This window comes from Rhodococcus tukisamuensis NBRC 100609 (assembly GCF_001894985.1).
GTDB lineage: Bacteria > Actinomycetota > Actinomycetes > Mycobacteriales > Mycobacteriaceae > Rhodococcus_G > Rhodococcus_G tukisamuensis.
In genome coordinates, this window is record NZ_BCXG01000017.1 from 1 (window position 1) to 56,174 (window position 56,174).

Sequence of the window (56,174 nt, forward strand, 5' to 3'; positions counted from 1 at the left end):
ACGACGGGCGCGGGTCAGCCGATGCTGAAGGGGTGGCCGTACAGCGTGGTCTTGGAGTAGTTGTCTCCGACGATCTCGACGACCGTGTACGCGCGGGCCTGGGCGTAGCCGCCGCAGTTCTGCACCTCGAGCTGGGTGTCCTGGTACTGGACCGAGTACTTGCCGTTCTTCTTGAGGTCCTTGCCGGCCACGCTCACGAACTTGACCTGGCCCGCGGAGATCGGGACGGTCAGCGACCCGGACATCGAGGGGCCGTCGAGGCTGATGCCGCCGCCGAAGGAGCCGCTGAGGCCGGTGATGTCGACCTGGCAGCCGACGATGTAGCCGGTGTTGATGCGGGAGACGCCGTGGGTGGAGGAGTTGTTGGTGCCGGGGCTGCCCGCGGCGCCGTTGGTCGGGCCGGCCTCGGTCTCCTTGGTGATTCCGGTGACGTCGGCGGTGACGGTGCCGGAGACCCAGGCGGTGCGGCCGGCGCCGTTCGAGGCCAGCGACGGCGAGATGAGGGCGCTCTCGTCGGTGCGGGTGATGACGGCGCCGGGGGCGTTCTTGGATCCGTCGGGCAGCGGCACGAAGGTGTCGGCGGCGGCGACGCTGGTGGACAGCAGGCCGATGGTCAGGGCTGCTGCGGCGCCGAAACCGCCGACACGGGTGCCGCGGCGCAGGCCGGACAGGCTGTTGGGCATCAAATCGTTCCCCTCACAAGACTTTTCGACCCGGCTTCTCGGGCGCGCGGAGCGCTCGAGCGGCGAGATCCATTCCGCGGGAAACTTAACCAAGGCTAAGTAGGTTTGCAATTTCGTTACCCGGTGACCTTGGTCACGGCTCTGGCTCCGGTCCCGTCGGTCGCATCGCCGCACACCCGTTAGCCTTGCCACATGGCACCCGACAAGACACCCGGACGGCCCGCGAAGAAGGATGCACTGGGGGCCAAAAGGCCCAGCGCGACAGTGAAGAATCGCGGCCCGATCATGGTGCGCCGCGACCGCAAGTCCGGGACGAGCACCGCCGATCAGCGGCTCCTGGACCAGCGCGGTCCGACCGACTGGGTGCACACCGACCCGTGGCGGGTGCTGCGAATCCAGAGCGAGTTCGTCGAGGGCTTCGGCGCGCTCGCGGAGGTGCCCCGCGCCGTCACGGTGTTCGGCTCCGCGCGAACCGGGCCCGATCACCCCGAGTACGTCGTGGGCCGTGAACTCGGCGCCGCGCTCGCCGAGGCCGGGTACGCCGTCATCACCGGCGGCGGGCCCGGCGTGATGGAGTCCGCGAACCGCGGTGCCAGTGAGTCGGGTGGCTACTCGATCGGGCTCGGCATCGAGCTGCCGTTCGAGCAGGGCCTCAACGAGTGGGTCGACCTCGGCATCAACTTCCGCTACTTCTTCGCCCGCAAGACCATGTTCGTCAAGTACTCCCAGGCGTTCATCTGTCTGCCCGGTGGATTCGGCACTCTGGACGAGTTGTTCGAGGCGCTGACCCTGGTCCAGACCCGCAAGGTCACCCGCTTCCCGATCGTGTTGCTGGGCACCGAGTACTGGTCCGGACTGGTCGAGTGGATCCGGAACACCATGCTCGGCGGCGGCAAGATCTCCGAGGGCGACGTCGAGTTGCTGCACGTGACCGACAGCATCGACGAGGCCGTGCGGATCGTCGTCGAGTCGCAGCACGGGGTCGACGCCGCGGAGCTGATGGGCATCGAGGAGGAGTGGTGAGGCCGCTCGGCCGCGCGATCTGCGTGTACTGCGCTTCCGGTCCCGTCGACGGCTCCTACCTGGAGCTGGCCGCGGAGCTGGGCACCGAGATCGGGCGCCGCGGACTGCAACTGGTCTCCGGCGGTGGCAACGTCTCGATGATGGGCGCGGTGGCGGCCGCGGCCCGTGAGGCCGGCGCGTGGACGATCGGGGTCATCCCGAAGGCGTTGGTGCACAGGGAGGTCGCCGACACCGGCGCCGACGAGCTGATCGTCACCGACACCATGCGTCAGCGCAAGCAGATCATGGAGGACCGGGCGGACGCGTTCATCACCCTGCCCGGCGGCATCGGCACTCTCGAGGAACTGTTCGAGACGTGGACCGCCGGCTACCTCGGCATGCACGACAAGCCGGTGGTGATGCTGGATCCGGGCGGACACTACGCCGGGCTGCTGAGCTGGCTGGACGGGCTGCGGGCGGGCGGCTTCGTGCAGCAGCGCGCGCTGGACTCGCTGCGGGTCACCGACACCGTCGCCGCGGCACTGGACGGCTGCGAGCGCTGACGCCGCGCGGGTCCGCGCGGCGACGGGTGGTGCCTCGGGGATCGCCGACTCGGCGTCGTGTCAGGCCGACTTGGCGTCGTGTCAGTATGAAGCCATGACCGAGATTGCCGGAGCGGAGCCTGCGCAGCGACCGGATGTGCCCGGAGCGAAGCCTGCGCAGCGACCAGAGGCACTCATGCCGTTGCCGACCCTGTGTGGCAAGCCGGTGGCGACCGACCGGGCCCTGGTGATGGCCATCGTGAACCGGACTCCGGACTCGTTCTACGACCGCGGCGCCACGTTCACCGACGTGGCCGCGATGGCGGCCGTGCACCGGGCGGTGGCCGAGGGGGCCGATCTGGTCGACATCGGCGGAGTCAAGGCCGGACCGGGCGACGAGGTGGACTCGGCCGAGGAGATCCGACGGGTGGTGCCGTTCGTGGAGGCGATCCGCGCGCAGTACCCGGACCTGTTGATCTCGGTCGACACCTGGCGCTCGTCGGTGGCCCGGTTGGCCTGCGCGGCCGGCGCGGACCTGATCAACGACACCTGGGCGGGCGCGGACGGCGAGCTGGTCGCGGTGGCGGCCGAACTGGGCGCCGGCTACGTGTGCTCGCACACCGGCGGAGCGGTGCCCCGCACCCGGCCGCACCGGGTGCGGTACGACGACGTGGTCGCGGACGTGATCGCCGAGGTGGTCGGTGCGGCGGAACGCGCCCGCGCGCTCGGCGTCCCGGCGGACGGGATCCTCATCGACCCGACCCACGATTTCGGCAAGAACACCTTCCACGGCCTCGAGTTGTTGCGTCGAGTGGACGATCTGGTTAAGACCGGATGGCCTGTGCTGATGGCGTTGAGCAACAAGGACTTTGTCGGGGAGACTCTAGGAGTCGAACTCACCGAGCGGCTGGAGGGCACATTGGCAGCGACAGCACTGGCGGCCGCGAACGGTGCCCGGGTGTTCCGCGTCCACGAGGTTGCCTCCACCCGTCGAGTCGTCGACATGGTCGCGTCCATCGTTGGCACCCGGGCGCCCGCCCGCACCGTGCGGGGCCTGGCATGAGCATCGTGCGCGCGACGGGCGCACAGGTCTGGTCCGAGGCGAACACCTGGGACCACCCGCAGTGGACGGTCGCCGAACTGGAGGCCGCCAAGGGGGGCCGCACCGTCTCGGTGGTCCTCCCGGCCCTCAACGAGGAGAAGACCGTGTCCGCGGTGGTGGACTCGATCCACCCGCTGCTCGGCGGGCTGGTGGACGAGCTGATCGTGCTCGACTCGGGCTCCACCGACGAGACCGCGGAACGGGCGGCGGCCGCAGGTGCCACCGTCGTCAGCAGGGAACAGGCCGTGCCCGAGCTGGCGCCCGCACCCGGCAAGGGAGAGGTGCTGTGGCGCTCGATCGCCGCGAGCACCGGCGACATCATCGCGTTCGTGGACTCCGACCTGATCAACCCTGACCCGCAGTTCGTGCCGAAGCTGCTCGGCCCGCTGCTCACCGTCGACGGCATCCACCTGGTCAAGGGCTTCTACCGGCGTCCGCTGCGGCTCAGCGGCACCGAGGACGCCAACGGCGGCGGCCGGGTCACCGAGCTGGTCGCGCGGCCGATGCTCGCGGCGATGCGGCCGGAGCTGACGGCGGTGCTACAGCCGCTCGGCGGCGAGTACGCGGGCACCCGGGAGCTGCTCTCGGCCGTGCCCTTCGCGCCGGGCTACGGCGTCGAGATCGGGCTGTTGCTCGACACCTACGACCGGCTCGGCCTCAGTGCGATCGGTCAGGTGAACCTCGGGGTCCGCAAGCACCGCAACCGGCCGCTGCTGGAGCTGGGCGTGATGAGCCGGCAGATCATCGGGACCATGTTGGGGCGGTTCGGGATCGAGGACTCGCGGGCCGGGCTGACCCAGTTCCCGGTCCAGGGGGACTCCTTCCTGCCGGTGACCACCGAGGTGTCCCTCGAGGACCGGCCACCGATGAACACGCTGCGGCCCTGACCCGTCGGTGAGGCGCGCCCGTCGGGGCGTGCGGCGACGTCGCGGCGGTCGCGATGTCGGCGGCCCGTGACAAGATCGGGTCATGTTCACGGTGCTGCTCTACCTACTGGTGATGGCGCTCGTCGGTGGCGTCCTGTTCCTGGTGGCGACGTCGGTGTTCGGTCGCGGCGAGGAGATGGCGCCGCTGCCTGCCGGGACGACGGCCACCATGCTGCCGGTCCGGGACGTCGTGGGTGCGGACGTCCGGGCGCTGCGCTTCCAGCAGACGGCCCGCGGCTACAAGGCCAGCGAGGTGGACTGGGCGCTGGACCGACTGGCCGCCGAGATCGACGCGCTGCGCGGCGAACTGGCGCAGGCCCGCACGGAGCCCCAGGCGCCCGAGGAGATCGCGTCGGAGGCGGGCCAGGTGGGCGAGGAGGCTCAGCAATGAGCACTGATCCCGGCCCCGACACCAGGATTCGCTGCCCCTGGGCGGTGGACGCCTCCGGCTCGACGCTCTACCGCGACTACCACGACTTCGAGTGGGGTACCCCGCTGCACGGCCGGGACGAGCTTTTCGAACGGATCTGCCTCGAGGCCTTCCAGGCCGGGCTGTCCTGGATCACGGTGCTGCGCAAGCGGGAGGCGTTCCGGGCCGGGTTCGCCGGCTTCGACGTCGAGGCCGTCGCCGGCTTCGACGCCGACGACGTCGCGCGGTTGACGGCCGATCCCGGCATCGTCCGGAACCGGGCCAAGATCGACGCCTGCATCGGCAACGCCCGAGCCGTGCTGGCGCTGACCGACACGGACCTCGACTCGCTGCTGTGGTCGTTCGCGCCCGAGCCTCGGGGTCGGCGTCTCCGCAGCGTCGGAGACGTCCCGGCGATCACCGTCGAGTCCACCGCGATGTCCCGGGAACTCAAACGCCGCGGCTTCCGGTTTGTCGGTCCCACCACGGCATACGCGCTGATGCAGGCCACCGGGATGGTTGACGACCACCTCGACGAATGCTGGGTTCCGAGGCGCTGACGGAGGCCCCCGGGGCGGCCGGACGGGCCGCCCGTAGGCCGTTTGGGAGCCTCAGGTTCCCGTCGAATCGGACGATAGGGAAGAATATGTCTGTCGACCCGGCAAAATCCGCCGGGACCGGCGGTAAGCCTAGGCGCAGAGCAGGGCGGCGCAGATCTGGAGGGAGCAGGTAATGGCGGCCATGAAGCCCCGGACCGGTGACGGTCCCCTCGAAGCAACCAAAGAAGGACGAGGGATCGTCATGCGGGTTCCGCTCGAGGGTGGAGGTCGGCTAGTCGTCGAACTGACCCCGGACGAAGCCGCTGCACTGGGGGACGAACTCAAGAACGTCACCAGCTAGCTGCTTCGCGGTCGGTGCGGGTTTGCACCGACACTCGACGTGCAACAGGCCCCGCACGCCGTCCCCGGCAGGCGGGGCCTCGTCGTGGGCGCAGTCGGGTGGTCGCTCAGCCCGGAGTCACCGATCCAAGGAGTTTCGATCATGCTCGACGATGTCGTAGACCTGCTCGCGTGCCCGCACTGCGGCAGCTCGCTCGACCCTGTGGACCGCACCCTGCTGTGCGAGCGGGGGCACAGCTTCGACGTCGCCAGACACGGCTACGTCAGCCTGTTGCCGGGGGCCTCGAAGATCACCGGGGACACCGCCGAGATGATCGCTGCGCGCGGACAGTTCCTCGACGGCGGGCACTTCGACCCGCTGCGCGAGGCGGTCGCGTCGGCCTGCGCCACGACGGCCGTCGCCGAGCCCGCGGTGCTCGAGGTCGGTGCCGGCACCGGGCACTACCTCGCGACGGTCCTGGAGACGCTGCCGGGGGCCCGGGGCATCGGGCTCGACGTCTCCAAGCCCGCGGCTCGCCGACTCGCCCGGGCACACCCCCGGGTCGGCGCCGTGGTCGCCGACATCTGGACTCAGCTGCCGGTGCTCGACGCCGCGGTCAGCCATGTGCTCTCTGTCTTCGCCCCACGCAACGCCGCCGAACTACGGCGGGTGCTGCGGACCGACGGCGTACTGGTGGTGCTCACTCCCACGGACCGGCACCAACACGAGCTGGTGGACCTGCTGGGCCTGGTGCGGGTGGACGAGAACAAGACGGTCCGGCTGGGGGCCTCGATGGCCGGTCACTTCGAGCGGGTCGACCGGGTTTCCGTCGACTATCCGATGGCCTTGACCCACAGCGAGATCGAGTCGCTGGTCGCGATGGGACCGTCGGCGCGGCACCTCGACGAGAGGGTGCGTGCGGAGCGGATCGCGCGGCTGCCCGAGCCCGCGGTGGTGACCGCGTCGGTCACCGTCTCCACCTACCGGACGGCGTAGCCGGCGGGCACCCGACCGGTGTAGTGCCCGATCGCCGCCTCGTAGACCGCCAGGGTCTGACGGGCGATCTGCGCCCAGGAGAAGTCCGAGATGGCCCGCCTGCGGCCGGCGCGTCCCATCTCGGCCGCGGCGACCGGGTCGGACGTCACCTCGTTGACGGCCGCAGCCAGCGCCCGCTCGAACGCCTCCGGCTCGTACGAGTTGTAGTGCACGAGGCGGCCGGTGACGCGGTCCACGACGACCTCGGGAATGCCGCCGACGTCCGAGGCCACCACCGCGGTCTCCGTGGCCATCGCCTCGAGATTCACGATGCCGAGCGGCTCGTACACCGACGGACACACGAACACCGTTGCCGCGGAGAGCAGTTCCCGGACCCGTGCGGTGGGCAGCATCTCCCGGACCCAGTGCACGTTGCCCCGCGCGCGGGACAGTTCGGCGACCGCGCGTTCGGTGTCGGCGGCGATCTGCGGGGTGTCCGGCGCACCCGCGCACAGCACCAGTTGCACAGCCGGGTCGAAGTCGTGGGCCGCCGCGATCAGGTGGCGCAGTCCCTTCTGCCGGGTGATCCGGCCGACGAACACGGCGATCGGGGCGTCCGGGTCCACCCCGAGGTCGGTCAGGACCGAGCCGGGCCGGGCCGGCGGTTCCGGGTACCAGACGTCGGTGTCGATTCCGTTGCGCACCACGTGCACTCGATCCGGGTCGACGAAGGGGTAGGCGTCGAGCACATCCGCGCGCATGCCTTCGCTCACCGCGATGACGGCGTCGGCGAACTGCATGGCGTTGCGCTCGGACCACGACGAGATCCGGTAGCCGGCGCCGAGCTGCTCCGCCTTCCACGGCCGACGCGGTTCCAGCGAGTGTGCGGTGAGCACGTGCGGCATCCCGTGCAGTTCGCCGGCGAGGTGCCCGGCCAGGCCGGTGTACCAGGTGTGCGAGTGCGCCACGTCCGCCCCGGCCGCGGCCGCGGCCATCCGAAGTTCGGCGGAGAGCATCGAGAGCGCGGGATTGGCCGCCGCCAGAGCCGGATCCGGCTGGTGCACGACGGCGCCTTCGCGGGCGATGCCCATGCAGTGCACGTCGACCTCGCAGAGCCGCGTGAGCTGCGCGACGAGCTCGGTGACGTGGACCCCGGCCCCGCCGTAGATCTCGGGTGGGTACTCCCTGGTCATCATTGCCACGCGCACGGGCTAAACGTAGCCGCCGCGGCCGGGGACGGCCACCGCTCCCGGACCGCGGCGGTTCGGGCGTGTCCCGGACCCGGGCGGGTCGCTCTCGGGCGGGGCCTCGGGCGGGTCCCGGTAGCGGGGGTGGGGCGGTGCCGATAGGTTGACAGGGTGAGGAGCCAGCCGCATGTGCTTGGAATCGTGCTCGCCGGCGGCGAGGGGAAGCGTCTTCATCCCCTGACCGCGGACCGGGCGAAGCCCGCCGTGCCGTTCGGTGGGGCCTACCGGCTCATCGACTTCGTGCTCAGCAACCTGGTCAACGCCGGTTACCTCCGGATCTGCGTGCTGACCCAGTACAAGTCGCACTCCCTGGACCGGCACATCTCCCAGACCTGGCGGCTGTCCGGATTCGCGGGGGAGTACATCACCCCGGTCCCGGCCCAGCAGCGGCTCGGCCCGCGCTGGTACACCGGCAGCGCCGACGCCATCTTCCAGTCGTTGAACCTGGTGTACGACGAGGACCCCGAGTACATCGTCGTGTTCGGCGCGGACCACGTGTACCGGATGGACCCGGAACAGATGGTCCAGCACCACATCGACTCCGGCGCCGGCGTGACGGTCGCGGGGATCCGGGTGCCGCGCAGCGAGGCGACGGCCTTCGGCTGCATCGACAGCGACGAGTCGGGGCGGATCACCCAGTTCCTGGAGAAGCCGGTGCACCCGCCGGGCACCCCCGACGACCCCAACGTCACCTTCGCGTCGATGGGCAACTACGTGTTCACCACCAAGGTGCTGGTGGACGCCATCCGGGCGGACTCGGAGAACTCCGACTCCGACCACGACATGGGCGGCGACATCATCCCCGCGCTGGTGGCGGCCGGCGCCGCCGCGGTCTACGACTTCAAGGACAACGTGGTGCCTGGCGCCACCGACCGGGACCGCGGCTACTGGCGCGACGTCGGGACCATCGACGCGTTCTACGAGGCGCACATGGACCTGGTCTCCGTGCACCCGGTGTTCAACCTCTACAACCGGCGCTGGCCGATCCGCGGCGCGGCTGAGAACCTGGCGCCGGCTAAGTTCGTGCAGGGCGGTCTGGCGCAGGAGTCGGTGGTCGGGGCGGGGTGCATCCTGTCCGCGGCGACGGTGCGCAACTCGGTGCTCAGTTCCAACGTGATGGTCGACAGCGGCGCCACCGTGGAGGGCAGCGTGCTGATGCCCGGTGTCCGGGTCGGCAAGGGTGCCGTGGTGCGGCACGCCATCCTCGACAAGAACGTGGTGGTGGGGGAGGGCGAGATCATCGGCGTCGACCTCGAGCGGGACCGTCAGCGGTTCGCGGTCAGTGCCGGCGGCGTGGTCGCCATCGGCAAGGGCGTCTGGATCTAGGGCGGGGAATCTGGACCCGGTCAGCCGGTCCGCAGGTCCCGTCGGCGCAGGCCCACCAGCCCGGCCGCGATCAGCGCCACGTCGATCAGCAGCAGCCACGCCACCGGTGCGAACTCGAACGGGGCGCCGGGGAGCTTGGGTGTGTGGGTGAACGGCTCGAGGTCGAGCACCCACTGCGGGACGCCGGAGATCGACCCGAGCAGGTACAGCGCGACGAACGCCACCAGCACACCCCACGCCACCGGTGTGAACCGCGGCGCCAGCCCGAACAGCGCGACGGTCACGGCGGCGAGCATCCAGATCGCGGGCAGCTGCACCAGGGCGGCGGCCAGCACGCCGGGCAGCGTGCCGCCGACGTCGCCGGCCGCGGCCCCGTAGGCCAGCCCCGCCACCAGTCCCGCGGCCAGCATCGCCACGGCCGGACCGGCGATCGCGAGCACGAGATGGCTCGCGGCCCACCGGGTTCGGCCGACCGCGCCGGAGAGCACCGTCTCGCCGCGCTGCGCGACCTCCTCGCCGTGCAGTCGCAGCGCCGACGAGATCGCCAGCGCCGCAGCGCCGACCGCGAGCATGGTGAACGCGATGGTGACGAAGGAGTCCTCCAGGGCCTGCGATCCGCCGATCCGGTTCACGATGTCCCGGATCGCGTCGCTGCCCCCGATCTCGTCGCCGATGCCGTGCACCACGCTGCCGATCAGCAGGGCGTATAGGCAGATTCCCACGGTGGACGCCACGAGCGCGCCCCGCTGCAGCCGCCACGACAGGCCGAACGGGCCGCTCAGCGCGGGCGCCGCGGTGGGCGGCCCGGGACGTTCGGCGATCAACCCGGCCCCGACGTCACGCCGCCGCAGCAGCGCGTAGGCCACCGCCGTGAGCGCGACCGTCGCCGTCAGGTGCAGCAACAGCACCCACCAGCGGTCGCCGGCGTACGGGCGCACCTGAAGGGACCAGCCCAGCGGCGAGAGCCACGACAGCGCCCCCGAGCCGGCGTCGCCGACGGCCCGCAGCGCGAAGGCCGCCCCGAGCGCGGCGAACGCGATGCCGCGGGCGGTGCGGGCGCTGGTGCTGAGCTGGGCGGCGACCGCCGCTACCGCGGTGAACACGATCCCGGAGCCGGCCAGCGCGAGACCGAAGGCCAGCGAGCCGGCGTGCGGCACGTCGGTGGTGAGCAGTCCGGCGGTGCCGATCAGCCCGGTCGCGATCGAGGCGCCGAAGGCGACCGTCAACGCGGCGGTCAGGCCGGCATACCGGCCGACGGAGGTGGAGTCGAGAAGTTCTGTCCGGCCGGACTCCTCCTCCGCTCGGGTGTGCCGGATCAGGGTCAGGATCACCGCGACCGCGATCAGGGTGTGGAACATGCCGGCCTTCCAGATGCCGACCGCGCCCAGGCTGTCGTTGTAGATCGCGCCGTACATGGCGCGTTGCGCGGGACTGCTCATGATCGTGGCCGCGAAGGATGCGCGGTCCGCCTCGGAGGGGTAGACGCTCTCGATGCTGCCCACGTACACCGACGCCAGCGGCAGCGACAGCAACAGCACCCACAGCGGCAGCACGAACCGGTCTCGTCGCAGGACGAGTCGCAGCAGTGCGAAGGCGCCGGTGAAGTTCGACGCTCGCCGCGGGGCCGCCGCGGGCGGGCGCCGGCCGGCGATCGTGGCGGTGCTCATGCCGACACCTTCTCCCCACTGGTCTCGGGGCCGTCGACCCCTGTTGTTCCGTCGGCCTCTGTCGTTCCGTCGATCTCGTAGTGGCGCAGGAACAACTCCTCCAGGGTCGGCGGCTTGCTGACCAGGCTGCGCACGCCGGTGTCGCCGAGGACCCGGATCAGTTCGCCGAGGTGCTCGCTGTCGACCTGGCAGTGCAGGGTGTGATTGTCGAGAGAAACATCCTCGACGCCGGTGAGGTGGCTGAGATCTCCTGGGTCGCCGAGCAGTTCGGCGCTGATGGAGGTGCGGCTCAGGTGACGCATGTCGGCGAGCGCGCCACTCTCGACCGTCCGGCCGGCGCGGATGATCGTCACCCGTTGGCACAGCGCCTCCACCTCGGACAGGATGTGACTCGACAGCAGCACCGTGACGCCGCGCCGCGCCGCCTCGGTGACGCACTCACGAAAGACCTTTTCCATCAACGGGTCCAGTCCGGATGTCGGTTCGTCGAGCAGCAGCAGTCGTGCATTCGACGACAGGGCCGACACCAGGGACACCTTCTGCCGGTTGCCCTTCGAGTAGGTTCGCGCCTTCTTGCGCGGGTCGAGGTCGAACCGCTCGATGAGTTCGGCGCGCCGCGAGGCGTCGATGCCGCCCCGCATCCGGCCGAGCAGGTCGATCGTCTCCCCGCCCGACAGTGAGGGCCACAGAGTGACGTCGCCTGGCACGTAAGCGATCTCGCGGTGCAGGTCGACCGCGTCGGCCCACGGGTCGCTGCCCAGGACGCGGGCGGTCCCGGAGGTCGCCTGGAGGATTCCGAGCAGCACCCGGACGGTGGTCGACTTCCCGGAGCCGTTGGGCCCGAGGAAGCCGTGCACCTCGCCCTCGCCGACGGTGAGGTCCAGGCCGTCGAGCGCGTGCACCTGGCCGAAGTGCTTGTGCAGGTCGTGGACTTCGATGATTTCAGTCATCGATTCTCCTAAGAGGCTGTACCGCTTGTGCTTTCGGCGCCTGTCGAGGATTCGGAGCGCTGCTGGAGGACTGTGTCGAAGAAGGTCGTGTCGATGAACAGGCCCTCGGTGAAGAGTTCGAGGGCGGGAAACATGATCTCGTCCGTGAGGTCGCGCAACGCGCGCCCCCAGTCGACGGGGTCCTCGTGCTCGCCCCGCATCTGCAGGAACAGCAGGGTGCCGCCCATGTTCTGCATCGCGAGGTAGCGCGCCCGTGCCGCCGGGTCCCGGCTGGGCCGGAGTGTGCCGGCGGCCACCGCGTCCGCCAGGTACTGCTCGGTGGTGGCGACGAGGTGCTCGAACATCGACCGCGCCAGTGAGCCGCCGGCCTGGTAGCTGCGCACCAGGTAGGCCACCAGGGGTGCGTACTCCTCGACCTCGGCGAGTTGTTGCAGCAGCCCGGTGGCGCTGGGCCTGGTCAGGGACTCGGTCTTGGCGACCCGGATGGCCTCGAGGACGTGGGCGTCGCACTCCTCCCGCAGCGCGTCCTTGGACCCGAAGTGGTGGTTGACCAGTCCGGGCGAAACGCCGGCGGCCGCGGCGACCGCACGCACGCCGGTCGAGAATCCCTGCTCGCCGAACACGGCGATCGCGGCGTCGCGGATCCGGGCGCGGGTGGTCCGGTCCCGGCTGAGGGCCTGCGGGTCGACGTTCATTGAACGCATGTTCAAAACTCTAAACGCCCGTTCAATCGGGCGGCAAGGGGTCGGCCCGTCAAGGAAACGTCAAAATGCGTCAGCCGCGGGAGGCGCAGAGCACTCCGTCGCCGACCGGCAGCAGCACCTTGGTCAGCCGGTCGTCCTCGGCGATCGCGCGGGCCGCCGCGCGGACCGCGAGAGTGGTCGCGTCGCGGGCCGTCACATCGACCACCCGGCCGCCGTACAGCGCGTTGTGCAGCACCAGCACCCCGCCGGGGCGCAGCAACCGCACGCACTCCTCGACGTAGCGCGGGTGGTCGGCCGGCGAGGTGTCCACGAAGACCAGGTCGTAGGCGCCGTCGGCGAGTCGCGGCAGCACCTCGAGGCCGTCGCCGTTGATCAGGCGCGTCCGGGAGGAGGTGATGCCGCCGGACCGGAAGGCGTCCTTGGCGGCGCGCTGCAGCTCGGGTTCCGCGTCGATGGTGGTGAGCACGCCGTCCGCACGCATGCCGTCGAGCAGCCACAGGCCGCTCACGCCGGCGCCGGTGCCGATCTCCACCACGGTCCGGGCGTCGAGCATCTGCGCGAACAGGCTGAGCAGTGCGCCCACAGACGCCGGCACGGGATCGCCGCCCAGGTCCTCGGCCCGTTCGCGGGCGGAAAGGAGGACCTCGTCCTCCAGGACGGAGTCCTCGGTGTGGGCCAGTATCTGGTCGCCATTGGTCTGCACGATGTCGAGGCTATCGCCGTCGCGGCGCGGCCGGGCACAGGCGCGCGAGTACGGCGGATTCTCAGGCCCCGCTCAGGTTGCTCATAGTGCGCGCACATCCGGGTACGAAAGGCTGAACGCGTCACGAGATCACCAGACCGCATCGGTGGCAGCTACGAACGTGAAGTCGCGACGGGGAACATTCCGGACAACCCGGGCGTTGTACCCGTTACGCGTCGAAAGCGTGTCGCGTAGTTGCCGCCAGCTGTCCTGAGCAGGAGGTCCACCACATCTCGATGATCAACGCCGAGCCCGTCCTCGCCGCCGCATCCGCCCAGCTCCCTGATCTGGACAAGCTCTCCGATCCGGACCGGTTGCTCGAATCGGCCGAGTCCGCCGACCTGCGCGGCACGGCCGCGTTCGACGCGAGCGGCGGCCAGTCCGCCATGCCGTCGTGGGACGAACTGGTCCGTGAACACGGCGATCGCGTCTACCGACTGGCCTACCGGCTGTCCGGGAACGCCCAGGACGCGGAGGACCTCACCCAGGACACATTCATCCGGGTTTTCCGTTCGCTGTCGAATTACCAGGCCGGCACGTTCGAGGGTTGGCTGCACCGGATCACGACAAACCTCTTCCTCGACATGGTGCGCCGCCGTAACCGGATCAAGATGGAGGCGCTGCCCGAGGACTACGAGCGGGTGCCCTCCGATCGGCCGAACCCCGAGGAGATCTACCACGACGCCCGCCTCGACCCGGACCTCCAGGACGCGCTCGACTCGCTGGCCCCGGAATTCCGTGCCGCCGTCGTGCTCTGCGACATCGAGGGCCTGTCGTACGAGGAGATCGGTGCCACACTGGGCGTGAAGCTCGGTACCGTACGGAGTCGGATCCATCGCGGACGGCAGGCGCTGCGGGACCACCTGTCAGCCTCGGCTGCGGCCGCGGGCAGGACAGGTACATCGGCGGTGACCACACGGTGAAGGTGCAGGAGGGATCGATGACGCAGGCAGGCCGACGGCGCCAGTTCAGTTCCACCGAGCATCTGGCCAGCGAGGCCGTCGCCGCGTACGTAGACGGCGAACTGCAGATGAACGCCTACCTCCGGGCCGCCCAGCACATCGCGGAGTGCCCGGAGTGTGCGGCCGCGGTGGACGCGCAGCAGCATGCCCGGGTGGCGTTGCGCCGCTCGGCCGAGATCAGCATGCCCAGCGGGCTGCTGGGACTGCTCAGCCAGATCCCCATGTGCACCCCGCCCGCGGACGCCGAGCCCGACGACCGGCCCGGTGCGGACTCCCCGTTCGGACGTCGGCGCGCCGCGCTGTCCGCGCGGATGAACTCCTACTCGCTGCCGACTTGGCGCCGATTCCGCTGACCTCACCCCTGTCCGCGTCGGTGCTCGCCGATGTGACGGCGTCGGTGATACTGGAACACGTGACTGCCGCCAACGAGGGACGCGAGTCCGCGTGAACTCCGACTCGACCCAGCCGGACTCCGCCCCGCCGCGCCTCGCGCCCCGCCCGCTCTACCGCCCCGCCGTGGACCCGGCGTCCGCCGCCGCGTTCGGTCGCCCGGCCGGTACCAGCGAGTCCTTCGCCCCCGCCCGCGACGCCGGCCACGACCCCGCCCTGACGATCGGGCCGCCCGACCCGGTCCTGGCCGAGGCGTTCGGCCGGCCCCACGACGCCGTCGAGTCCATCCAGCGTGACCCGGACGGCGACGCACCCCGCCACCCGGAGCCGACGGCACCCGCCGATCCGTGGCGTGATCCCGATGCCGCGGTCAGCCTCGGCTCGGCCGCGCTGACGCCGCCGCCGGTGGCCGCGGCGCCCCCCGCACCCAAGCTCACCGTCCGCGACGTCCTGCTCGGCGACCGGATTGCGCCGCGCGCGCTGGCGGTCCTGGTCGGCGGCGCGCTGGCCATCGGGCTGGTCGGCGGCGTCGTGGGACGGGTCACCGCCGAGAACGTCGGCGCGCTCACCAGCCAGAAGGTCTCGCTCACCCAGTCCGGTACCGACGACCGCGAGGCCGGCCAGGTGGCCAAGGTCGCCGCCGCAGTGCAGCCGTCGGTGGTCTCCATCCAGGTGGCGCTCGGCGACGAGTCCGGCACCGGCTCCGGCGTGGTCATCGACGGCGCCGGCTACATCGTCACAAACAACCACGTGATCTCGATGGCCGCCACCGACCCCGAGAAGGCGACGCTGCGCGTGGTGTTCGACGACGGCACCCGGGTGCCCGCCGAGATCGTCGGCCGCGACACCAAGACCGACCTCGCCGTGATCAAGGTGAACGTCGGCAACCTCACCGTGGCCGAGCTCGGCAGGTCCGCCGACGTCTCGGTCGGGGACGACGTGGTCGCGGTGGGGTCGCCGCTGGGCCTGAGCAACACGGTGACCAGTGGCATCGTCAGCGCGCTGCACCGGCCGGTCCGGCTCGGCGGCGACGGCACCGACACCGATGCGGTCATCGACGCGGTGCAGACCGACGCGGCGATCAACCCCGGCAACTCCGGCGGGCCGCTGGTGGACCACGAGGGCCGGGTCATCGGCATCAACTCGGCGATCCGCAGCGAGAGCGGTGGTTCGGTGGGACTCGGTTTCGCGATCCCGGTCGACGACGTCACCGCGGTCGCCCAGGCGCTGATCCGTGACGGCGTCATGCACCACTCGGAGATCGGCGTCAACGCGCGGTCGGTGACCAACGAGCAGACCACCGGCGCCCAGGTCGCGAACGTGCAGGCAGGCAGCCCGGCCGAGCAGGCGGGCATCGTCGAGGGCGACGTCATCGTCAAGGTGGGGGACCGAGCGGTGGCCGGCGCGGACGAGTTGGTGGTGGCCGTGCACCAGCAGCCGGCAGGCCAGTCCGTGCCGGTGCAGCTGATCCGCTCAGGACGCTCGGTCGAGGTGCAGGTGACGCCGGTTTCGGACTGATCCCACTCCACCTGTTGTGAGTTTGGCGGTGCGGGCGGCGGTCCGTGGCGGCGACACGTACTCTGGTCAACGTGTTTGGCAACATTGGCTGGGGCGAGTTCATGGTCCTGCTCGTCGCGGCGCTCGTCATCCTCGGACCCGAGCGTCTGCCCGGTGCTGTGTCCTGGGTGACGAAGTCGCTGCGTCAGGTGCGCGACTACGCCGGTGGCGCCACCTCGCAACTCAAGAACGAGCTCGGACCGGAGTTCGAGGACCTGCGTAAACCCCTCGCGGACCTGCAGCAGTTGCGCGGCATGACCCCGCGAGGGCTGATCACCAAGCACCTGCTGGACGGTGACGACTCGGTGCTCCGTGACGTCGAGAGCCTGCCCGGCGACATCAAAGCTGCCGCGACAGGACCGGCTGCGGCCGCTGCCGGGGCCGTGGGACCGCCGTCCCGGCCAGCCCCCACGCCGCTGGCCGAGGGCGAGCGCCCGCCCTTCGACTACGACGCCACCTGACCTCGGCGCGAACTTCGACACCCGACACGACGGGCCCTGCCGGAATTCCGGCAGGGCCCGTCGTGGTTCGGGCGGAAGTCGGGCCGGTCAGGACCCGAAGATGTTCTCGATGAGACCTGGTTCGCCGACCCACCCGCCGCTGCCGGTGTCGAGCGAGCCGAACATCGGCCGGATCGGCGCCGGCGCAACCAGGTCGCGGTGGCTGTTCGCGAAGACCACCTCGCCGTCGACCGTGCAGCGGTGCCGCACCTCGTAGACCCCGTCCGCCACGGCGGGCCACGAGTAGCCGATCCAACCGTCGGAGTTCGGGGCGGTAGGGGCGATGTCCCGGACCACCGTGCCGGTGCCCTGGTCGAGCAGGGTGGCGCCGCAGAGCGCAGCCGCGTCGACCCCCTCGACCGACGCGACCACGTCGCTCTCGATGATGTCGGCGCTGGACACGACGGCCGCGGATGCGACGCCGGGGGAGAGGAACAGCAGGGGCACGGTGGTGACGGAGAACAGCGCGGTGCGGAGGACGGCCTTGTTCATACCCGGATTCCTGTCGTCGGATGCCGCAGGACGGCATCGATGATTGGTTCGGGTGCGAAGGTAACCTGCTGGGCGATTTGTCGGAGTCGAATCGCCCAGCCGCGGTTGCTAAAGGTGACGCGTGGTGTCGATGCCGAGCGACATGCCGGCCAGTCCGCGCGAGCGCACCGCCAGCTTCTCGGCGATCTCACGCAGCGCCGTGCCGGCCGGGGAGTCGGGCGCGCTGAGCACGATCGGGACGCCCTCGTCGCCGCCCTCACGGACCGCCTGCTCGAGCGGGATCTGGCCGAGCAGCGGCACCTTGGCGCCGACGGCCTTGGTGAGCCGGTCTGCGACGGACTGGCCGCCGCCGGAGCCGAAGACGTCCATCCGGGTGCCGTCGGGCAGGTCCATCCAGGACATGTTCTCCACGACCCCGACGATGCGCTGGCGGGTCTGCAGCGCGATCGCGCCCGCCCGCTCGGCGACCTCGGCCGCGGCCTGCTGCGGGGTGGTGACGACCAGGATCTCCGCGCCGGGGATCAACTGGGCGACGGAGATCGCGACGTCACCGGTGCCCGGCGGCAGGTCGAGGAGCAGCACGTCCAGGTCGCCCCAGAAGACGTCCGCCAGGAACTGCTGCAGCGCGCGGTGCAGCATCGGCCCGCGCCACACGACGGGGGTGTTGCCCTGGGTGAACTGCGCGATCGAGATGAGCTTCACGTCGTGCGCCTGCGGCGGCATGATCATCCGCTCGACCTGCGTCGGCTTGGCGTCGGTGCCGAGCATGCGGGGCACCGAGTGGCCGTAGATGTCGGCGTCGAGCACGCCGACGGACAGGCCGCGGGCGGCCATCGCGGCGGCGAGGTTGACCGTGACGGAAGACTTTCCGACGCCGCCCTTGCCGGAGGCGACCGCGTACACGCGGGTCAGCGAGCCGGGCTGGGCGAACGGGATGACCGGTTCGGCCGAGTCGCCGCGCAGCGACTTGCGCAGTTCGGTGCGCTGCTCGTCGTCCATCACGTCGAGTTCGACGCGGATGGCGCCGATGCCGGCGACGTCGGCGACGGCCTTGGTGACCCGGTCGGTGATCTCCGTGCGCATCGGGCAGCCGGCCGTGGTGAGCAGGACGACGATGTCGACACTGGCGTCGTCGGCGATCTCGACGCTCTTGACCATCCCGAGCTCGGTGATGGGTTTGCGGATCTCGGGGTCGAGTACCCGGGCGAGCGCGCTACGAACGTCGGACTCGGTCACTGCTGGCATACCCCCCATGGTAGTTGGGTGCCGAATCAGTGGATTCGCGGGAGGGCGTCCGCGGTCGGGCCGATGCCGGTGGAGTACGCCAGCGACCAGGCCGTCACGTTCGCGACGTAGGCCATCGAGTTGTTGTACCGCAGGATCGCCTTGGTGGCGGAGGTGAGGTCACGCATGTTGGTGCCGCCGTCGCACAGGTAGTTCGCGGTCGCCATCGCCGCGTCGTAGAGGTTCTGCGGGTCGATGACGCCGTCGCCGTTGCCGTCGGCGCCGTAGCGCTCCCACGTCGTCGGGATGAACTGGGTCGGGCCGACGGCGCGGTCGTAGACGGCGTCGCCGTCGAGGCGGCCGCCGTCGCTGTCCATGATCACGGCCTGGCCGGGCAGGCTGCCGTCGAGCGGCAGGCCGATGACAGGTTCGAGCAGGTTGCCCTTGTCGTCGGCCTTGCCGCCGTTGGCGTGGCTGGACTCGACCCGGCCGATGCCGGCCACCTGCATCCAGGAGATGCCGCAGCCGGGGCTCCGCTCCGCCTCGATGCGCTCCGCGTTCTGGTACGCGGCGAAGTTGATGCCGGGGATGCCGAGCGGGCCGTCCGGCAGCGGCACGGGGATGGGGGCGGGCGCGGCGGCGGCCGGCTCGGGGATCGCGACCGGCGCGGGGGTCTCGGCGGCGGGCTGAGCCTCGGCGGCCGGGGTCGCGACGGGGGCGGGGGCGTCCGGGATCGGCGCGGACTTGGCGGTCGTGGCGAGGAAGGGAATGGCGGGCGCGGCGCCCGAGGTGGCGGCCACTGCGACCAGTCCGCCGGGGATCATTCCGGTCAGTGCGATGACGGAACTGCGGCGCAGCGCAGAGTCGGACTTCTTGTTGTGACGACCCACCGAGATACCTCCTGCGAACCCCGGGTGGGGCTTTGCGATTGCTGTAGACCGCAGTCGAGGCTACCCGATTCGAGATTGTTCCGTTATTCATCTGTAATCAAAAAACCGAGACAGTTGTAATTTATGCAGGCCAGCGCGGTTTTTTAGGTGTGTCGTTTTGATATCGAACGGGCGCGTCGGAGTTACCTGAGTGCCCGGAGTTTCTTACGGGCCAAAAGGCCCCGGAGTCGGAGCCTCCGGGAGCGGAGCCCTGTTACGGAAGCGGCGCGGGGGCGGGGGCGGCCCCCGGTGCCCCCGGCGCGGGTGCCGGCGCGCCAGGGGGGCCGGGCGCGGCAGCCGGTGCTCCCGGGGTCCCCTCGGGGGCGGGCGCCGGCGGGCAGAAGATCAGGCACGGCAGTTCCGGCAGCGCGGGCAGGCCCGGGATCAGCGGCGCGGGGGCGGGGGCCTGCGGTGACGCGGGCGCTGCGGCGTCCAGCGCGGGCGAGTGGTCGCCGATCCTGGCCGGGTCGGCCGGCTTCGTCGGCGCGACGGGTGTGGCGGGTTCGGTGGTGACATCCGGGATCGAACCCGCGGTCGGGGTGCCGCCCGCGGCGTAGGCGGCCGACCAGGCCAGCACGTTCGACGCGTACGCGGCCGAATTGTTGTACCGCAGCACCGCCTTGAGTTCCTGGGCCGGCTCGCGCAGGTTCAGCCCGCCGGAGCAGAGGTACCGCGCGGCCGCGAGTGAGGCGTCGAAGACGTTGTTCGGGTCCGAGACGCCGTCGTCGTTGCCGTCCGCGGCGTAGCGGGCCCAGGTGCCGGGAATGAACTGCATCGGCCCCACCGCGCGGTCGTGCCGGGGGTCCCCGTCGAGTCGGCCGCCGTCGGTGTCGGCGATGACGTTGTTGCCGGCCAGCGTGCCGTCCAGGGTCGGGCCGAGGATTCCGGTCACGGTGGTGCCCGTGGCGTCGGTGCGCCCGCCGCCGGCATGCCCGGACTCGATCCGGCCGATCCCGGCCAGCAGGTGCCAGCTCACGCCGCAGCCCGGGGCCTGCGTGGCCATGGTGGCCTCCGCGGCCCGGTAGGCGCCCAGCACCAGCTCCGGGATGCCCAGCGCACTCAGCGAGACCGGGATCGGGGTGAGCTTCTCGGCCACCGCTGGCGGCAGCTCGAACCGGACCGGCGGGGGCGGGGTGTAGGCGCGGGGGGTGCGGACGGGGCGCGGGGCCGGCGCGATCAGTCCCACCGTGCCGGTGGGTGCGGCGACGGCCGGAGCCGGAGCCGGCTCGGTGGCCAGGTCCGACGCGTTAACGGCACCTGCGGACGACACGGCCGTCGCGAGCGACACCAGCACTGTTGCGGCCGCGGTCGCCATCCCCCTGATCCGCATTCACCCTCCTCGGCACGTCGCCCCCCGGAAATGTGATTCAGGTTACATAACGGAAACGGCCGTGTTCACCTTTTGTATCGGCGGCGGAGCAGGGTTCGCTACGGCCGGCGGTCAGCCGCGCGGCGTCCGGGTGACGTCGGCGTCGCGGTCGGCTAGCAGGCCCTTGATCTCGTCGAGTTCGCGGCGCAGGTAGTCGCGCGTGGCGACCTCGCCCACCGCGATCCGCAGCGCAGCGAGTTCCCGGGCCAGGAACTCGGTGTCCGCCTTCGTCTGCTCGGCCCGGGCCCGGTCCTCCTCGAGCGAGACCCGGTCGCGGTTCTCCTGACGGTTCTGTGCCAGGAGGATCAGCGGCGCCGCGTAGGCGGCCTGGGTGGAGAAGGCCAGGTTCAGCAGGATGAAGGGGTACGGATCCCACTGCAGTCCCACGGCGGTGATGTTGAGGGCGATCCACACGATCACCACCGCGGTCTGGATGACCAGGTACTTGCCGGTGCCGAGGAAGCGGGCGATCGACTCGCTGACCCGGCCGACGGCCTCGACGTCGATGTTCAGGCCCAGGCGCCGCGGACCGCGGGGCGTGTCCAGGCGCTGACGGTCGGGGGTGGACTTCTCACTCATCGTCTTCCGCCTCCTCGCGCCAGTCGGTCGGCAGCAGGTGATCGAGCACGTCGTCGACGGCGACCGCGCCGAGCAGGTGCTCCTCGTCGTCGACCACCGGCCCGCACACCAGGTTGTACCGGGCGAAGTACCGGGTCACCGTGGTCAGCGAGTCCTCGGGGTCGAGCCGGGTCAAGTCGGTGTCAAGGATGCCGCCGACCAGTGTTGCGGGTGGTTCGCGCAGCAGCCGTTGCAGGTGCACGCAGCCCAGGTAGCGCCCGGTGGGGGTGGAGATCGGGGGCCGGACCACGAACGCGATGCTCGCCAGGGCGGGTGTCAGGTCGGGGTGCCGGGCCCGGGCCAGGGCCTCGGCCACCGTCGTGGCCGGGGTCAGGATCACCGGTTCCGGGGTCATCAGGCCGCCGGCCGTGTCGGGGGAGTGCTGAAGCAGCCGTCGGACGGGTTCCGAGTCCACCGGATCCATCAGCTGCAGCAGCGACTCGGCCTCGGCGTCGGGCAGCTCGCCGAGCAGGTCGGCGGCGTCGTCGGGGTCCATGGCCTCGAGCACGTCCGCGGCACGCTCCACCTCGAGGTGCATCAGCAGATCCGTCTGGGAGTCGGTGGGCAGCTCCTGCACCACGTCCGCGAGCCGCTCGTCGTCGAGCGCGATCGCCAGCTCGTACCGGCGCTTGTCCGGCAGGTCCCGCATCGCGTTGGCCACGTCGGCGGGCCGCATCCCCTCGAACTGGGCCAGCAGTTGGGCGACGCCCTGGCCGGGCAGTGCCAGCTGGGACTGGGTCAGGCCCTGCACGTGTGGCCACTCCACGACATGCACGGCGGCACGGCGGGAGAGCCGTCCGCGCGGCCGCTGGACGGCGACCCGGGAGACGACCCAGTCGCGGGTGCGTGTCAGCTCGATGCCGAGGTCCACCACCAGCACGTCCTGGCCGGCGAGCTCCTCGAGTTCGGGGTCGTCGATCCGCACCGGGGTGTCGAGGACCTGCGCGAGGACCAGTACCTCGCCCGGCTTCTGGGCGAACCTGCGCAGGCTCACGTTCCCGGTGACCGTGACCGAGCCGGGGGCGATCGCCGTCACCCGCAGCATCGGGATGAAGATCCGGCCCCGGGTGAGCAGTTCCACGACCAGTCCGAGCACCCGCGGTCGCTGCCGTCCCACGCGAATGGTGATGACGACGTCACGCACCCTGCCGATCGATTCGCCGTCAGGTCCGAGCACCACCAGGCCCGCGAGCCTGGCTGCGAAGACCTTGCTCACTGCTGCCATGATGGCAAGGCTAATTCGCTCGGTGTCCCGACGTCGGATCGCGGGCTGGTAGACGCGGTTCTCCGGGGGCACACCACCCCATTTTTCTGGAGGTCCTCATGGTGCACGCGCGTTCGCGGCGGTCCGTCCTGGCGGTCCCCGGCAGCAGCCGGAAGATGATCGAGAAGGCGAAGGGCCTGCCCGCCGACGAGGTCTTCCTCGACCTCGAGGACGCGGTCGCGCCCATCGCAAAGGCGCAGGCGCGCAGCGAGATTGTCGACGCACTGAACTCCGACGGATGGGGCGGGCAGATCAAGGTCGTCCGGGTCAACGACTGGACCACCGAGTGGACGTACGCCGACGTCGTCGAGGTCGTCTCCGGCGCGGGCGCCAACCTGGACGCGATCCTGCTTCCGAAGGTGACCGAGGCGGCTCACGTGCAGGCGCTGGACCTGCTGCTGACCCAGGTGGAGAAGGCCAACGGGCTCGAGGTGGGACGGATCGGCATCGAGGCGCAGATCGAGAATGCGCTCGGGCTCACCAACATCGACGCCATCGCGACGGCCAGTCCCCGGGTGCAGACCCTGGTGTTCGGTCCGGCGGACTTCATGGCGAGCATCAACATGCGGACCCTGGTGGTGGGGGAGCAGCCGGACGGGTACGACACCGGCGACGCCTACCACCACATCCTGATGACCATCCTGATGGCCGCTCGCGCCCACGGCCTCGAGGCGATCGACGGTCCCTACCTGCAGATCCGCGACGTCGAAGCCTTCCGGCGGGCGGCGGGGCGCACGGCGGCGCTCGGCTTCGACGGCAAGTGGGTGCTGCACCCCACCCAGATCGACGCGGCCAACGAGGCGTTCAGCCCGCGCCAGGCCGACTACGACCGCGCCGAGATGATCCTCGACGCCTACGAGTTCCACACCTCCGCGGCCGGTGGTGGCAGGGGTGCCGCGATGCTCGGGGACGAGATGATCGACGAGGCGAGCGCGAAGATGGCGCAGGTGATCGCGGGCAAGGGGCGGGCGGCCGGGATGGCACGGACAATGCGGTTCGACCCCGAATCTCCGTAAAATGGACATCGGCGGACGCTCGCACCATCCTGGTGAGGGCACGCCCGGCCCGGTACCGCCGAGAACCGACCGACCGACCACGATGGAGCGCCGACGATGACCAATCCTCTCGCACAGCCGAATAGGACCGGACGAGGCGGGTTGCCCACCCCACCCAGCGGCTGGCCGATCGGCTCCTACCCCACGTACGCGGAGGCGCAGCGCGCCGTCGACTACCTGTCCGACCAGCAGTTCTCGGTGGAGGACGTCACCATCGTCGGTGTCGACCTGATGCAGGTCGAGCGGGTGCTCGGCCGGCTCACCTGGGCGAAAGTCATTGGCGGGGGGATCGTTTCGGGTGCGTGGCTCGGCGTGTTCCTCGGCCTGCTGCTGGGGCTGTTCACCGACAGCCTGCTCGGCCCGCTGGTCGCCGGCATCCTGGGCGGCATCGTGTTCGGTCTGATCTCCGCGGTGATCCCGTACGCGGCGACCCGGGGCCAGCGCGACTTCGCCTCCACGATGCAGCTGGTCGCCGGCCGTTACGACGTGCTGTGCGAACCGAAGACCGCGGAGCGCGCCCGAGACCTGCTGGCCAAGCTGGCGATCTAGGCGACCGCCGCCGCGCGTGTGGGGAGGAACGCGCGGCGACGGCGCCCGGCCGGACTCAGCTCCCGAAGTTCAGCCCGCCGGGCAGCTGGGGGAGCGGAGGGGCCGGGGGGCTGCCAGTTGTCGCCCCGGTCCCTGTCGTGGTGGTATTCACAGCAGGGTCCCGGGACGGACGCGGGGCGAGTCGAATCCTGTGCTGGAGAACATGAATGGCCTGATCAGGGCGGTCCGGTGCGGTGGCGTGGAGAGCGCCGCGGGAACGCTTCCTGTCCGCTGCCGCTGCCGGCCGGCTGTGAGTTCGACGGTTCTGTCCTAGCCTGGGGCCCGTCACGTCGATCGCGCGGGAGGTGTGCCGGTGGCAGGTGGAACGACCCGAGAACGGCTGACGGCCGGGGCGCTCTCGCGCGCCACCCTGGACCGCCAGCACCTGCTGCGGCGCCGCGACGGCACGGCACTCGACCTGGTCGGGCACCTTTACGGGTTGCAGGCGCAGTCGCCGTCGGCGCCGTACTACGCGCTGTGGGCGAGGCTCGCCGACTTCGACCCTTCCGAGCTGTCGGACCTGATCGCCGATCGGCAGGTGGTGCGCATGGTCCTGATGCGCGGCACGGTGCACGCGGTCACCGCGGCCGACGCCCTGGCGCTGCGGCCCTGGGTGCAGCCGATCATGGACACGGACCTACGCACCAACACCGCGCACCGCGAGGCACTGGCCGGGCTGGACACCGCGGAACTCGCCGCGGTGAGCCGTGACCTGCTCGACGCCACTCCGATGACAATGGCCGCCCTGCGTCCGCTGCTGGCGCGGCACTGGCCGGACCGCGACCCGGCGGCACTCGCCCATGCGGCGCGGTGCCTGCTGCCGCTGGTGCAGGTGCCCCCGCGCGGCCTGTGGGGGCGCTCGGGGCAGCCGGTGTGCGCCACCGTCGAGAACTGGCTCGGCGCCCCGGACCCGACGCGGCCCGAGCCGGAGCGACTGCTGCTGCGGTACCTGGCCGCCTACGGCCCGGCGAGCGTCGCGGACGCCCAGGCGTGGTCGGGGCTGACCCGGCTGGCGGAGGTGTTCGAACGGCTGCGGCCGCGGCTGCGGGTGTTCCTCGACGAGGACGGGGCGGAGCTCTTCGACCTGCCCGACGCGTCGCGTCCGGACCCGTCGTGCGCGGTGCCGGTGCGGATCCTCGCGCCCTTCGACAGTGTGCTCCTCGGCCACGCGAACCGGACCCGGGTGATCTCGGACGAGCACCGCAAGGTGGTGTTCACCGTGAACGGGATCATCAAGCCGACGATCTTGGTCGACGGGACGGTGGCCGGGTTCGTCACCGTCACTGCCAAGAAGGGGGTCGGCGTCGTGGAGGTCACGACATTCCGGCGCCTGGGGAACAGTGTCGAGTCGGAGGTCGCGTCAGAGGCGTTGCGGCTGTTGCGTTTCGCGCATCGCGGCGCCGACAGTCACGACGTCCGGTTCACTCCGATACCGTGACGCCCGCCGGACCGTGACCTGTCGGGCAATGGCGTGGGCGACGCCGACTGCCACCCCGACCACGGCGCCCCACGCGGCGGAGACGAGTGCGCCGCCCACGAGCGAGGCCAGGTAGGCGCCCGGCCCTTCGTGCAGCACGAAACTCAGGTACACGATGCGGACCAGGTTGCCGGCCACGACGCCGATCACGGTGGCGCCCAGGCCCGCCCAGAATGCGCGGGCCACGCCGCCGGTCGGGTGCAGCCTCGACGAGCTGACCAACCGCATCCAGACGACGGCGATCATGACGAGCGCGGCGATCAAGTCCACCGCCCAGGATCCGGTGGTTGTCTCGCCGAGCGGCGTCAGGCGCAGCGGCGGCACCCCGAAGGGCAACCCGAGGGCGCTGGGTACGAGCAGCGCCGGCAGGTACGTCAGGGCGGTGCCGGTCAGCGCCGCGGTCCCGAAGAGAACGGAGATCACGGCGACGGTGACCGTGCCGGCCCACGGACCGGAAGGCACTTCGTGCTCGTGCGCGGTTGACGGGTCCAGGGACCCCTCAACCGCGCACGAGCCGGGAACCGGCCTGACCTGTGGGTTCACCGAAACAGCCTCGGGGGACTCGGACATGTCGCCACAATATCGGCGTCCAGAAGACCAGGCGTGGCGAAACGGTGAAGAAGGTCGAGTGTGCGGCGGATCAGAGTGGTGTCCCTCTTGGTGGCCGGAGCGCTCGTCCTCACGGGCGGTGTCGGCGCTGCGCTGCGATCCGATCCCGCGCCGGCGGCGTCGTTCCTCACCGACGACGCGGGCCGAGCGCTCGTGCTGCGGGGGTTCAACACGGCGTCGAGCGCGAAGAGCACCCCGGACGGGATGCCGGACTTCACCGAGGAGCAGCTCGCGCGTGAACATGCCGACATGGGAACCAACTTCGTCCGGTTCCTGATCTCGTGGCGGTCCGTGGAGCCGGAGCCGGGGGTCTTCGACCAGGCGTACCTCGACCGCGTCGAGGAACGCGTCGGTTGGTACGCGAAGCGCGGGTACCAGGTGATGCTCGACATGCACCAGGACCTCTGGTCCGGCGCGATCACCCCGGACGGCAAGACCGGCAACGGTGCGCCGGCGTGGGCCACGTACATGGACGGCCTGCCGGTGGGATCCCACGAGATGTGGGAGCAGTACTACCTGGACCCCGGGGTGATCCGGGCCTTCGACAACTTCTGGAACACGACTGGTGAGCACCCGGAGCTCGCCGACCACTACGCGCAGGCGTGGCGGGCGGTGGCGCAACGGTTCTCGGACAACCCCGCCGTCGTGGCCTACGACCTCATGAACGAGCCGTACGGTGGAACCCTGCAGGGCCCGGTCTTCGAGGCCGGCCCGCTGACGGCGCTGTACCAGAAGACGGCCGACGCGATCCGCACCGTCGACCAGGACAGCTGGGTGTGCGTGGCACCGCAGGCGATGGGCGTGAACTGGGGAACGCCGAGCGGTCTCGGTCGGATCGACGATGCGCGCAACGGCGACCAGCGAATTGCCTACTGCCCGCACATCTATCCGTTGCCGATGGACCTGGGCGGCGGCTACGAGGGCACCTCACGCGACCTCGTCGACGCCACCGTCGATGCGTGGCGCGGCCACACGCTGCGCACCGCGGCGGCGCTGGGCGACGTCCCGATCATCCTGGGGGAGTTCGGACTCGACACCACACTTCCCGGCGCACTCGACTTCGTCGAGCGCATCTACGCGACGGCAACGGAGATGGGCGCCGGCGTCAGCTACTGGTCCCGTGATCCGGGGAGCTGGGGCCCCTACGAGGAGGACGGCACCGCACGCAACCTGGTGCCCGCCCTCGACCGCCCGTACCCCCGCGCGGTCGCCGGTACCCCGACCAGTTGGCGGGGCGGGCCCGAGCGGCTCGAGCTCACCTACCGGCCCGACGCGTCGATCTCGGCCCCGACGGAGATCTACCTGCCGGTGCGGACCTTCCCGAACGGCGCGCAGGTCTCCGGTGGCGAGGCCGCGAACTGGGACGTCGGCACCAGGATCCTGACCCTGCGTGCACCGGAGACGCCGGACGAGACCACCGTCACGCTGACCCCGGCTCACTGACCCTTCCGGCGGGGACCGGTGTTAGATGAGCAGGTGAGTGACAGCGTCATCGCCTCGGTCCGTGCGCACCTCGTCGAGCAGATCGGCGGTCCGCCGCCCTCGGCTGCCTCGGTGACCTTCCTCGGGCTCGAACCCCTCGAGGTGCTCCGCTTCGGTCCCGACGACGACGACCTGGTGCGCTACGTCTCGCTGGGCTGTTCCCGGCACCCGATGGGCGATCCCAGCGACCTGATCGCGGACCCCGTGCGGGGACCGCGCGCCGAACTGGTGCTCACCCTGCGCGGCGGCGCCGGTGTGGCCTCGGGCGTGCACCGCACGCTCGCGGTGCTGGCCGCGGCGCCCGCGGTGGAGGGCGTCGTCCTGACCGTCGACGGTCTGCTCGACGTCGGTGAGCAGCTCTGGAAGGATGCGCCCTTCACTGCAATGTTGTTGGGGGAGAGCAGCATCGGTGATCTCGCACTGCCCGAGCCGGCCGACCCGGTGCGGTTCTTCGACGCCGTCCCGATCACCGGCACCGAGGCCGCGTGGGTGCGACTGCGAGGGGCCGCGGCGCTGCGCGAGGCGTGGGCGGAGGCCGGGATCGACGTGCGCGACCCGGCCCGCGCGGCGGCGTCCCTCTAGCGGGGCAGCGCCGGACCCCCGCTCAGAGCCAGTCGTTGCGCCGGAACGTCACGAACAGTGCGGTGCAGATGGCCGCGATGATGCCCAGCACCAGGGGATAGCCGAAGGTCCACTGCAGTTCTGGCATGTGCTCGAAGTTCATCCCGTAGACGCCGGCGAACATGGTCGGCACCGCGGCGATGGCCACCCAGGCCGAGATCTTGCGCATGTCGGTGTTCTGCTGCACGGCGATCTTGGCCAGCGCGGCGTCCACCAGCGTGCTGAGCACCTCGTCGAACTCGGCGATCCGTTCCGCGACGATGGTGTGGTGGTCCTGGACGTCGCGCAGGTAGCGCCGGACCTCCTTGGGGATTCCGGTGGTGGTGTCCTGACCGAGCCGTTGCAGCGGGCTGGCCAGCGGGTTCACCGACTTGCGCAGTTCGACGATCTCGCGCTTGAGCATGTAGATCTGCTCGGTCGCGACCCGGTTTCCGGTGCTGAACACCGCTTCCTCCATCAGGTCCACGTCGTTCTCGACGGACTCGGTGACCACGAGGTAGGAGTCGACGACGTGGTCGGCGATGGCGTGCAGGACCGCGGACGGACCCAGCGCGAGCAGTTCGGGGTTGGCCTCGAGGCCCTGGCGGACGCCGGTGAGCTTGGAGTGCTCGCCGTGCCGGACCGTCAACACGAAGTCGGGACCCATGAAGATCATGATCTCGCCGGTCTCGACCACCTCGTTGGCCGTGGTGATCGACTCGTGTTCGACGTAGTTGACGGTGCGCAGCACCATGAACATCACGTCGTCGTAGCGCTCGAGCTTGGGTCGCTGGTGCGAGTGCCCGACGGCGTCCTCGACCATCAGCTCGTGCAGGCCGAAACACCTTGCCACCGAGACCATCTGGGACTCGTTCGGCTTGTGCAGGCCGACCCACACGAAGCCTCTGCCGAGGGCGCGTACCTTCGCCATCGCGGTCTCGTGGGTGAAGGTGCCGGGCAGTCGTCTGCCGCCGACGTACACCGCGCAGTCCACGATCGCGTCCTCGGGGCATGGCGGTGGACCTGACGGAACCGGTTCGGGCTCCTGCGGCGAGTGGAAGGACGGCAGTTGCGGCAGCGAGGGCAGGTGCGGGCGCGGTGGCAGCGACGACATCGCGGCACCTCCTCTCCCGTCGGGGGTTCGGCCTCATGCTATCCCCGGCGGTCGGGCGGGCCGCCCGCACTCGCCGGTTCCTGAGACAATGGCCGGGTGCGCATCGACCTTCACACCCACTCCTCGGCCTCCGACGGCACCGACAGTCCCACTGAACTGATTGCGGCGGCGTCGGCCGCGGGCCTCGACGTCGTCGCACTCACCGACCACGACACCACCGCCGGCTGGGCGGAGGCGGAGGCGGCGTTGCCCGCCGGGCTGAGTCTGGTCCGCGGGATGGAGATGTCCTGCGAGGGACGCGGCGAGGACGGCCGACCGGTCGCGGTGCACCTGCTGGCGTACCTGTTCGACCCGGCCGACGATGCCTTTGCCCGCGAGCGGGGCCGGCTGCGGGCCGAGCGCACCGGGCGGCTGCGGGCGATGGCCGAAAAGATGGCGGCGGACGGACTGCCGGTGGACCCCGACTCGGTGATGGCCGCCGCCGGGCCCGCCGCGGGGCGGCCCCACCTGGCCCGGGCACTGGTCGACGCGGGCGTGGTGACGTCGGTGAACGAGGCGTTCGCCGACCTGCTCGCGACCGGCGGCCGCTACTACGTGCACAAGGCGGACACGCCGCTGCGCGACGCCGTGCGGATGGTGGCCGGGGCGGGCGGGGTGAGCGTGATCGCGCACCCGCGGGCCGCGAGCCGCGGCCGACTGCTCGCAACGGAGCAGATCGGCGAGCTCGTCTCGGACGGGCTGGGCGGCGTCGAGATCGACCACCACGACCACCGGCCGGAGGACCGGGCGCTGCTGGCCGGGCTGGCCCGCGACCTCGACCTGATCGTCACCGGGTCGTCGGACTACCACGGCGGCAACAAGTCGGTGGTGCTCGGCGAGTTCGTCACGGCACCCGAGCAGTACGAGCGGATCGTGGCGGCCGCCACGGGCGCAGCCGTGGTCACCCGGTGACGGGCGCGCACTGATGTCCTTCGACACCACGCTCTACCTGACCGCGGTGATCACCCTGTTCGTGATCATGGACCCGCCGGGCGTGATCCCGGTGTTCCTGTCGCTGGTCGGCCGCAAGAGCCGGGAGGCCCGCAACCGGGCGGCCTGGCAGGCGCCGGCGGTCTCACTGGCCGTGATCACGGTGTTCGCCGTCGGCGGTCAGGCCATCCTGAACTACCTGCACATCGGCATCCCGGCGCTGCAGGGCGCGGGCGGGTTGCTGCTGCTGATCATCGCGCTGGAACTGCTGACCGGGCGCAGCGCGAACCAGATGCAGGGCGCCGAGGACGTCAATGTCGCGCTGGTGCCGCTCGGCACCCCGCTGATGGCCGGTCCCGGTGCCATCGCCGCGGTGATCGTGTTCGTCAGTCAGGCGGACGGCCAGACGTCGTCCTACCTCGCCATCGGCTTGGCGATCCTCACGATCCACCTCATTCTGTTCCTGGCGCTGAGGTTCTCCACGGTGCTGATCCGGCTGCTCGGCGACGGCGGCATCACGCTGCTCGCCCGGATCGCCGGACTCCTGCTGGCCGCGATCGCGGTACAGCTCATTGCGGACTCGGTTCGCGGATTCATCGCAGGCGGGTAGCACGTGTCACTCGACGAATATCAGGAGTACGCCGAGCGCGACGGGGCCGTGGTCCGCGGGCTCAGGGCGCTGAGCGGTGCCACCGCTGCCGGTGTGGTGGTGCTCGCCCTCGTCGTGGTCGGCACCGCGTACCTCGGCGGCCGCCGGGGGTTCCCGGGGCCCGGCGCAGTATCGGTCACGGCGCACATCGTCGCCGCGATCGTGGTGGTGTTGGCGCAGCGATTCGCCGACCGCAGGCGTGGGGGAGCGGCCATATCCTGCTCGGTGGGAGTGTTGTTGGTCACAGCCGCGCTGTTGTGGACACAGTGGTGGGGTTGACCTCACTTCCGCGGGCGAATTCGGTGAGATTTGCCTACACAAAGGGCCGGTGACACACTTGTTGCACTCCAGCGTCGGTGCCACCGCCCGACGAGAGAGCGAAAGTCGGACAAATCAGCGGCAGATTTCGTGCTCGGGCCCACCCCGCCTGACGCCTTCGCGCTTCCGAAGTGAGTGCTGTTACCCGAAAACCAATCGGGAATTGATCGTGCACCCTCGGTTAGCCTCACCCCACATCTCGAGTATGAACCTGCGGCTGCGTCGAATTTCCCTTCGGCGCTGCTACTTACCAGTAACCCGCCCCCGCGTGGGGGCGGCATGAGTAGGAGTGTCATCGTGTCTCCCGTGTCTGAATCAACCACTCCGTCCAAGGTTGAGTTGACCGACGAAGAGATCTTCGCGGGCCACCTCGGCGGCAAGCTCTCTGTCGAGACCACAGCTCCGCTCGACACCCAGCGAGCGCTGTCCATCGCCTACACCCCCGGCGTCGCCCAGGTGAGCCGCGCCATCCACGCCGACGAGTCGCTGGCCGACCGCTACACGTGGACCAGTCGCCTCGTGGTCGTCGTGAGCGACGGCACCGCCGTGCTCGGCCTCGGCGACATCGGCCCGCGCGCGTCGCTGCCGGTCATGGAGGGCAAGGCCGCGCTGTTCAAGAACTTCGCCGGCCTCAACTCGATCCCGCTGGTGCTCGACACCAAGGACCCCGACGAGATCGTCGAGACGCTGATCCGGCTGCGCCCGAGCTTCGGCGCCGTCAACCTCGAGGACATCTCGGCGCCGCGCTGCTTCGAGATCGAGCGCCGCGTCATCGAGGCCCTCGACTGCCCGGTCATGCACGACGACCAGCACGGCACCGCGATCGTGGTGCTCGCCGCGCTCAAGGGCGCGGTCAAGGTCCAGAACCGCGACATCACCGGCCTGCGCGTCGTGATCTCCGGTGCGGGCGCCGCCGGTGTGGCCTGCGCGAACATCCTGCTGGCAGCGGGGATCTCCGACGTGATCGTGCTCGACTCGAAGGGCATCGTGTCGAGCTCTCGGACCGACCTCAACGAGGTCAAGGTGGACCTGGCCGCCCGCACCAACCCGGCCGGCCTCACCGGTGGCACGGCGGAGGCGCTGGCCGGCGCGGACGTCTTCCTCGGCGTGTCCGCGGGCACCGTCCCCGAGGAGCTCATCGCGACGATGGCCGAGGACTCGATCGTGTTCGCGCTGTCGAACCCCGACCCCGAGATCCACCCCGAGGTGGCGCGCAAGCACGCCGCGATCGTGGCGACCGGGCGCAGCGACTTCCCGAACCAGATCAACAACGTGCTGGCGTTCCCCGGCGTGTTCAAGGGCGCGCTCGACGCGGGTGCGCGGCGGATCACCGAGGGCATGAAGCTGGCGGCCGCCGACGCGATCCTGTCGGTGGTCGGCGACGACCTGTCCGTCGACAAGATCGTCCCCAGCCCGCTCGACCCGCGGGTCGCGCCGGCCGTGGCCGAGGCCGTCGCGGCCGCCGCCCGCGCCGAGGGCGTCGTCTAGGCATCGCATCACCCGGCCGAAGGGCACCCGGACGCGCTCACACCGCGGACGGGTGCCCTTCGGCCTTCCCGGTCCCGGTGCGGCGCAGGCGGCCGGTTCCCGGGACCGAGGCCCACACCGCGAGCGCCAGCAGGCCGTCCACGATCAGCGCGAGGGCCGCGACGAGGAGGGCGCCGACGAGCACACGCGGGTAGTCCCGGAGCGCGAGGCCGTCGAAGATGTACCGGCCCAGACCGCCGAGGTTCACGTAGGCCGCCACCGTCGCGGTCGCGATGATCTGGAGGGTCGCATTGCGCACGCCGCCCAGGATCAGCGGCAGCGCGTTGGGCACCTGCACCCGGCCCAGCACCTGCGCCCGGGTCATCCCCACGGCCTCGGCGGCGTCGACCACCAGCGCGTCGACGTTGGCGATGCCCGCGTAGGTACCCGCCAGGATCGGTGGGATCCCCAGTAGCACCAGCGCGAGGATCGGCGGCGTCAGGCCCAGTCCCATGATCAGCACCAGGAAGGTCAGGATGCCCAGGGTGGGCAGCGAGCGCAGCGAGTTGACCAGGCCCACGAGGACCGCCTCGCCCCGCCGGAAGTGGCCGATCAGCAGGCCCAGCGGGACCGCGACGGCGGCGGAGACCACCAGGGCCAGCAGGCTGTACCAGAGGTGCTCGAGAATCCTGGCGCCGATGCCGGTGGGGCCGGACCAGTTCGCGGGGTCTCCGATGTACTCGAAGGCGGCGGAGAAGAGGTTCATCCCGGGCCCTCAGTGGCCCGCAGCAGCGCGGCGTCCCGCCGGCCGTGTGCGGAGCGGGTCCACGGCGTCAGGAGCCGTCCGGCCAGGTACAGCAGCAGGTCGCACACCAGGGCCAGGAAGACGATCGCGATGATGCCCGCGAGGATCTGGTCGGGGTAGTCGCGCTGGTAGCCGGCGGTGAACAGTTGGCCGAGCCCGCCGATGCCGATCAGCGAGCCGACCGACACCAGTGAGATGTTGGTGACCGCGACCACCCGGATCCCCGAGATCAACACCGGCACCGCCAGCGGCAGTTCGACGGCCAGGGCCCGGCGCAGTGGCGTGAACCCCATCGCCGTCGCGGCGTCGACGACCATGGCGGGCACCGAGTCCAGTGCCTCCGGCACCGTGCGCACCAGCAGGGCCGTGGAGTAGACGGCGAGCGCGATCACCACGTTGAGCGGGTCGAGGATGCTCAGGCCGAACAGTTCGGGGACCGTCACGAACAGGGCCAGCGACGGAATGGTGAAGGCGATCGACGCGGCGGTCAGGGTGGTCCGGCGCAGCCAGGGCACGGCACGCACGGCGGTGCCGACCGGGACCGCGACGACCAGGCCGATCAGCAGCGGCGTCAGCGCGAGGTACAGGTGGGTGCGGGCCAGGTCGACGACGTAGTCGAAGTTGTCGAGCAGCCAGCGCATCAGCCGACCGGTTCGTCGTCGAAGAACCGGCGCCCGCGGGCCCGGTCCTCGGCCCGACGCTGGTCCGCGAGCCGGGCGATCACCTCCGCGCCCGACACCCCGCCGACCACCGCGCCCGACTCGTCCACGGCCACACCGATTCCGGACGGCGAGGAGATGGCGGCGTCGAGTGCCTGCCGCAGGTCGCCGCCGAGGTGCAGCAGCGAACCGCCGGCCGCGGTGGACGCCGCGACCGTGGCCCCGGCGCGGATGCCCTCCACACCGGTGACGTCGATCCAGCCGTGCGGGCGGCGCGCCTCGTCGACCACCAGGACCCACTCGCCCTGACCGAGGCGTAGGGCGCCCAGTTCGGACTCGGTGGCGGTCCGGACCTCGTGCAGCGGCACGTCGTCGGCGGAGCGGAACGACAGGCCCCGGTAGCCGCGGTCGCGGCCGACGAACTCGGCCACGAAATCTGTTGCGGGGGAGGACAGTACGTTCTGTGGGGTGTCGTACTGCTGGAGCCTCCCGCCCGGACCGAACACCGCGACGCGGTCGCCGAGTCGCACCGCCTCGTCGATGTCGTGGGTGACGAAGACGATGGTCTTGCGCAGGTCCGCCTGCAGTCGCTGTATCTCCTGCTGGAGGTCGTGGCGGACCACCGGGTCCACCGCGCTGAACGGCTCGTCCATCAGCAGGATCGGCGGGTCCGCGGCCAGCGCCCGGGCGACGCCGACGCGCTGCTGCTGCCCGCCGGACAACTGCGCCGGGTAGCGGCCGGCCAGCGCCGAGTCCAGGCCCACCCGCTCGAGCACCCCGAGGGCGGCCCGGCGGGCGGCGCGGCGGGAGTCGCCACGCAGCACCGGGACGGTGGCGACGTTGTCGACCACGGTGCGGTGCGGCAGCAGGCCGGCGCCCTGGATGACGTACCCGATGCCCAGTCGCAGCGACACCGGATCGGTGTGCGCCACATCGCGGCCGTTGACGGACACCGTCCCCGAGGTGGGGGTGATCATCCGGTTGACCATCCGCATCGAGGTGGTCTTGCCGCACCCCGACGGCCCCACGAACACGGTCAGTGACTCGGGCTCGATGCTCAGGTCGAGGTCGTCGACCGCGACGGTGCCGTCGGGGTAGCGCTTGGTGACCGCGGCGAAACTGATCGCCGCCTGAGCGCTCAGGGCACCGGCCGGTCGAGGCCCTGGGCGGCGACCCACACCCGGGCCGCGTCGCCGGGTTCGGTCTTGGTGTCGCCGGACACGGAGTTGTTCAGGGCCACCAGTTCTTCCGTGGTCAGCTTGGCGGAGACCGTGTTCAGGACGGCGGTCAGCCGGTCCGAGTTCTTGGCCGGGCGGAGCACCGGGACCACGTTCTGGGCGGGGAAGTTGTTCTTCGGGTCGGCCAGGACCACGAAGTCGTTCTTGCCGATGGCCGGGGAGGTGGTGAAGATGTTCGCGGCGTCGACCTTGTCGTCCGCGAGCGCATTGACGGTCGCGGGACCGCCGCCGTCCGCGATCGGCACGAAGTTGCCCGGGCTGATCGCCAGCCCGTAGTTCCGCTCCAGCCCGGGCAGGCCGACCGGGCGTTCCTGGAACTCGGCGGGGGCGCCGAAGGTCACCTCCGCGGAGTGCGGCGCCAGGTCGGCGATCGAGGCGAGCCGCCACTGGTCGGCGGTCCGCCGGGTGACCACCACGGCGTCCTTGTTCTCGCCGGGCGCGGGTGCGGTGATGGCGAGGTCGTCCCCGAGCGCCGCCGGCAGTGCGGCGTCCACGTCGGCCGCGGAGGTGGCGGTCGAGGACGGGTCGAGGTACTGCAGCAGGTTGCCCGTGTAGTCCGGGATCAGGTCGATCGAGCCGTCGCGGACCGCCGGGATGTAGGCCTCGCGGCTGCCGATGCCCAGTTTGGTGCTCACGTCGAAACCGTTCGCCCGCAGCGCCTCGGCGTAGATGTTCGCAACCGTCTCCGACTCGGGGAAGTTCGCGGAACCCACCACGATCGTGTTCGGATCGGAGCTTCCGCCGCCGCCGTCACCGCCGCCGAGCGGGTCGGAGTTGCCGCCGCAGGCGGCGGACGCGGTGAGGGCCACGGCCGTGGCAGCGAGCGCCAACCGTCGACGCAGGGCGGGCCGCCGAGTGGGGCGGGATGCGGAGAACGGCATGCGGGTCCTTCCGTCGGTCCGGTGGGGGCACCCACCCGAATTCGGGCTGGTTGCTGCGGCGTCGACGAGCCGGATCTCTCGGCCGCTCGAGATGGTGTTCATCGGCAGTGTAACGATAGGAGCGACATTCGCTGGGCAGAGAAAAGACTGGAGCGTGGCGCGCGATGAAGGCTCGGTTGATCGGTACCGCGTTGGTCACCGCCGGGGTGCTGGCATCGCAGGCGGGCTGCGCGGTCGACTCCACCCGCGTCGAGACGCCGGAGCCGTCCGCGGTGATCGTCGTGGGGGCCGGCCAGTCCACGGAGAGCCAGGTGGTCGCCGAGATCTACGCGGGAGTGCTGCGCGGCACCGGGTCCCGGGTGGACACCCGGCTGGGGCTGGCGCCGGGCCAGGACCTGACGGAGCTCGACGCGGGCTCGGTGACCCTGGTGCCGGAGTACACGGGCAGGCTGCTGGACCGGGTGCACCCGGGCATTACCGAGACCGATCCCGACAAGGTGTACGAGGAACTGAACAAGTCTCTGCCCGAGGGTCTTTCGGTGTCCGACTACGCGTCGGCCGAGGAGCCGGGGACGGGTGCCGACGACGAGCCGCAGAATGTGGTTCCGCTGATGCGGACCGGTGCGCTGACGCAGGCTCAGGTCAGGGCGCTCAATGTGGTTGCGGGAGAGCTCACCTCGGCCGAGCTGGCGGACATGGGCGAGGCCGTGCGGGGCGGCGAGCGCAGCCCGGGCCAGGCGGCCGCGGACTGGCTCGCCGCGCGCTGAGGGTCAGCCGACCAGATGCCCGTCGAGGGCGCGGCGCAGGAAGCCGCCGAGTTCCCGTACGGCCTCGTCGGCCTCGCGCAGGACCGAGGCCTGCAGGTGCGCCACGTGCCACAGGTCCGGGTACTCCGTGTACTCCACGCGAACCCCTGCGGCGCGCAGCTTCTCGACCAGCGTCAGCACCTGTGGGTACAGCACCTCGGTGGTGCCGATGTGCACCATGGTGGGTGGAAGTCCGGACAGCTCGCCGAGCAGCGGCGCGTAACCGGGATCGGTGGGGTCGCCCCCGCCCAGGTAGGCATCGGCGGCGTCGTACGACCACCCGGTGTTGACCACGAGATCACGTTCGCGAGGGGCGTCCCGGGCGCCGGGGTCCACCCACGGTGCGATCAGACCGAGGGCCGCCGGGCGAACTTCGTGCGCGTCGAGCAGTCGGCGCGCGGTGGCCAGTGCGAGTCCGCCGCCCGCGGAATCACCCGCGATGGCAACCTGATCCGCCTCGTAGCCGTGCTCGAGTAGTAGCTCCAGGTAGGCGCCGGACGCGTCGTCCAGTGCCGCCGGGTACGGGTTCTCGGGCGCCCGCCGGTAGTCGAGCACGTACACCGCGGTGGCCGACTCGCGAGCCAGGTGTGCGGCCACCGACCGGTGCGTGGCGAGGGACCCGAGGGTGTAGCCGCCGCCGTGCAGGTACAGCACCGCCTTGCGGCGCTCGGTCGCGCCGACCGTGACCCGTTCGGCGCGCCTGCCGGCTAGCGTCAGCGGGCGGGCCACCGTCCCCGACGGCAGCGTCTGGATCGCCGAACCGGCGTCGAGCAGTGCCCTGGCCACGGTCACCGGCATCCGCCGGTGCAGCGCGACCCGGTAGAACGGCGCGAGGGTGGCGGACACCAGCGGCCGCGGCAGGTACGGCATCGTCGACTACTTCGCCGACGACTTGGGCATGACCCGCGCCGCCAGGATCGCGACGATGCGCTGGTAGCCGGGGCCGACCAGGCGGACCCAGCCGTCGAGGGCCTTCGCGTCGAGGCCGATGAGCACGCGCGGCTTGCTCCTGCGAACCCCGGACACGATGGTCTTGGCCGCGTCCTCGGGCGTAGTCCGTGCCAGCTTCTTGTCGAAGAACTCCGCGAAGGTGGCCAGGTCCTCGCCGGGACCCGCGGTGGCGTTGCGGGCGATCGCGGTCTTGATGCCGCCGGGGTGCACACAGGTCACCTTGACCGGGTGCTCGGCGATGAGCATCTCCTGCCGCAGCGACTCGGTGAAGCCGCGGACCGCGAACTTCGCCGAGTTGTACGCGCTCTGGCCGGGCATCGACAGGAGGCCGAAGAGGCTGGAGATGTTGACCACGTGGCCGTCGCCCGATGCGATGAGGTGCGGCAGGAATGCCTTGGTGCCGTTGACGACTCCCCAGAAGTCGACGTCCATGACCCGCTCGAAGTCCTTGAACTCCGACTTCTCGAATTCTCCGTGGTAGGCGATGCCCGCGTTGTTGTAGACCTGGTTGACCTTGCCGAAGTAGGCGACGACCGCGTCGGCGTACGCGAGCACGGCCTCGCGCTGCGTGACGTCGAGGTGGTCGTCCTTGACCTCGGCGCCGAGCGCCTTGGCCTGCCGGACGGTCTCGGCGAGCCCGCCGGTGTCCACGTCCGAGAGGGCGAGCCGGGCGCCCTCGCGGGCCAGGTTCAGCGCGAGGGCCCGTCCGATGCCGGATCCTGCGCCGGTGATGACCACTACCTTGCCGGTGAAATCGCTCACTGTGCCACAACCTTCTCGTCGTCGTCGGCGGTGCCGACGATGGATTCCGTGTCCCGCGCGATCTCTGCGGCGATCTGGTCCCGTGCTGCCGCAGGTATGTCACTGCCCGCAAACGATATGTCGCTGCCGACCGTCGGCAGGTCATTCGTGGCCACGCTGCGGTACGCGGCGAGGTCGAACTTGCGGAGCATGCTGCGGAACTCGAAGGTGAAGCCAGGCCACAGGGTGGTGTTGTTGCCGTGTTTGTCGAGGTACCAGCTGGCGCAGCCGCCGTTGTTCCACACGCTGCGCGAGAGCTTGGCCTGCAGCTCCCGGTTGTACTGGTCCTGCGCGTCCTGCCGGACCTCGATGGTCCCGATTCCGTGCCGGTCGATGGTCTCGAGCGCGTCGACCAGGTAGTTGATCTGCGACTCGATCATGAACACCATCGAGGTGTGGCCGAGGCCGGTGTTCGGTCCGACCAGGAAGAACATGTTGGGGAAGTTCGCGATCGCGGAACCCTTGTAGCCCTGCTGCCCGCTGGCGTCGAATACCTCCGCGGCGGACCGGCCGTCCTTGCCGAAGATGCCGGCGAAGGTGGGGGAGTCGGTGACGTGGAAGCCGGTGGCGATCACGATCGCGTCGACCTCGCGGGTGGTGCCGCTGCGGTCGACGACCGAGTTCGCGGTGACCTCGGCAATGCCGTCGGTGACCAGTTCGGTGTTCGCCTGGGCCAGTGCCGGGTAGTAGTTGTTCGAGATCAGCATGCGCTTGCAGCCCATCTGGAAGTTCGGTGTGACCTTCTTGCGCAGCTGCTTGTCCTTGATCTGCCGGCGTAGGTGGAATCGCGCGGTCAACTCCAGCGGCTTCATGAACACCGGGGCCTTGGCCAGGCCGACGACCTGGGTCTCGCGCATCCAGTAGATGCCGGCTCGGCACAGTCGCTGGAAGCCGGGCAGGTACTTGAAGGCGAGGTGCTCGACGGTGGTGTACTCGCGATCCGCACGGGGCAGCAGCCACGGCGCGGTGCGCTGGTACACGTCGAGCTGGGCGACGGTCTTCGCGAGCTGCGGGACGATCTGGATGGCCGAGGCGCCGGTGCCGATCACCGCGACCCGCTTGCCTGCCAGGTCGGCGTCGTGGTTCCACCGTGCGGAGTGGAAGATCTCGCCCCGGAAGTCCTCGATGCCCTTGATGTCGGGCAGCGACGGCTCGCAGAGTGCGCCGATCGCGGAGACCACGATCTTGGCCTCGAAGTCGCCCTTCGAGGTGTGCACGTCCCAGCGGGAGGTGGCCGCGTTCCAGTGGGCGGACCGGACGTCGCAGCCGAAGACGTGCTTGTCGAGCACGTTGTACCGGTGCGCCACCGAGGAGATGTACTTCTGGATCTCCGGCTGGGTGGAGAACGAGCGGGTCCACTCGGGGTTGAGGGCGAACGAGTACGAGTACAGGTGCGAGGGCACGTCGCAGGCGGCGCCGGGGTAGGTGTTGTCGCGCCAGGTGCCGCCGACCTCGCTGCCGCGTTCGAGCACGAGGAAGTCCCGCTTGCCGGCCTGCGTGAGCTTGATGGCGGCGCCGAGACCGGCGAAGCCGCTACCGATGATCAGCGTGTCGACCGTGCGGACGGCAGCCGTGGTGTCCGAGGCGTTATCTGTAACCGGAAGACTCATGTACCGAAGAGTATGGGCTTACTGAGTCTCAGTCAATAGCTTGTTGACTCAGATTCAGTAAGCTTTCAGATCGTGGAGGCAGTCAAGCGCACCAGGATGAGCCCGGAGGAGCGGCGCGCCCAGCTGATCGACCTGGGGGCCCGGATGCTGGCCGAGCGCCCGCTCGAACAGATCTCCGTCGAGGAGATCGCGGACCAGGCCGGGGTCTCCCGCGGGCTCCTGTTCCACTACTTCGCGTCCAAGCACGACTACCACCTCGCCATCGTCCAGCACGCCGGCGCCGAGATGCTCGTGCGGACCGAGCCGGACCTGACCTTGCCGCCTCTCGAGATCCTGCGCTCGTCGGTCGTCGCCTACGTCGACTACGTCAGCGACAACCGCAACAGCTACGTCTCGCTGCTGCGCGGGGCCGCCAGTGGGGACCCGGAGATGCGGGACGAGTTCGAGCGCACCCGCTCGGCGCTGGCGGCGCGGATCATGGACCAGCTCCCGCGGCTCGGCATCGAGCCGGGCGACCGGATCGCTCTCGCCGTGCGCGGCTGGATCGCGTTCGTGGAGGAGACCGCGATCAGCTGGCTGCGCGAGCCTGTCATCAGCCGCGAGGAGCTGATCGACCTGATCGTCACCGCGCTGCCCGCCGTGACCCTGCCCGCGCCGGTGGCGGCCGCGCTGCTGGGCCAGGCCTGACGGACTTGGCCGCGGCCGGATCCGAGTAGCGCGCTACTCGCGCCCGGCGGGGCAGCCGCGCGCAAGCTGGGTGGACGAGCACGACCGCCCGGAGCCGGCACGCGGCGGACGGGCGGGTCGCGCGAAGGAGTGCGACGATGCGTACCGGAATCACAGCGGCGGCCCTCAACTCGCGGTTCGTTCCCGACCTGCTGCTCCGCGACAGCAAACTCACGGCAGCGTTGGCCGGGGCGGACTCGCTCTGGCTCCCGGACCACCTGATCAACATCCTGCCGTCCTCGATCTGGAGCCCGAAGTACACCGGCGCGGCCCGGCTGCTGCCGCGGATGGATGCCTTCTACGAGCCGTGGACGGCGCTCGGCTATCTGGCGGCTCGAAACAGGCTGTCCCGGCTGCGGCTCGGGGTCGGCGTCACCGACAGCGGGCGGCGCAACCCGGCGGTCACCGCGCAGGCCGCCGCCACCCTGCACCTGCTGAGCCGCGGCCGCGCCATCCTCGGCATCGGCCCGGGCGAGCGGGAGGGCAACGAGCCGTACGGTGTGGACTGGACCGCCCCGGTCGCCCGGTTCGAGGAGGCGCTGGCGACCATCCGGTTGCTGTGGGGCTCGGCGGGTCGTCCGGTGAGCCGTGAGTCGGAGTTCTTTCCGCTGCGCGACGCGGTCTTCGACGTCCCGCCGCACCGCGGCACCCGGCCGCAGATCTGGGTGGGTGCCCACGGGCCTCGGATGTTGCGAGCCACCGGCAGGTACGCGGACGCGTGGTTCCCCACCTTCTCGCAGCGGCCCAAGGACTACGGGGCGAAGCTCGAGCGGGTGCGCGCGGCCGCGTCCGACGCGGGCAGGGATCCCGATTCGATCACCGCGGCGGGCATGTTCTTCGTGTTCCCGGTGCGGTGCGCCGACGACGAGGACGAGCTGCTGGGGTCGGTCGGGGCCCGGGCCCTCACGCTGTGTGCCCCGGCCGAAGCATGGGCCCGGCACGGGGTCGAGCATCCGATGGGCGCCGACTTCTCGGGCCTGCAGGACCTGCTGCCCCAGTCCCTGGACGAGGGCACCGTCCTTGCCCACGTGAAGACGGTTCCGCGCTCCCTGCAGCGGGAGGCGAACATGGTGGGGACGCCGTCCGAGATTCTCGACCAGATGGCGGAATGGCGCGATCACGGGCTCGAGTACGCCGTCCTGTTGAACGCGGCCGGATTCGTGCACCCCAGCCTTGTCAAGGGGCTGCGCAGCACCGCGCCCTTCGTGCGGGTCCTGCGCGGGCTCAAACGTCTGTGACCGCCGGCCTCACAGGTGCCGCAGGAACCGCTGTGGATCGTCGAGGAACGAACGCCAGTTCCGCACCACGTCCAGCTCGTCCCAGCGCGGGCACTCCAGGCCGCCGTCGGTGAGTTCCCAGATCTCGGCGCCCGGGCAGGCCGCGAGCACGGGGGAGTGGGTCGCCATGATCACTTGCGAGCCCTCGGCGACCAGGTCCGAGATCACACCGAGCAGGGCCAGGCAGGACTGGAACGACAGCGCCGCCTCCGGCTCGTCGAGAATCCACAGCCCGACGCCGATCGGCCGGTCCGCGACGTAACGCAGGAACGACTGTCCGTGGGAGAGCGCGTTGAACTCCTGGTCACTCGCCCGGACCCGGTCGGCGTCGGCGTCACCGAAGAGCGCGTGCATGGACTCCGCCCGCAGGAAGCAGCCGCCGTGGGGCACCGGCTCGGCGCCGATGCAGCGCAGGTGCTGCGGCAGGTCGGAGTCCTCGACGCTGCCGCCCGCCGACCACATCCGGTCCTGGGCGCCGCGGAAGCGGCGCTGCCACGCGCCGGCCACCGCCTCCACCAGCGTGGACTTGCCGGCCCCGTTCTCGCCGACGATCACCGTCACCGGGCAGGTGAAGTCGAGACCGACCCGGCACATCTCGGCGATCGAGGGGACCTGCAGATACCACGAAGCCGGGTCGAATCGCTCGTCAGGAGCGAACTCGACCCGGCTCAGTGGCAGCGTCACGGTGTCAGACGGTCGGCAGGAATGCCTCGTCGATGATCTCCTGCTGCTCGACGGCGTGCACCTTGCTCGAACCCGAGGACGGTGCGGACATCGAACGACGCGAGATGCGCTTGATGCCGGTCAGCTTGTCCGAGATCAGCTCGGGCAGCGCGAGGCCGAAGAACGGCCAGGCACCCTGGTTCGCCGGCTCCTCCTGGACCCAGCGGAACTCGGTGGCGTTCGGGTACCGCTCGAGGGTCTCGCGGATACGACGGCTCGGCACCGGGTAGAGCTGCTCGACCCGGACGATCGCGATGTCGTCGCGGTTGTCCTTGTGCTTGGCCGCGAGCAGCTCCCAGTACAGCTTGCCGCTGACCATCAGCACGCGCTTGACCTTGGCGCGGTCGCCGCCGCCGGTCTCGTACGTGGGCTCCTCGAACACCGAGCGGAACTTGCCGGTGGTGAAGTCCGCGATGTCCGACACGGCTGCCTTGTTGCGCAGCATCGACTTCGGCGTGAACACCACCAGCGGGCGGCGGATGCCGTCGAGGTGGTGGCGGCGGAGCAGGTGGAAGTAGCTCGCCGGGGTGGACGGCACCGCCACGGTCATCGAGCCCTCTGCACACAGCTGCAGGAACCGCTCGATGCGGCCGGAGGTGTGGTCCGGTCCCTGGCCCTCGTGGCCGTGCGGCAGCAGCAGCACCACGTCGGAGAGCTGGCCCCACTTGGCCTCACCGGACGAGATGAACTCGTCGATGATGGTCTGCGCGCCGTTGACGAAGTCGCCGAACTGCGCCTCCCACAGCACCAGCGCGTCGGGGTTGCCCACCGAGTAGCCGTACTCGAAGCCCACGCCCGCGTACTCGGTCAGCGCCGAGTCGTAGACCATGAACTTGCCGTCGTTGCCGGCGTTCGCCGCGATGGCCGAGATCGGGTTGTACTCGTCGCCGGTCTTGCGGTCGATGAGCACCGCGTGCCGCTGCGTGAACGTGCCGCGCCGCGAGTCCTGGCCGGTCAGGCGCACCAGGGCGCCCTGCTCGACCAGCGATCCGAACGCCAGCAGCTCCGCGAACGCCCAGTCGACCTTGCCCTCGCGGGACATCTCGCGACGCTTCTCGATGACCGGCTTGACGCGCGGATGCACGGTGAAGCCCTCGGGCACGTCGACGAACGCGTCGCCGATCCGCTCGAGTACGGCCTTGTCGACGGCGGTGGTCAGGCGCGCGGGCGGCGTCTGGTCCAGCTCCACCGACTCCGACGGCTCCGGCTTGAACTTCTCCAGCTCGCGGACCTCGTTGAACACCCGCTCGAGCTGGCCCTGGTAGTCACGCAGGGCGTCTTCCGCTTCCTTGAGCGAGATGTCGCCGCGACCGATCAGGGACTCGGTGTAGCTCTTGCGGACGCTGCGCTTGGTGTCGATCACGTCGTACATCGCCGGCTGGGTCATCGAGGGGTCGTCGCCCTCGTTGTGACCGCGACGGCGGTAGCAGATCATGTCGATGACGACGTCCTTGCCGAACTGCTCGCGGTAGTCCACGGCCAGCTGGGCGACCCAGACACAGGCCTCGGGGTCGTCGCCGTTCACGTGGAACACGGGAGCGGCGATCATCTTCGCGACGTCGGTGCAGTACTCGGAGGAACGCGAGTGCTCGGGCGCCGTGGTGAAGCCGACCTGGTTGTTGACCACGATGTGCACGGTGCCGCCGGTGCGGTAGCCGCGCAGCAGCGAGAGGTTCAGGGTCTCGGCCACCACGCCCTGGCCGGCGAACGCGGCGTCGCCGTGCAGCATCAGCGGCAGCACGGTGAAGCCTTCCTGGCCCTTGTCCAGGATGTCCTGCTTGGCGCGGACCAGGCCCTCGAGCACCGGGTCGACGGCCTCGAGGTGCGACGGGTTCGCGGTCAGCGAGACGGTGATGTCGTTGTCGCCGAACATCTGGATGTAGGTGCCCTGGGCGCCGAGGTGGTACTTCACGTCGCCGGAGCCGTGGGCGGCCGCCGGGTTCATGTTGCCCTCGAACTCGGTGAAGATCTTCGAGTACGGCTTGCCGACGATGTTGGCGAGCACGTTGAGGCGACCGCGGTGCGGCATGCCGATGACGACCTCGTCGAGCTCGTGCTCGGCGCTCTGGTCGATGACCGCGTCCATCATCGGGATGACCGACTCGGCGCCCTCGAGCGAGAACCGCTTCTGGCCGACGTACTTGGTCTGCAGGAACGTCTCGAACGCCTCGGCGGCGTTCAGCTTGCTCAGGATGTACTTCTGCTGCGCGACGGTCGGCTTGACGTGCTTGGCCTCGACGCGCTCCTGCAGCCACTGCTGCTGCTTCGGGTCCAGGATGTGCGTGTACTCGACGCCGATGTGACGGCAGTACGCGTCCCGCAGGATCGACAGGACGTCGCGGAGCTTCATCCGGTCCTTGCCGTTGAAGCCGCCGACGTTGAACTCGCGGTCGAGGTCCCACAGCGTGAGGTCGTGGGTGGTGACGTCGAGGTCCGGATGCATCCGGAACTTGTCCTTGGTGAACTGCAGCGGGTCGGTGTCCGCCATCAGGTGGCCGCGGCTGCGGTACGCCGCGATCAGTTCGAGGACCCGGGTGGTCTTGTCGACCGCCGTGGCGGAGATGTCCTTGCGCCAGCGAACCGGCTCGTAGGGGATCCGCAGGGCGTGGAAGATCTCGTCGTAGAACTCGTCGCTGATCAGCAGGTTGTGGATGGTCCGGAGGAAGTCTCCGGACTCCGCGCCCTGGATGATGCGGTGGTCGTACGTCGAGGTCAGCGTGATCAGCTTGCCGACGCCCAGCTCGGCGATCTTCTCGTCGCTCGAGCCCTGGAACTCGGCCGGGTACTCCATGGCACCGGCGCCGATGATCGCGCCCTGGCCCTGCATGAGCCGCGGCACCGAGTGCACGGTGCCGATGGTGCCCGGGTTGGTCAGCGAGATGGTCACGCCGGCGAAGTCGTCACCGGTCAGCTTGCCGTCGCGGGCGCGGCGGACGATGTCCTCGTACGCGCCGTGGAACTGCGCGAAGTTCATCGACTCGGTGCCCTTGATGGCGGCGACGACGAGCGAGCGGCTGCCGTCCTTGCCCGGGAGGTCGATGGCCAGGCCGAGGTTGGTGCCGGCCGGGGTGATCGCGTTCGGCTTGCCGTCCACCTCGGCGAAGTGCCGGTTCATGTTCGGGAACGCCTTGACGGCCTGCACGATCGCGTAACCCAGCAGGTGGGTGAACGAGATCTTGCCGCCGCGGGTGCGCGCGAGGTGGTTGTTGATCACGATGCGGTTGTCGATCATCAGCTTCGCCGGGATGGCGCGAACGCTGGTCGCAGTCGGGATCGCGAGCGAGGCGGACATGTTCCGGGCGACGGCCGCGGCCGCGCCTCGGAGGATCTTTGCCTCTGCGTCGCCGGCGGGCTTGGCGGCGGGTGCCGCGGCGGGCTTGGCGGCCGGGGCCGCGGCCTTCGCTGCGGCCGGGGCGGGTGCCGCCGGCGCGGGTGCCGCCGGTGCTGCCGAGGCGGGGACCGAGGCGGCAGGTGCAGCGGCGGGCGGTGCTGCAGCAGGAGTGACGGTGGTGGTGGCGGCGGCGGGTGTGCCGTTGCCGTTCGTGGGGCCGGCAGGCGCGGGTTGCGCGGCCTGTCCGTTGGCGCCCGAGGTGTCCGGCTTGTAGTCGGTGAGGAACTCGTGCCAGCTGGCGTCCACAGATGAGGGATCATCCTGGAAGCGCTGGTACATCTCGTCGACAAGCCACTGGTTCTGTCCGAATTGTGACGTAGAACTGCTGCTCACGGCAGGTGTTCGCCTCGTTTCTCTCTTGGTCCCCGATCGGCGCTTGTACACCCGAGGCTAGTCCCCCCGGATGGCGTCCGCGCGCGGCGGGCACCCGCCGAGTGATGTGCGTCACCCGTGAGTGCCCGCGGTTTCAACTATCGATGACATTTTGGGTCCCCGCATTATTCCCCGCAGCGCTTCGCGCCGCATCCCAGAGCCGTTCGTAGTGTCCACCGGCGTGACGCAGCTCGTGGTGTGGACCGGACTCGACGATGCGCCCGTCGTCGACCACCACGACGAGGTCGGACCGCGCGGCAGTCGCCAGCCGGTGTGCCACCACCACCGCGGTGCGCCGGCGGGCGATCAGCCGGCTGGCCTCGAGCACGGTGCGCTCGGTGGCCGGGTCCAGGGTGGCCGTCGCCTCGTCGAGCAGCAGCAGGTCCGGGTCGACCAGTTCGGCACGGGCCAGCGCGATCAGCTGACGCTGGCCGGCGGAGAGTCCCTGTCCGCGCTCGCCGATCGGGGTGTACATGCCGCCGCGGAGATCGGCGATGGTCGCCAGCGCGCCCACCGCGCGGGCCGCGGCCACGATCTGCTCGCGGGTCGCGTCGGGCCGGCCGTAGGCGATGTTGCTCGCCACGTCGCCGGTGAAGAGGTGCGCCTCCTGCGGGACCACGCCGAGCCGGGCGCGGTACTCGGGGAGCGGGTAGCCGCGTAGGTCCACCCCGTCCACCCGTACCGCGCCGTCGGTCGGGTCGTAGAAGCGGGCCAGCAGCTTGACGACGGTGGACTTGCCGGCGCCGGTCCGGCCGACCAGGGCCACCGTGGTGCCCGCGTCGATGCGCAGGTCCACGCCCTGCAGGGCGTCGGTCTCCGCGCCGGCGTAGCGGAAGGTCACGTCGGCGAGGTCGACGTCCCCGCGCAGGTGCCCGGTGATCGGCACCGTGCCCGACGGGGCAGCGGCGTCGCCGGCGAGTGAATCCTCCAGCGAACTGCGGGTTCGCAGCAGGTCCCCGATCCGGCGCAGGCCGACGCTGGCCTGCTGGTAGCCGTCGAAGACCTGCGAGAGCTGCTGGATCGGACCGAATAGCAGCCCGAGGTAGAGGACGAAGGCGACCAGCGTGCCCGCGGTGGCCTCGCCGTTGGCGACGCGGGTGGCACCGACCAGCACCACGGCGGCCATCGCCAGGTCGGACAGGAAGGTGATGAACGGGAAGAAGATCGAGATGGCCCGCTGCGAGCGCATCCGGCTGCGGCGGTAGCTGTCCGCGCGCTCGGCGAACCGTTCCGCCGCGAAGTCCTCACGCCGGTACGCCTGCGCCGCGCGCAGCCCCGCGACGTTCTCCTGGAAGTCGGCGTTGACGATCGAGATGCGTTCCCGCGAAACCGAGTACGCCACGGAGGACACCCGGCGGAAGAGCAGGGTGGCCACCAGTAGCGGCGGCACCGCGGCGAGCGCCACCAGTCCGAGCACCACGTCGGTCAGCAGCAGGGCGATCGCGATCCCGACCACCGTGAGCACGCTGACCACCGCCGTCGACAGGCCGGTCTGCAGGAACGACGACAGCGCGTCGACGTCGGTCGTCATCCGGGTCATGATGCGGCCGGACAGTTCCCGCTCGTAGTAGTCGAGGCCGAGCCGCTGCAGGTGCGCGTAGCTGCGCACCCGCAGGCTGTAGAGGACCTTCTCGCCGGCGCGGGTGGTGATCACCGTCATCACCGCGACCACCAGCCAGTCCGCGGCGACCAGCGCGACGCCGGCGAAGGTGGCCCACCACAGCGCGGACGGCTGGTCGACCGTGACGCCGCGGTCGAGCGCGAACTTGACGATCGACGGGAACAGCACGCCCGCCAGCGAGTCCAGCGCCAGGCAGGCGATGACGGCGGCGAGGATCCAGCGGACCGGCCGCAGCAGCGCGGACAGCCGGAACGCGGGGTCCGGCCGGCGCAGATCGTGGTCGTCCATGCCGGGTTGCTCGGTGGCCGGGGGTAGGGCCGCGACGGCGGCACGCAGTTCCGGCGTGGCGGCCACGTTGCCGAGTGCCCCGGACGCCGCGCCGCCCGCGCCGTGACCGCCGCCGCCCGCAGGTGCGCCGCCCGCCGTCACCGCGCGGGTCCCTGCTGCGTCGGGTCGCTCCGGGGCGTCGCCTCGGACGCCGGCCGCGACGTCCGGCCACAGCGCCGCCTCGGACGGTTCGGCGGCGGCGCGGTCCGGTGGCGTGCCGACCGGCTCGGAGTCGGGGTCCGGGTCCGCGAGCAGTTCCCGGAACAGCGGGCACCGTGCGTCGAGTTCGTCGACGGTGCCGGTGTCGATGATCCGGCCGCCGTCGAGGACGGCGACCCGGTCGGCGAGCGTCAGGGTCGAGCGGCGGTGCGCCAGAATCAGGGTGGTCCGGTCGCTTCGGCAGCGCAGCGTGTCGAAGATGGCGGCCTCGGTGGCGGCGTCCACCGCGGACGTCGCGTCGTCGAGGATCAGCAGCCGCGGGTCGACCAGCAGGGCGCGCGCCAGCGCCACCCGCTGGCGCTGGCCGCCGGAGAGGGTCAGCCCACGTTCGCCGACGACGGTGTCGTAGCCGTCGGCGAGCGACTCGATGAACTCGTCGGCCTGCGCCATCTTCGCGGCGATCCGGATGTCCTCGGCGCTGGCGTCCGGTCGGCCCAGCGCGATGTTCGAGGCGACGGTGTCCGAGAACAGGAACGGCTCGTCGAACACCAGCCCCACCGCGCCGCGCAGCTGCTCCCCGCGCAGGGTGGTCACGTCGAAGGCCTGCCCGCCGGCGGTCAGCGCGACGGTGCCTTCGCTCGGCGCGTAGAACCGGGGGAGCAGCAGCGAGAGCGCCGTCTTGCCGGACCCGGCGCGGCCGACCACGGCGACGGACTCGCCGGGCGCCAGGTCGAGGTCGAGTCCGCGCAGCACCTCCCGGCCCGGCTCGAACCCGAACGTGACGCCGCGCAGCCGGACCCCGACCGGGCCGTGCGGCAGGGCGACCGGATGCGGGGGGTCGGCGACGGCGGGCTCGGTGTCGATCACCTCGTAGACCCGTTCGACGGCGGCGCGCGAGAGCTGCGCCATGATCACCACCGACGACAGGACGCGGGTGACGTTCGACATGGTGGCGACGTAGGTCGCGAAGGCCAGGAAGGTGCCGATGGTGATCGCGCCGCCGAGCGCGAGGTAGCCGCCGAAGGCGATCACCCCGACCAGGCCGAGTTGCGGCAGCGCGGCCATGGTCGGCGCGAACCGGGAGTTGATCCGGGCCGCGCGCAACCGCTCCGCGTACAGGGTGCGGCCCAGGTCCTCGAGCTGGTCGACGGCACGGGCCTCCTGCCCGAATCCCTTGACCACCCGGACACCGGTCACGGTCTCCTCGACGTGCTGGGCCAGGTCCGCGGCACGCTGCTGGGCGGACCAGGTGGCGGCGAACAGCTTCGGCCGGATCCGCCACACCACCAACGCCACCGCGGGCACCACCAGCAGCGCGACCACGGTCAGCAGCGGGGAAAGGTAGGCCATCACCACCACGGCCAGCACGAACTGGATCAGCGCGCCCGCTGACAGCGGGACCATGGCGAGCAGGCCCTGCACCAGCTGCAGGTCGGTGATCGACCGGGACACCACCTGCCCGGTGCGGATCTGGTCCTGCCCGAGTCCGTCGAGGCGTTGCAGCGAGCCGAGGAGGCCGAGTCGCAGGTCGTGCTGGACGTCGAGGGAGAGTTTGCCCGCGAGCATCCGGCGGCCGAACTGGCAGCCGAACCGGACCACCGCCAGGCCCGCGATGGCGGCGGCGACCACCGCGATCACCTCGGTGGCACCGGAACTGGCGTCGTCCACCGCGATCCGGGCGAGCAGCGGGAAGGAGATGTCGATGACCGCGGCGATCAACGTCACCGTCAGGGCGCCGACCGTGACGGACCGGTGTGCCCAGCAGGCGGCGGCCAGTCGTCTGATCCAACCGCGGGGCTTCGTCTCGGGTGCCATCGACAGCCACGTTAGACCCGACCTCCGACGGGTCCGCTCGGTGCCGGTCAGGTGATGTCGCGGCGCGTGGCGGCCCACCAGCCGAGGCCGCAGGCGAGGCAGGTCCAGAAGAGCAGCGCGATCGCGGCGACCGGCCACGGGGCGTACTCGTCGATGTTCGAGGCGGAGGTCGCCGCGATCGTGGACCAGGTGGCCGCCGTCGGCAGGAGCTGAGTGAGCGCGCCCGCCCCGACGCCGGGCAGGACCGCCGTCACGACCATCTCACCGGCGGGGTACCAGGCCACCAAGGCGACTGCGGCGGTGGTGGACGACCCGAGCGCCAGCCCGAGCCCCGCCCCGATCAGCGACCACGCCACGGTGGTCAGGACGCCGGCGGCGAGCATCGCGGCGACCGGCCACGACATCTCGAAGAGGCCGCCGGCAAAGGTCAGAATGCAGATCAACGCGACCGCCTCGACGGCGACCGCGTAGGCCGCGCCGAACGCCGCCGTGACCGCCAGTTTTGCGGTGACCACCCGGTCTCGGCCGGCGGTGGTGAGGAAGGTCGGGGTGAGCGTCTTGTGCCGGAACTCGGTGCCGGAGTTGATCGCTCCGAACAGCCCGGCGAACAGGGCCACGCCGGCGATCGCGACGAACAGTCCGACCGACGCGGCGCCGGTGGTCAGTTTGGAACCGCTGAACTCGATGTCACCCGCCATCGCGGCATAGAAGGTCCCGGCGAACAGCGCGACGAACAGCGGGGCGAGGACCAGCGCCCACCAGAAGCGCAGGGTGGTGACCTTGCGCAGTTCGCTGGTCAGCAGCGCGGTCATCGGGGGCCTCCGTAGGGATCGGTCGCATGCTGGAGCTGCGGGGCCGGCGGGCCGTAGTGCTGGGCGGCGTACTGCCCGGAAGTCATGGACGCGAACACCTGCTCGAGATCGACGTGCTCGGTGACGGACCCGAAGATGCGCACGCCCGCCGCGCCGGCGATCTCCGCGACCTCGGCCTCAAGGGTGCCGCCGACGGCGAGCCGGCCGTCGGGGAGCACCTGGGCGTCGGTGATGCCCTCGGCGCCGAGGGCGAGGGCGAGCCGCGCGGCGTCGGAGGAGGCGACCAGGACCCGGCCGGTGTGGGAGCGCCGGAGGTCGTCGATACCGCCCTCGAAGACGAGGCTGCCGCGGTCGACGATCACCAACCGGTCCACCGTCTGCTCCACCTCGCGCAGGAGGTGACTCGACACCAGCACGGTCCGCCCCGAACGGGCGAACGCACGCAGGAAGTCCCGGAGCCAGGCGATGCCCTCGGGGCCGAGGCCGTTCGCGGGCTCGTCGAGGACGAGGATCTGTGGGTTGCCGAGCATGGCGGTGGCGAGCGCGAGACGCTGGCGCATGCCGAGGGAGAAGGTGCCGGCCCTCTGGCGTCCCACCTGCTCGAGACCGACCATGCCGAGCACCTGGGGGGCCCGGTCGTCGGGGACACCGACCGCCGCGGCGTACACCAGAAGGTGGCCCAGCGCGGTCCGGTTCGGGTGCACGCCGAGCGAGTCGAGGACCACACCCACCGTGCGCGCGGGCTGCGCCAGCGCGGCGAACGGCAGCCCGGTGACGACGGCGCTGCCCGTCGTCGGCGTGATCAGCCCCAGCAGCATTCGCAGGGTGGTGGTCTTGCCCGACCCGTGCGGCCCGACGAACCCGGTGATCGACCCCGTCGGCACGGTGAAGCTCAGCTCCGAGACCGCACGCACGGCGCCGAACTGCTTGCTCAGGCCGACCGCCTCGAGCGCCGGACGCGCGTGGGCCGGACCCGTCGTCTCGCCTGCGCTCATGCCGTTACCTCCCCTGCCGGACTCCACGGTGCGCCTCACCCTATCGGCGCGGCGCTGCCCGGCGGCGGTTCGCTACCCGCGCAGCGCCGGCGACTCGGCCAGCGCGGCGAGGGCGGGCACCTCGTCGCGGTCGTAGGGAAGCACCTGGACGGCCACGTGATTCGCGCCCGCGTCGAGATGCTCGGTCAGCCGCGCGGCGATCGACGGTGCGTCGCCGTGCGCCACCAGTGCGTCGATCACCCGGTCGCTGCCGCCATCGGCGAGCTCGTCGGCGGTGAACCCGAGCCGGGCCAGGTTCGCGAGGTAGTTCCGCCGGTTCAGGTAGGGAGTGACCAACGGGCGTCCAGCCACCCGGGCCGCGACGGGGTCGGGGTCGAGCACCACCTTGTGCTCGGCCGCCAGAAGCGGTGCGGGGCCGAGCAGTTCGCGAGCCTCGCGGGTGTGCTCCGGCGTGGTCAGGTAGGGGTGCGCGCCTGCGGCCCGGTCGGCGGCCAGTCGCAGCATCTTGGGTCCGAGCGCCGCCAGCACCCGGCGGCCGGCGGGCACCCCGGCCGCGTCCAGTTCGTCGAGGTAGGCGACCACGGCCTGGTACGGCTTGGCGTAGACCTCCGCCGAGGACTCCCGGTGGCCGGCGCCGACGCCGAGCAGGAAGCGCCCGGGATGGCGGTCCTCGAGGCGGTGGAACGACTCGGCGACCTCGGCGGCCGGCGAGCTCCAGATGTTGGTGATCCCGGTGGCGACGGTGAGGGTGGTCGTGGCGTCGAGCATCTGTTCGGCGACGGCGAGGTCCGCGGGCGGCGAGATGCCGATCCAGAGAGTGCCGTAGCCGAGTCGCTCGACGGCCCGGGCGAATTCTGGGGTCAACCCGGCGACGCGGCGCCACACGCCGATCCGGCCGATGTCGGGGGTCTGAGGGTCGATGCTCATCTGCTGCTCCGTTCGTGGACTGCTCGGGGCCAATCAACCATGCGGGCGCGGCACCTCATACCGGTAGCTGATTCGGCCCGATCGGCTCTTTTGTAGCGTTCCACCCATGGTGGGCCTCCGCGATCCGGCGCTCTCCGGCACACACGGCCGGCTCCTGGTGCTGCGGGCGAGTGTCGCGCTCGTGGTGGCGATGGGGCTGGGCCGATTCGCGTACACGCCGATCCTGCCGCTGATGGAGCAGCAGGCGGGCCTGAGCGGAGAGTCGGCCGCGACGATGGCGACCGTCAACTACCTGGGCTACCTGCTGGGTGCGGTCCTCGCGACATTCCTGCCGGTGCTGACCAGGAGCCGGGCGGCGCTGCGGGTGTCGCTGGTGGCGCTGATCGCCACGCTGGCGGCCATGCCGCTGACACAGTCCCTGCCGGTGTGGCTGACGCTGCGGGGGCTGGCCGGTCTGGCGAGCGCGGTGGTCTTCGTGTTCACCGCCCGGGTCGCGCACCAGGAACTGTCCGGCCGTCGCGACGGCGCCGGCTGGGTGTTCGGCGGCGTCGGCGGCGGAATCGCGTTGTCCGGTTTGGCAATCCTGGCCCTCGGCGCGGACGCGGACTGGCGGACCAGCTGGCTGGTGGTGGCGGCGCTGGCCGCGGCGTTGTCGGCGTTGTCGTGGACGCTGCCCGGGGGACGGCCGCAGCCGCACGCGGTCGGGGGAGCGGGCCGGGTGCCGCGCCGGAACCGGGTGGCGTTCGGCTGGCTGCTGGCCGCGTACTTCTGCGAGGGCCTCGGCTACATCATCTCGGCCACCTTCCTGGTCGCCGCGGTCGCCTCGCTGGGCAGTGCGACGTGGCTGGGCAGCGTGGTCTGGATCGCGGTTGGTCTGGCCGTGGTGCCGTCGTGCGTGTTCTGGATGCGGCTGTCGCGCAGGCACTCCCAGGTCACGATGCTGACGGTGGCGATGACGGTGCAGGCGGCGGCCGTGGCGGCGTCGGCGGTCTCCGGCTCCGCGGTGGTGCAGGTGCTCGGTGCGTTGTGCTTCGGCGGCACCATGATCGCCATCGTCACGCTGGCGCTGGCCGAGGGAACCGTGCTGGTGGGTGCGCGGGCACCGGCGATCGCCACGGCGGTGTACGGGGTGGGGCAGGTGATCGGTCCACTGATGGTCGCGCCGCTGCTCGACGGCGGATACACCCCGGCCCTGGCGGTGGGTGCGGTGGTGCTGGCGGCCGGGGTGCTCTTCACGCTGCCGCTGCTGCGGATGGAGCGCCGGGCGCAGGCACACCCCCGCGCGACCGGGTGACCGGTCGCGCGGGGGCGCTGGGGTGACCCTGTCGGCGCGGTGGGGCCCGGCAGACGGCCGCTACCCGCGCAGCGCCAGCGACTCGGCGAGTGCGGCGAGAGCGGGCAACTCGTCGCGGTCGGACGGAAGTACCTGTACGGCCACGTGATTCGCGCCCGCGTCGAGGTGTTCGGTCAGCCGCGCGGCGATCGCCGTCGCGCCGCCGTGCGCCACCAGGGCGTCGATCACCCGGTCGCTGCCGCCGTCGGCCAGTTCGTCCTCGGTGAAGCCGAGCCGGGTCAGGTTCGCGACGTAGTTCCGCAGGTGCAGGTAGGGATTGTCGACAGGCGGTCGCCCCACCGCCCGGGCCGCGACGGGGTCGGTGTCGAGCACGACCTTGTGTTCGGGTGCGAGAAGCGGTGTGGCCCCGAGCAGTTCGCGGGCCTCACGGGTGTGCTCCGGCGTGGTCAGGTACGGATGCGCGCCGGCGGCGCGGTCGGCGGCCAGTCGCAGCATCTTCGGGCCGAGTGCAGCGAGCACCCGACGTCCGGCGGGCACCCCCGCCGCGTCCAGTTCGTCGAGGTATGAGACCACGGCCTGGTACGGCTTCGCGTAGACGTCCGCCGAGGCCTCTGGGTGGCCGACGCCGACGCCCAGGAGGAAGCGGCCGGGATGGCGGGCCTCGAGACGGTGGAAGGACTCGGCGACCTCGGCGGCCGGCGAGACCCAGATGTTGGTGATCCCGGTGGCGACGGTGAGGGTTGTCGTCGCGTCGAGTACCTCTTCCGCGATCGAGAGGTCGGCCGGGGGCGAACCGCCCAGCCACAGGGTGCCGTAGCCGAGTTTCTCGACGGACTGCACGAACTCGGGCGTCAGGCCGTACGCGTGACGCCACACACCGATCCGGCCGAGGTTGGGGGTCTGCGGGTCGATGCTCATCTGCTGCTCCGTTTCGGTGGACTGCTCGTGGAAACCACACCCGCCCGGCGAATCATTCCGGCTGCTGATCGACCGGGTCGGTCTCTTTGCGGCCTTCCCTCCACGGTGAGCCTCCGCGACCCGGCAGGTTCCGGCACTGGCGGATTGCACTGCCGGGTCTCGTCGTGGAGCACGGTCCGAGGCCACGTACTGCGTAGCGCCGGAGTCGGGCGCACCCCGGCGCGACCGGATGACCGGCCGCGCGGGGGTGTGTGGGTTCACTGTCGCGGCGAATCCCGC

Annotated in this window: 53 protein-coding genes and 1 pseudogene; 26 read left to right on the forward strand and 28 right to left on the reverse strand. The window is 70.9% G+C overall.

Annotation, left to right across the window (positions count from 1 at the left end):
• Positions 1-14 precede the first annotated feature (14 nt).
• Complete coding sequence (locus tag RT2_RS16945) at positions 15-683, reverse strand: MspA family porin (protein ID WP_072845971.1); 669 nt, start codon at positions 681-683, stop codon at positions 15-17.
• Positions 684-875: 192 nt separating this feature from the next.
• Here RT2_RS16945 and RT2_RS16950 point away from each other — a divergent pair, with 192 nt between their 5' ends.
• From RT2_RS16950 to RT2_RS16985, 8 genes are all read left to right on the forward strand, one after another.
• Positions 876-1,706 (forward strand): LOG family protein, encoded by an 831-nt coding sequence (locus tag RT2_RS16950; protein ID WP_072845972.1) that lies wholly within the window; start codon positions 876-878, stop codon positions 1,704-1,706.
• Positions 1,703-2,248 carry an LOG family protein gene (locus RT2_RS16955; protein ID WP_245709518.1) on the forward strand — a complete coding sequence of 182 codons (546 nt, stop codon included), beginning with the start codon at positions 1,703-1,705 and terminating at the stop codon, positions 2,246-2,248. Before RT2_RS16950 ends, RT2_RS16955 begins: the two co-directional genes overlap by 4 nt.
• A gap of 175 nt (positions 2,249-2,423) precedes the next feature.
• Positions 2,424-3,290, forward strand: a complete 867-nt coding sequence (gene folP, locus RT2_RS16960) for a dihydropteroate synthase (RefSeq protein ID WP_072845974.1) — start codon at positions 2,424-2,426, stop codon at positions 3,288-3,290.
• Complete coding sequence (locus RT2_RS16965) at positions 3,287-4,216, forward strand: glucosyl-3-phosphoglycerate synthase (protein ID WP_072845975.1); 930 nt, start codon at positions 3,287-3,289, stop codon at positions 4,214-4,216. Before folP ends, RT2_RS16965 begins: the two co-directional genes overlap by 4 nt.
• Positions 4,217-4,298: 82 nt before the next feature.
• Entirely contained in the window at positions 4,299-4,646 is a 348-nt protein-coding gene (locus RT2_RS16970; RefSeq protein WP_072845976.1) for a DivIVA domain-containing protein, read from the forward strand.
• On the forward strand, positions 4,643-5,224 hold the full coding sequence (locus RT2_RS16975) for a DNA-3-methyladenine glycosylase I (protein ID WP_072845977.1): 582 nt from the start codon (positions 4,643-4,645) through the stop codon (positions 5,222-5,224). Before RT2_RS16970 ends, RT2_RS16975 begins: the two co-directional genes overlap by 4 nt.
• Positions 5,225-5,396: 172 nt before the next feature.
• On the forward strand, positions 5,397-5,564 hold the full coding sequence (locus tag RT2_RS16980) for a DUF3117 domain-containing protein (RefSeq protein ID WP_005059648.1): 168 nt from the start codon (positions 5,397-5,399) through the stop codon (positions 5,562-5,564).
• Between the two features lie 141 nt (positions 5,565-5,705).
• Positions 5,706-6,539 (forward strand): putative RNA methyltransferase, encoded by an 834-nt coding sequence (locus RT2_RS16985; RefSeq protein ID WP_072845978.1) that lies wholly within the window; start codon positions 5,706-5,708, stop codon positions 6,537-6,539.
• Here RT2_RS16985 and glgA read toward each other — a convergent pair.
• Positions 6,524-7,726: a glycogen synthase gene (gene glgA, locus RT2_RS16990; protein ID WP_072845979.1), complete on the reverse strand. Its 1,203-nt coding sequence runs from the start codon at positions 7,724-7,726 to the stop codon at positions 6,524-6,526. The two genes, RT2_RS16985 and glgA, sit on opposite strands and share 16 nt — an antisense overlap.
• Before the next feature lie 150 nt (positions 7,727-7,876).
• Here glgA and glgC point away from each other — a divergent pair, with 150 nt between their 5' ends.
• Positions 7,877-9,091 carry a glucose-1-phosphate adenylyltransferase gene (gene glgC / locus RT2_RS16995; protein WP_072845980.1) on the forward strand — a complete coding sequence of 405 codons (1,215 nt, stop codon included), beginning with the start codon at positions 7,877-7,879 and terminating at the stop codon, positions 9,089-9,091.
• Positions 9,092-9,111: 20 nt separating this feature from the next.
• On the opposite strand, the gene RT2_RS17000 is transcribed toward glgC, so the two are convergent.
• From RT2_RS17000 to RT2_RS17015, 4 genes are all read right to left on the reverse strand, one after another.
• Positions 9,112-10,758, reverse strand: a complete 1,647-nt coding sequence (locus RT2_RS17000) for an ABC transporter permease (protein ID WP_092776411.1) — start codon at positions 10,756-10,758, stop codon at positions 9,112-9,114.
• Positions 10,755-11,708, reverse strand: a complete 954-nt coding sequence (locus RT2_RS17005) for an ABC transporter ATP-binding protein (RefSeq protein ID WP_072845981.1) — start codon at positions 11,706-11,708, stop codon at positions 10,755-10,757. Before RT2_RS17005 ends, RT2_RS17000 begins: the two co-directional genes overlap by 4 nt.
• A gap of 8 nt (positions 11,709-11,716) precedes the next feature.
• Positions 11,717-12,412: a TetR/AcrR family transcriptional regulator gene (locus RT2_RS17010; protein ID WP_072845982.1), complete on the reverse strand. Its 696-nt coding sequence runs from the start codon at positions 12,410-12,412 to the stop codon at positions 11,717-11,719.
• Between the two features lie 70 nt (positions 12,413-12,482).
• A complete protein-coding gene (locus RT2_RS17015) occupies positions 12,483-13,115 on the reverse strand; it encodes an O-methyltransferase (protein ID WP_072845983.1) in 633 nt (210 codons plus the stop codon).
• Positions 13,116-13,480: 365 nt separating this feature from the next.
• Here RT2_RS17015 and sigE point away from each other — a divergent pair.
• From sigE to tatB, 4 genes and pseudogenes are all read left to right on the forward strand, one after another.
• A pseudogene (gene sigE, locus RT2_RS17020) lies at positions 13,481-14,077 on the forward strand (RNA polymerase sigma factor SigE); the annotation flags it as partial.
• A 17-nt stretch (positions 14,078-14,094) separates the two neighbouring features.
• Positions 14,095-14,469, forward strand: coding sequence for a zf-HC2 domain-containing protein (locus RT2_RS17025; RefSeq protein ID WP_072846054.1), 375 nt, complete (start codon positions 14,095-14,097; stop codon positions 14,467-14,469).
• Positions 14,470-14,560: 91 nt separating this feature from the next.
• On the forward strand, positions 14,561-16,024 hold the full coding sequence (locus tag RT2_RS17030) for a S1C family serine protease (protein ID WP_072845984.1): 1,464 nt from the start codon (positions 14,561-14,563) through the stop codon (positions 16,022-16,024).
• 71 nt (positions 16,025-16,095) lie between these two features.
• Entirely contained in the window at positions 16,096-16,524 is a 429-nt protein-coding gene (gene tatB, locus RT2_RS17035; protein ID WP_072846055.1) for a Sec-independent protein translocase protein TatB, read from the forward strand.
• 87 nt (positions 16,525-16,611) lie between these two features.
• On the opposite strand, the gene RT2_RS17040 is transcribed toward tatB, so the two are convergent.
• The 6 genes from RT2_RS17040 to RT2_RS17065 form a co-directional block, all read right to left on the reverse strand.
• A complete protein-coding gene (locus tag RT2_RS17040; RefSeq protein WP_072845985.1) occupies positions 16,612-17,055 on the reverse strand; it encodes a hypothetical protein in 444 nt (147 codons plus the stop codon).
• 108 nt (positions 17,056-17,163) lie between these two features.
• Positions 17,164-18,300, reverse strand: coding sequence for an Mrp/NBP35 family ATP-binding protein (locus RT2_RS17045; RefSeq protein WP_072845986.1), 1,137 nt, complete (start codon positions 18,298-18,300; stop codon positions 17,164-17,166).
• A 26-nt stretch (positions 18,301-18,326) separates the two neighbouring features.
• Positions 18,327-19,169 carry a lytic transglycosylase domain-containing protein gene (locus RT2_RS17050; RefSeq protein WP_072845987.1) on the reverse strand — a complete coding sequence of 281 codons (843 nt, stop codon included), beginning with the start codon at positions 19,167-19,169 and terminating at the stop codon, positions 18,327-18,329.
• Positions 19,170-19,422: 253 nt separating this feature from the next.
• Positions 19,423-20,538 (reverse strand): lytic transglycosylase domain-containing protein, encoded by a 1,116-nt coding sequence (locus RT2_RS17055; protein WP_072845988.1) that lies wholly within the window; start codon positions 20,536-20,538, stop codon positions 19,423-19,425.
• A 111-nt stretch (positions 20,539-20,649) separates the two neighbouring features.
• A complete protein-coding gene (locus tag RT2_RS17060; protein ID WP_072845989.1) occupies positions 20,650-21,156 on the reverse strand; it encodes a DUF1003 domain-containing protein in 507 nt (168 codons plus the stop codon).
• Positions 21,149-22,420, reverse strand: a complete 1,272-nt coding sequence (locus RT2_RS17065; RefSeq protein ID WP_072845990.1) for a magnesium transporter MgtE N-terminal domain-containing protein — start codon at positions 22,418-22,420, stop codon at positions 21,149-21,151. The genes RT2_RS17060 and RT2_RS17065 overlap by 8 nt, the downstream gene beginning before the upstream one ends.
• 98 nt (positions 22,421-22,518) lie before the next feature.
• Here RT2_RS17065 and RT2_RS17070 point away from each other — a divergent pair, with 98 nt between their 5' ends.
• From RT2_RS17070 to RT2_RS17080, 3 genes are all read left to right on the forward strand, one after another.
• Positions 22,519-23,475, forward strand: coding sequence for an HpcH/HpaI aldolase/citrate lyase family protein (locus tag RT2_RS17070; protein ID WP_072845991.1), 957 nt, complete (start codon positions 22,519-22,521; stop codon positions 23,473-23,475).
• A 96-nt stretch (positions 23,476-23,571) separates the two neighbouring features.
• Positions 23,572-24,063, forward strand: coding sequence for a YflT domain-containing protein (locus RT2_RS17075; RefSeq protein ID WP_072845992.1), 492 nt, complete (start codon positions 23,572-23,574; stop codon positions 24,061-24,063).
• 352 nt (positions 24,064-24,415) lie between these two features.
• Positions 24,416-25,540, forward strand: a complete 1,125-nt coding sequence (locus RT2_RS17080) for a winged helix DNA-binding domain-containing protein (protein WP_245709516.1) — start codon at positions 24,416-24,418, stop codon at positions 25,538-25,540.
• Here the strand turns inward: RT2_RS17080 and RT2_RS25530 are convergent.
• Positions 25,463-26,041: a hypothetical protein gene (locus tag RT2_RS25530; protein ID WP_169888419.1), complete on the reverse strand. Its 579-nt coding sequence runs from the start codon at positions 26,039-26,041 to the stop codon at positions 25,463-25,465. The two genes, RT2_RS17080 and RT2_RS25530, sit on opposite strands and share 78 nt — an antisense overlap.
• Before the next feature lie 186 nt (positions 26,042-26,227).
• On the opposite strand from RT2_RS25530, the gene RT2_RS17090 reads away from it, so the two are divergent.
• Both RT2_RS17090 and RT2_RS17095 read left to right on the forward strand, forming a co-directional pair.
• Positions 26,228-27,631 carry a cellulase family glycosylhydrolase gene (locus tag RT2_RS17090; RefSeq protein WP_245709515.1) on the forward strand — a complete coding sequence of 468 codons (1,404 nt, stop codon included), beginning with the start codon at positions 26,228-26,230 and terminating at the stop codon, positions 27,629-27,631.
• Between the two features lie 33 nt (positions 27,632-27,664).
• Positions 27,665-28,252 carry a suppressor of fused domain protein gene (locus tag RT2_RS17095; RefSeq protein WP_169888422.1) on the forward strand — a complete coding sequence of 196 codons (588 nt, stop codon included), beginning with the start codon at positions 27,665-27,667 and terminating at the stop codon, positions 28,250-28,252.
• Between the two features lie 22 nt (positions 28,253-28,274).
• Here the strand turns inward: RT2_RS17095 and RT2_RS17100 are convergent, their stop codons facing one another.
• The gene (locus RT2_RS17100; protein ID WP_072846058.1) at positions 28,275-29,348 is read right to left on the reverse strand and encodes a magnesium and cobalt transport protein CorA; all 1,074 of its coding nucleotides are present in this window, start codon (positions 29,346-29,348) and stop codon (positions 28,275-28,277) included.
• Positions 29,349-29,480: 132 nt separating this feature from the next.
• Between RT2_RS17100 and RT2_RS17105 the strand changes: the two genes are divergently transcribed.
• From RT2_RS17105 to RT2_RS17120, 4 genes are all read left to right on the forward strand, one after another.
• A complete protein-coding gene (locus RT2_RS17105) occupies positions 29,481-30,335 on the forward strand; it encodes a PHP domain-containing protein (RefSeq protein ID WP_072845995.1) in 855 nt (284 codons plus the stop codon).
• Between the two features lie 13 nt (positions 30,336-30,348).
• Positions 30,349-30,963: a MarC family protein gene (locus RT2_RS17110; RefSeq protein ID WP_072845996.1), complete on the forward strand. Its 615-nt coding sequence runs from the start codon at positions 30,349-30,351 to the stop codon at positions 30,961-30,963.
• Between the two features lie 3 nt (positions 30,964-30,966).
• On the forward strand, positions 30,967-31,281 hold the full coding sequence (locus tag RT2_RS17115) for a hypothetical protein (RefSeq protein WP_245709514.1): 315 nt from the start codon (positions 30,967-30,969) through the stop codon (positions 31,279-31,281).
• A 336-nt stretch (positions 31,282-31,617) separates the two neighbouring features.
• Positions 31,618-32,808 (forward strand): NAD(P)-dependent malic enzyme, encoded by a 1,191-nt coding sequence (locus RT2_RS17120; RefSeq protein ID WP_072845997.1) that lies wholly within the window; start codon positions 31,618-31,620, stop codon positions 32,806-32,808.
• Between the two features lie 37 nt (positions 32,809-32,845).
• On the opposite strand, the gene RT2_RS17125 is transcribed toward RT2_RS17120, so the two are convergent.
• From RT2_RS17125 to RT2_RS17140, 4 genes are read right to left on the reverse strand one after another with little or no spacing between them, the layout of a single operon-like run.
• Positions 32,846-33,553, reverse strand: coding sequence for an ABC transporter permease (locus RT2_RS17125; protein ID WP_072845998.1), 708 nt, complete (start codon positions 33,551-33,553; stop codon positions 32,846-32,848).
• Positions 33,550-34,233: an ABC transporter permease gene (locus tag RT2_RS17130; protein WP_072845999.1), complete on the reverse strand. Its 684-nt coding sequence runs from the start codon at positions 34,231-34,233 to the stop codon at positions 33,550-33,552. Before RT2_RS17130 ends, RT2_RS17125 begins: the two co-directional genes overlap by 4 nt.
• Entirely contained in the window at positions 34,233-35,375 is a 1,143-nt protein-coding gene (locus RT2_RS17135) for an ABC transporter ATP-binding protein (protein WP_072846060.1), read from the reverse strand. The genes RT2_RS17130 and RT2_RS17135 overlap by 1 nt, the downstream gene beginning before the upstream one ends.
• A gap of 14 nt (positions 35,376-35,389) precedes the next feature.
• On the reverse strand, positions 35,390-36,370 hold the full coding sequence (locus RT2_RS17140) for an ABC transporter substrate-binding protein (RefSeq protein WP_072846000.1): 981 nt from the start codon (positions 36,368-36,370) through the stop codon (positions 35,390-35,392).
• A 164-nt stretch (positions 36,371-36,534) separates the two neighbouring features.
• Here RT2_RS17140 and RT2_RS17145 point away from each other — a divergent pair, with 164 nt between their 5' ends.
• The gene (locus RT2_RS17145; RefSeq protein WP_072846001.1) at positions 36,535-37,137 is read left to right on the forward strand and encodes a glycine betaine ABC transporter substrate-binding protein; all 603 of its coding nucleotides are present in this window, start codon (positions 36,535-36,537) and stop codon (positions 37,135-37,137) included.
• A gap of 3 nt (positions 37,138-37,140) precedes the next feature.
• Here RT2_RS17145 and RT2_RS17150 read toward each other — a convergent pair whose 3' ends face one another.
• From RT2_RS17150 to RT2_RS17160, 3 genes are read right to left on the reverse strand one after another with little or no spacing between them, the layout of a single operon-like run.
• Positions 37,141-38,046 (reverse strand): alpha/beta hydrolase, encoded by a 906-nt coding sequence (locus tag RT2_RS17150; RefSeq protein ID WP_072846002.1) that lies wholly within the window; start codon positions 38,044-38,046, stop codon positions 37,141-37,143.
• A gap of 6 nt (positions 38,047-38,052) precedes the next feature.
• Positions 38,053-38,889, reverse strand: a complete 837-nt coding sequence (locus RT2_RS17155) for an SDR family NAD(P)-dependent oxidoreductase (RefSeq protein WP_072846003.1) — start codon at positions 38,887-38,889, stop codon at positions 38,053-38,055.
• Complete coding sequence (locus RT2_RS17160; protein WP_072846004.1) at positions 38,886-40,538, reverse strand: flavin-containing monooxygenase; 1,653 nt, start codon at positions 40,536-40,538, stop codon at positions 38,886-38,888. The genes RT2_RS17155 and RT2_RS17160 overlap by 4 nt, the downstream gene beginning before the upstream one ends.
• A gap of 72 nt (positions 40,539-40,610) precedes the next feature.
• On the opposite strand from RT2_RS17160, the gene RT2_RS17165 reads away from it, so the two are divergent.
• Together RT2_RS17165 and RT2_RS17170 are read left to right on the forward strand one after the other, a co-directional pair.
• Positions 40,611-41,225 carry a TetR/AcrR family transcriptional regulator gene (locus RT2_RS17165; RefSeq protein WP_072846005.1) on the forward strand — a complete coding sequence of 205 codons (615 nt, stop codon included), beginning with the start codon at positions 40,611-40,613 and terminating at the stop codon, positions 41,223-41,225.
• Positions 41,226-41,362: 137 nt separating this feature from the next.
• Positions 41,363-42,502, forward strand: a complete 1,140-nt coding sequence (locus RT2_RS17170; RefSeq protein ID WP_072846006.1) for an LLM class flavin-dependent oxidoreductase — start codon at positions 41,363-41,365, stop codon at positions 42,500-42,502.
• 9 nt (positions 42,503-42,511) lie between these two features.
• Here the strand turns inward: RT2_RS17170 and RT2_RS17175 are convergent, their stop codons facing one another.
• The 6 genes from RT2_RS17175 to RT2_RS17200 all read right to left on the reverse strand — a co-directional run bounded on the left by RT2_RS17175 (position 42,512) and on the right by RT2_RS17200 (position 53,683).
• Positions 42,512-43,225 carry an AAA family ATPase gene (locus tag RT2_RS17175; RefSeq protein WP_371851179.1) on the reverse strand — a complete coding sequence of 238 codons (714 nt, stop codon included), beginning with the start codon at positions 43,223-43,225 and terminating at the stop codon, positions 42,512-42,514.
• 4 nt (positions 43,226-43,229) lie between these two features.
• Complete coding sequence (locus RT2_RS17180; RefSeq protein ID WP_072846007.1) at positions 43,230-46,988, reverse strand: multifunctional oxoglutarate decarboxylase/oxoglutarate dehydrogenase thiamine pyrophosphate-binding subunit/dihydrolipoyllysine-residue succinyltransferase subunit; 3,759 nt, start codon at positions 46,986-46,988, stop codon at positions 43,230-43,232.
• A gap of 133 nt (positions 46,989-47,121) precedes the next feature.
• Positions 47,122-50,949, reverse strand: a complete 3,828-nt coding sequence (locus RT2_RS17185) for an ABC transporter ATP-binding protein (protein ID WP_072846008.1) — start codon at positions 50,947-50,949, stop codon at positions 47,122-47,124.
• A 47-nt stretch (positions 50,950-50,996) separates the two neighbouring features.
• Positions 50,997-51,761, reverse strand: coding sequence for an ABC transporter permease (locus tag RT2_RS17190; protein ID WP_072846009.1), 765 nt, complete (start codon positions 51,759-51,761; stop codon positions 50,997-50,999).
• Positions 51,758-52,756, reverse strand: a complete 999-nt coding sequence (locus RT2_RS17195; RefSeq protein WP_072846010.1) for an ATP-binding cassette domain-containing protein — start codon at positions 52,754-52,756, stop codon at positions 51,758-51,760. Before RT2_RS17195 ends, RT2_RS17190 begins: the two co-directional genes overlap by 4 nt.
• Positions 52,757-52,828: 72 nt before the next feature.
• Positions 52,829-53,683, reverse strand: a complete 855-nt coding sequence (locus RT2_RS17200; RefSeq protein ID WP_072846011.1) for an LLM class F420-dependent oxidoreductase — start codon at positions 53,681-53,683, stop codon at positions 52,829-52,831.
• 106 nt (positions 53,684-53,789) lie between these two features.
• Here RT2_RS17200 and RT2_RS17205 point away from each other — a divergent pair, with 106 nt between their 5' ends.
• Positions 53,790-54,977 carry a YbfB/YjiJ family MFS transporter gene (locus RT2_RS17205; RefSeq protein WP_072846012.1) on the forward strand — a complete coding sequence of 396 codons (1,188 nt, stop codon included), beginning with the start codon at positions 53,790-53,792 and terminating at the stop codon, positions 54,975-54,977.
• A 60-nt stretch (positions 54,978-55,037) separates the two neighbouring features.
• On the opposite strand, the gene RT2_RS17210 is transcribed toward RT2_RS17205, so the two are convergent.
• On the reverse strand, positions 55,038-55,895 hold the full coding sequence (locus RT2_RS17210) for an LLM class F420-dependent oxidoreductase (protein ID WP_072846013.1): 858 nt from the start codon (positions 55,893-55,895) through the stop codon (positions 55,038-55,040).
• Between the last annotated feature and the right edge of the window lie 279 nt (positions 55,896-56,174).

What these genes read in the sequence shown, in the direction of transcription:
- RT2_RS16950 (WP_072845972.1), top strand. Translation starts at nt 876, where the DNA reads ATGGCACCCGACAAGACACCCGGACGGCCCGCGAAGAAGGATGCACTG.
- RT2_RS17045 (WP_072845986.1), bottom strand. Translation starts at nt 18,300, where the DNA reads ATGCCAGCAGTGACCGAGTCCGACGTTCGTAGCGCGCTCGCCCGGGTA.
- RT2_RS17145 (WP_072846001.1), top strand. Translation starts at nt 36,535, where the DNA reads ATGAAGGCTCGGTTGATCGGTACCGCGTTGGTCACCGCCGGGGTGCTG.
- RT2_RS17025 (WP_072846054.1), top strand. Translation starts at nt 14,095, where the DNA reads ATGACGCAGGCAGGCCGACGGCGCCAGTTCAGTTCCACCGAGCATCTG.
- RT2_RS16945 (WP_072845971.1), bottom strand. Translation starts at nt 683, where the DNA reads ATGCCCAACAGCCTGTCCGGCCTGCGCCGCGGCACCCGTGTCGGCGGT.
- RT2_RS17170 (WP_072846006.1), top strand. Translation starts at nt 41,363, where the DNA reads ATGCGTACCGGAATCACAGCGGCGGCCCTCAACTCGCGGTTCGTTCCC.
- RT2_RS17110 (WP_072845996.1), top strand. Translation starts at nt 30,349, where the DNA reads ATGTCCTTCGACACCACGCTCTACCTGACCGCGGTGATCACCCTGTTC.
- RT2_RS16965 (WP_072845975.1), top strand. Translation starts at nt 3,287, where the DNA reads ATGAGCATCGTGCGCGCGACGGGCGCACAGGTCTGGTCCGAGGCGAAC.
- RT2_RS16970 (WP_072845976.1), top strand. Translation starts at nt 4,299, where the DNA reads ATGTTCACGGTGCTGCTCTACCTACTGGTGATGGCGCTCGTCGGTGGC.
- RT2_RS17210 (WP_072846013.1), bottom strand. Translation starts at nt 55,895, where the DNA reads ATGAGCATCGACCCGCAGACCCCCAACCTCGGCCGGATCGGTGTGTGG.
- RT2_RS17130 (WP_072845999.1), bottom strand. Translation starts at nt 34,233, where the DNA reads ATGCGCTGGCTGCTCGACAACTTCGACTACGTCGTCGACCTGGCCCGC.
- RT2_RS17060 (WP_072845989.1), bottom strand. Translation starts at nt 21,156, where the DNA reads ATGAGTGAGAAGTCCACCCCCGACCGTCAGCGCCTGGACACGCCCCGC.
- folP (WP_072845974.1), top strand. Translation starts at nt 2,424, where the DNA reads ATGCCGTTGCCGACCCTGTGTGGCAAGCCGGTGGCGACCGACCGGGCC.
- RT2_RS17125 (WP_072845998.1), bottom strand. Translation starts at nt 33,553, where the DNA reads ATGAACCTCTTCTCCGCCGCCTTCGAGTACATCGGAGACCCCGCGAAC.
- RT2_RS17150 (WP_072846002.1), bottom strand. Translation starts at nt 38,046, where the DNA reads ATGCCGTACCTGCCGCGGCCGCTGGTGTCCGCCACCCTCGCGCCGTTC.
- RT2_RS17160 (WP_072846004.1), bottom strand. Translation starts at nt 40,538, where the DNA reads ATGAGTCTTCCGGTTACAGATAACGCCTCGGACACCACGGCTGCCGTC.
- RT2_RS17040 (WP_072845985.1), bottom strand. Translation starts at nt 17,055, where the DNA reads ATGAACAAGGCCGTCCTCCGCACCGCGCTGTTCTCCGTCACCACCGTG.
- RT2_RS17075 (WP_072845992.1), top strand. Translation starts at nt 23,572, where the DNA reads ATGACCAATCCTCTCGCACAGCCGAATAGGACCGGACGAGGCGGGTTG.
- RT2_RS17055 (WP_072845988.1), bottom strand. Translation starts at nt 20,538, where the DNA reads ATGCGGATCAGGGGGATGGCGACCGCGGCCGCAACAGTGCTGGTGTCG.
- RT2_RS16980 (WP_005059648.1), top strand. Translation starts at nt 5,397, where the DNA reads ATGGCGGCCATGAAGCCCCGGACCGGTGACGGTCCCCTCGAAGCAACC.
- RT2_RS17000 (WP_092776411.1), bottom strand. Translation starts at nt 10,758, where the DNA reads ATGAGCACCGCCACGATCGCCGGCCGGCGCCCGCCCGCGGCGGCCCCG.
- RT2_RS17185 (WP_072846008.1), bottom strand. Translation starts at nt 50,949, where the DNA reads ATGGCACCCGAGACGAAGCCCCGCGGTTGGATCAGACGACTGGCCGCC.
- RT2_RS17200 (WP_072846011.1), bottom strand. Translation starts at nt 53,683, where the DNA reads ATGAGCATCGACCCTCAGACCCCCGACATCGGCCGGATCGGCGTGTGG.
- RT2_RS17195 (WP_072846010.1), bottom strand. Translation starts at nt 52,756, where the DNA reads ATGAGCGCAGGCGAGACGACGGGTCCGGCCCACGCGCGTCCGGCGCTC.
- RT2_RS17070 (WP_072845991.1), top strand. Translation starts at nt 22,519, where the DNA reads ATGGTGCACGCGCGTTCGCGGCGGTCCGTCCTGGCGGTCCCCGGCAGC.
- RT2_RS16985 (WP_072845978.1), top strand. Translation starts at nt 5,706, where the DNA reads ATGCTCGACGATGTCGTAGACCTGCTCGCGTGCCCGCACTGCGGCAGC.
- RT2_RS17010 (WP_072845982.1), bottom strand. Translation starts at nt 12,412, where the DNA reads ATGCGTTCAATGAACGTCGACCCGCAGGCCCTCAGCCGGGACCGGACC.
- RT2_RS16975 (WP_072845977.1), top strand. Translation starts at nt 4,643, where the DNA reads ATGAGCACTGATCCCGGCCCCGACACCAGGATTCGCTGCCCCTGGGCG.
- RT2_RS17205 (WP_072846012.1), top strand. Translation starts at nt 53,790, where the DNA reads ATGGTGGGCCTCCGCGATCCGGCGCTCTCCGGCACACACGGCCGGCTC.
- RT2_RS17005 (WP_072845981.1), bottom strand. Translation starts at nt 11,708, where the DNA reads ATGACTGAAATCATCGAAGTCCACGACCTGCACAAGCACTTCGGCCAG.
- RT2_RS17140 (WP_072846000.1), bottom strand. Translation starts at nt 36,370, where the DNA reads ATGCCGTTCTCCGCATCCCGCCCCACTCGGCGGCCCGCCCTGCGTCGA.
- RT2_RS17065 (WP_072845990.1), bottom strand. Translation starts at nt 22,420, where the DNA reads ATGGCAGCAGTGAGCAAGGTCTTCGCAGCCAGGCTCGCGGGCCTGGTG.
- RT2_RS17190 (WP_072846009.1), bottom strand. Translation starts at nt 51,761, where the DNA reads ATGACCGCGCTGCTGACCAGCGAACTGCGCAAGGTCACCACCCTGCGC.